At 55.6% G+C, this 57,671-nt stretch carries 47 protein-coding genes (2 of these 47 cut by a window edge); 23 read left to right on the top strand and 24 right to left on the bottom strand.

All coding sequences use genetic code 11. The features are described from left to right. On the bottom strand, positions 1–882 hold the 5' portion of the coding sequence (locus DSD30_RS19675; RefSeq protein WP_114011459.1) for a LysR family transcriptional regulator. 30 nt of this gene lie to the left of the window's left edge; the window shows 882 of its 912 coding nt (coding positions 1–882); it begins with the start codon at positions 880–882; its stop codon lies beyond the left edge, outside the window. 143 nt (positions 883–1,025) lie between these two features. On the opposite strand from DSD30_RS19675, the gene DSD30_RS19670 reads away from it, so the two are divergent. The 5 genes from DSD30_RS19670 to DSD30_RS19650 all read left to right on the top strand — a co-directional run bounded on the left by DSD30_RS19670 (position 1,026) and on the right by DSD30_RS19650 (position 5,896). Further along, entirely contained in the window at positions 1,026–2,000 is a 975-nt protein-coding gene (locus DSD30_RS19670; protein WP_114011458.1) for a Bug family tripartite tricarboxylate transporter substrate binding protein, read from the top strand. Between the two features lie 77 nt (positions 2,001–2,077). Further along, positions 2,078–2,587, top strand: coding sequence for a tripartite tricarboxylate transporter TctB family protein (locus DSD30_RS19665; protein WP_114011457.1), 510 nt, complete (start codon positions 2,078–2,080; stop codon positions 2,585–2,587). Positions 2,588–2,599: 12 nt separating this feature from the next. Beyond that, on the top strand, positions 2,600–4,081 hold the full coding sequence (locus DSD30_RS19660) for a tripartite tricarboxylate transporter permease (RefSeq protein WP_114011456.1): 1,482 nt from the start codon (positions 2,600–2,602) through the stop codon (positions 4,079–4,081). Between the two features lie 5 nt (positions 4,082–4,086). Further along, entirely contained in the window at positions 4,087–5,286 is a 1,200-nt protein-coding gene (argE, locus tag DSD30_RS19655) for an acetylornithine deacetylase (protein ID WP_114011455.1), read from the top strand. 16 nt (positions 5,287–5,302) lie between these two features. Then, positions 5,303–5,896: an SCO family protein gene (locus DSD30_RS19650; protein WP_157967790.1), complete on the top strand. Its 594-nt coding sequence runs from the start codon at positions 5,303–5,305 to the stop codon at positions 5,894–5,896. 56 nt (positions 5,897–5,952) lie between these two features. On the opposite strand, the gene DSD30_RS19645 is transcribed toward DSD30_RS19650, so the two are convergent. The 7 genes from DSD30_RS19645 to DSD30_RS19615 form a co-directional block, all read right to left on the bottom strand. Then, positions 5,953–6,492: a nitrous oxide reductase accessory protein NosL gene (locus tag DSD30_RS19645; RefSeq protein WP_114011453.1), complete on the bottom strand. Its 540-nt coding sequence runs from the start codon at positions 6,490–6,492 to the stop codon at positions 5,953–5,955. Then, positions 6,489–7,307 carry an ABC transporter permease gene (locus tag DSD30_RS19640; RefSeq protein WP_114011452.1) on the bottom strand — a complete coding sequence of 273 codons (819 nt, stop codon included), beginning with the start codon at positions 7,305–7,307 and terminating at the stop codon, positions 6,489–6,491. The genes DSD30_RS19645 and DSD30_RS19640 overlap by 4 nt, the downstream gene beginning before the upstream one ends. After that, positions 7,307–8,206, bottom strand: a complete 900-nt coding sequence (locus tag DSD30_RS19635; RefSeq protein ID WP_114011451.1) for an ABC transporter ATP-binding protein — start codon at positions 8,204–8,206, stop codon at positions 7,307–7,309. Before DSD30_RS19635 ends, DSD30_RS19640 begins: the two co-directional genes overlap by 1 nt. Beyond that, complete coding sequence (locus DSD30_RS19630) at positions 8,206–9,462, bottom strand: nitrous oxide reductase family maturation protein NosD (protein WP_114011450.1); 1,257 nt, start codon at positions 9,460–9,462, stop codon at positions 8,206–8,208. The genes DSD30_RS19635 and DSD30_RS19630 overlap by 1 nt, the downstream gene beginning before the upstream one ends. A 15-nt stretch (positions 9,463–9,477) precedes the next feature. Beyond that, positions 9,478–11,382, bottom strand: coding sequence for a TAT-dependent nitrous-oxide reductase (nosZ, locus tag DSD30_RS19625; RefSeq protein WP_114011449.1), 1,905 nt, complete (start codon positions 11,380–11,382; stop codon positions 9,478–9,480). A 9-nt stretch (positions 11,383–11,391) separates the two neighbouring features. Beyond that, on the bottom strand, positions 11,392–13,557 hold the full coding sequence (locus tag DSD30_RS19620) for a NosR/NirI family protein (RefSeq protein WP_198663064.1): 2,166 nt from the start codon (positions 13,555–13,557) through the stop codon (positions 11,392–11,394). Positions 13,558–13,628: 71 nt separating this feature from the next. Further along, entirely contained in the window at positions 13,629–14,093 is a 465-nt protein-coding gene (locus DSD30_RS19615; RefSeq protein ID WP_157967789.1) for a hypothetical protein, read from the bottom strand. A gap of 418 nt (positions 14,094–14,511) precedes the next feature. On the opposite strand from DSD30_RS19615, the gene DSD30_RS19610 reads away from it, so the two are divergent. The 7 genes from DSD30_RS19610 (at position 14,512) to DSD30_RS19580 (ending at position 22,746) form a co-directional block, all read left to right on the top strand. Next, on the top strand, positions 14,512–15,600 hold the full coding sequence (locus DSD30_RS19610) for a substrate-binding domain-containing protein (RefSeq protein ID WP_114011446.1): 1,089 nt from the start codon (positions 14,512–14,514) through the stop codon (positions 15,598–15,600). A 102-nt stretch (positions 15,601–15,702) separates the two neighbouring features. After that, on the top strand, positions 15,703–16,977 hold the full coding sequence (locus tag DSD30_RS19605; protein ID WP_114011445.1) for a Gfo/Idh/MocA family protein: 1,275 nt from the start codon (positions 15,703–15,705) through the stop codon (positions 16,975–16,977). Further along, entirely contained in the window at positions 16,977–18,551 is a 1,575-nt protein-coding gene (locus DSD30_RS19600; RefSeq protein WP_114011444.1) for a CehA/McbA family metallohydrolase domain-containing protein, read from the top strand. Before DSD30_RS19605 ends, DSD30_RS19600 begins: the two co-directional genes overlap by 1 nt. A gap of 31 nt (positions 18,552–18,582) precedes the next feature. After that, positions 18,583–19,848 carry an ABC transporter substrate-binding protein gene (locus DSD30_RS19595; RefSeq protein WP_198663063.1) on the top strand — a complete coding sequence of 422 codons (1,266 nt, stop codon included), beginning with the start codon at positions 18,583–18,585 and terminating at the stop codon, positions 19,846–19,848. Positions 19,849–19,946: 98 nt separating this feature from the next. Then, positions 19,947–20,900 (top strand): carbohydrate ABC transporter permease, encoded by a 954-nt coding sequence (locus DSD30_RS19590; protein WP_245418551.1) that lies wholly within the window; start codon positions 19,947–19,949, stop codon positions 20,898–20,900. Further along, positions 20,897–21,736 carry a carbohydrate ABC transporter permease gene (locus DSD30_RS19585; protein ID WP_114011441.1) on the top strand — a complete coding sequence of 280 codons (840 nt, stop codon included), beginning with the start codon at positions 20,897–20,899 and terminating at the stop codon, positions 21,734–21,736. Before DSD30_RS19590 ends, DSD30_RS19585 begins: the two co-directional genes overlap by 4 nt. A 2-nt stretch (positions 21,737–21,738) precedes the next feature. Then, entirely contained in the window at positions 21,739–22,746 is a 1,008-nt protein-coding gene (locus DSD30_RS19580; protein WP_114011440.1) for an ABC transporter ATP-binding protein, read from the top strand. Positions 22,747–22,862: 116 nt separating this feature from the next. On the opposite strand, the gene DSD30_RS19575 is transcribed toward DSD30_RS19580, so the two are convergent. After that, entirely contained in the window at positions 22,863–25,127 is a 2,265-nt protein-coding gene (locus tag DSD30_RS19575) for an efflux RND transporter permease subunit (protein WP_114011439.1), read from the bottom strand. A 293-nt stretch (positions 25,128–25,420) separates the two neighbouring features. Here DSD30_RS19575 and DSD30_RS19570 point away from each other — a divergent pair, with 293 nt between their 5' ends. After that, positions 25,421–26,500, top strand: a complete 1,080-nt coding sequence (locus tag DSD30_RS19570; protein ID WP_157967788.1) for a phosphatase PAP2 family protein — start codon at positions 25,421–25,423, stop codon at positions 26,498–26,500. A gap of 19 nt (positions 26,501–26,519) precedes the next feature. On the opposite strand, the gene bla is transcribed toward DSD30_RS19570, so the two are convergent. Further along, positions 26,520–27,401 carry a class A beta-lactamase gene (gene bla / locus DSD30_RS19565; RefSeq protein ID WP_114011437.1) on the bottom strand — a complete coding sequence of 294 codons (882 nt, stop codon included), beginning with the start codon at positions 27,399–27,401 and terminating at the stop codon, positions 26,520–26,522. A gap of 190 nt (positions 27,402–27,591) precedes the next feature. Between bla and DSD30_RS19560 the strand changes: the two genes are divergently transcribed. Next, on the top strand, positions 27,592–28,503 hold the full coding sequence (locus DSD30_RS19560; protein ID WP_114011436.1) for a LysR family transcriptional regulator: 912 nt from the start codon (positions 27,592–27,594) through the stop codon (positions 28,501–28,503). A 178-nt stretch (positions 28,504–28,681) separates the two neighbouring features. On the opposite strand, the gene DSD30_RS19555 is transcribed toward DSD30_RS19560, so the two are convergent. From DSD30_RS19555 to DSD30_RS19520, 8 genes are all read right to left on the bottom strand, one after another. Next, a complete protein-coding gene (locus DSD30_RS19555; RefSeq protein ID WP_114011435.1) occupies positions 28,682–30,763 on the bottom strand; it encodes a bifunctional sugar-binding transcriptional regulator/dihydroxyacetone kinase subunit DhaK in 2,082 nt (693 codons plus the stop codon). Then, positions 30,763–31,413 (bottom strand): dihydroxyacetone kinase subunit DhaL, encoded by a 651-nt coding sequence (dhaL, locus tag DSD30_RS19550; protein ID WP_114011434.1) that lies wholly within the window; start codon positions 31,411–31,413, stop codon positions 30,763–30,765. The genes DSD30_RS19555 and dhaL (DSD30_RS19550) overlap by 1 nt, the downstream gene beginning before the upstream one ends. Before the next feature lie 44 nt (positions 31,414–31,457). Then, complete coding sequence (dhaL, locus tag DSD30_RS19545; RefSeq protein WP_114011476.1) at positions 31,458–32,099, bottom strand: dihydroxyacetone kinase subunit DhaL; 642 nt, start codon at positions 32,097–32,099, stop codon at positions 31,458–31,460. Then, positions 32,099–33,103, bottom strand: a complete 1,005-nt coding sequence (locus tag DSD30_RS19540) for a dihydroxyacetone kinase subunit DhaK (protein ID WP_114011433.1) — start codon at positions 33,101–33,103, stop codon at positions 32,099–32,101. The genes dhaL (DSD30_RS19545) and DSD30_RS19540 overlap by 1 nt, the downstream gene beginning before the upstream one ends. A 76-nt stretch (positions 33,104–33,179) precedes the next feature. Next, on the bottom strand, positions 33,180–34,208 hold the full coding sequence (locus DSD30_RS19535; RefSeq protein ID WP_114011432.1) for an ABC transporter permease: 1,029 nt from the start codon (positions 34,206–34,208) through the stop codon (positions 33,180–33,182). Then, positions 34,208–35,791, bottom strand: a complete 1,584-nt coding sequence (locus tag DSD30_RS19530) for a sugar ABC transporter ATP-binding protein (RefSeq protein WP_114011431.1) — start codon at positions 35,789–35,791, stop codon at positions 34,208–34,210. Before DSD30_RS19530 ends, DSD30_RS19535 begins: the two co-directional genes overlap by 1 nt. Positions 35,792–35,925: 134 nt before the next feature. Continuing rightward, complete coding sequence (locus DSD30_RS19525; protein ID WP_245418555.1) at positions 35,926–36,879, bottom strand: autoinducer 2 ABC transporter substrate-binding protein; 954 nt, start codon at positions 36,877–36,879, stop codon at positions 35,926–35,928. A 163-nt stretch (positions 36,880–37,042) separates the two neighbouring features. After that, the gene (locus DSD30_RS19520; RefSeq protein WP_114011429.1) at positions 37,043–38,050 is read right to left on the bottom strand and encodes an ABC transporter permease; all 1,008 of its coding nucleotides are present in this window, start codon (positions 38,048–38,050) and stop codon (positions 37,043–37,045) included. Positions 38,051–38,739: 689 nt separating this feature from the next. On the opposite strand from DSD30_RS19520, the gene DSD30_RS19515 reads away from it, so the two are divergent. The 6 genes from DSD30_RS19515 to DSD30_RS19490 all read left to right on the top strand — a co-directional run bounded on the left by DSD30_RS19515 (position 38,740) and on the right by DSD30_RS19490 (position 48,017). Then, positions 38,740–43,551: a tetratricopeptide repeat protein gene (locus DSD30_RS19515; RefSeq protein WP_157967787.1), complete on the top strand. Its 4,812-nt coding sequence runs from the start codon at positions 38,740–38,742 to the stop codon at positions 43,549–43,551. Positions 43,552–43,564: 13 nt separating this feature from the next. Next, positions 43,565–44,311, top strand: a complete 747-nt coding sequence (locus DSD30_RS19510; RefSeq protein ID WP_157967786.1) for a hypothetical protein — start codon at positions 43,565–43,567, stop codon at positions 44,309–44,311. Between the two features lie 11 nt (positions 44,312–44,322). Next, positions 44,323–44,844 carry an SH3 domain-containing protein gene (locus DSD30_RS19505; protein ID WP_114011426.1) on the top strand — a complete coding sequence of 174 codons (522 nt, stop codon included), beginning with the start codon at positions 44,323–44,325 and terminating at the stop codon, positions 44,842–44,844. A gap of 268 nt (positions 44,845–45,112) precedes the next feature. Beyond that, entirely contained in the window at positions 45,113–46,102 is a 990-nt protein-coding gene (gene dctP / locus DSD30_RS19500; RefSeq protein WP_114011425.1) for a TRAP transporter substrate-binding protein DctP, read from the top strand. A 128-nt stretch (positions 46,103–46,230) separates the two neighbouring features. Next, positions 46,231–46,740, top strand: a complete 510-nt coding sequence (locus tag DSD30_RS19495; RefSeq protein WP_171022127.1) for a TRAP transporter small permease — start codon at positions 46,231–46,233, stop codon at positions 46,738–46,740. Continuing rightward, positions 46,740–48,017: a TRAP transporter large permease gene (locus tag DSD30_RS19490; protein ID WP_114011424.1), complete on the top strand. Its 1,278-nt coding sequence runs from the start codon at positions 46,740–46,742 to the stop codon at positions 48,015–48,017. The genes DSD30_RS19495 and DSD30_RS19490 overlap by 1 nt, the downstream gene beginning before the upstream one ends. Before the next feature lie 83 nt (positions 48,018–48,100). Here DSD30_RS19490 and DSD30_RS19485 read toward each other — a convergent pair whose 3' ends face one another. From DSD30_RS19485 to DSD30_RS19470, 4 genes are all read right to left on the bottom strand, one after another. Further along, positions 48,101–49,558 carry a methyl-accepting chemotaxis protein gene (locus DSD30_RS19485; protein WP_114011423.1) on the bottom strand — a complete coding sequence of 486 codons (1,458 nt, stop codon included), beginning with the start codon at positions 49,556–49,558 and terminating at the stop codon, positions 48,101–48,103. An 87-nt stretch (positions 49,559–49,645) separates the two neighbouring features. Next, positions 49,646–49,990: a hypothetical protein gene (locus DSD30_RS19480; RefSeq protein ID WP_114011422.1), complete on the bottom strand. Its 345-nt coding sequence runs from the start codon at positions 49,988–49,990 to the stop codon at positions 49,646–49,648. A gap of 200 nt (positions 49,991–50,190) precedes the next feature. Continuing rightward, positions 50,191–52,623: a methyl-accepting chemotaxis protein gene (locus DSD30_RS19475; protein WP_114011421.1), complete on the bottom strand. Its 2,433-nt coding sequence runs from the start codon at positions 52,621–52,623 to the stop codon at positions 50,191–50,193. Positions 52,624–52,954: 331 nt separating this feature from the next. Beyond that, complete coding sequence (locus tag DSD30_RS19470) at positions 52,955–53,509, bottom strand: carboxymuconolactone decarboxylase family protein (RefSeq protein WP_114011420.1); 555 nt, start codon at positions 53,507–53,509, stop codon at positions 52,955–52,957. A 43-nt stretch (positions 53,510–53,552) separates the two neighbouring features. On the opposite strand from DSD30_RS19470, the gene DSD30_RS21665 reads away from it, so the two are divergent. From DSD30_RS21665 to DSD30_RS19455, 3 genes are all read left to right on the top strand, one after another. Further along, positions 53,553–53,909 (top strand): hypothetical protein, encoded by a 357-nt coding sequence (locus tag DSD30_RS21665; protein ID WP_157967785.1) that lies wholly within the window; start codon positions 53,553–53,555, stop codon positions 53,907–53,909. A 153-nt stretch (positions 53,910–54,062) separates the two neighbouring features. Further along, positions 54,063–55,118, top strand: coding sequence for a cytochrome-c peroxidase (locus tag DSD30_RS19460; RefSeq protein WP_114011418.1), 1,056 nt, complete (start codon positions 54,063–54,065; stop codon positions 55,116–55,118). 337 nt (positions 55,119–55,455) lie between these two features. Beyond that, positions 55,456–56,391, top strand: a complete 936-nt coding sequence (locus DSD30_RS19455; protein WP_114011417.1) for a cupin domain-containing protein — start codon at positions 55,456–55,458, stop codon at positions 56,389–56,391. Positions 56,392–56,454: 63 nt separating this feature from the next. On the opposite strand, the gene DSD30_RS19450 is transcribed toward DSD30_RS19455, so the two are convergent. Together DSD30_RS19450 and DSD30_RS19445 are read right to left on the bottom strand one after the other, a co-directional pair. Further along, positions 56,455–57,519 (bottom strand): DUF1176 domain-containing protein, encoded by a 1,065-nt coding sequence (locus DSD30_RS19450; protein ID WP_157967784.1) that lies wholly within the window; start codon positions 57,517–57,519, stop codon positions 56,455–56,457. Positions 57,520–57,560: 41 nt separating this feature from the next. Continuing rightward, positions 57,561–57,671 carry the 3' portion of an ArsC/Spx/MgsR family protein gene (locus DSD30_RS19445; RefSeq protein ID WP_114011415.1) on the bottom strand. Its footprint extends 231 nt past the window's final position, so 111 of the gene's 342 nt are visible here — the last part of the coding sequence; the start codon falls outside the window, past its right edge — the gene reads right to left on this strand; the stop codon is at positions 57,561–57,563.

Raw genomic sequence — 57,671 nt, 5'->3', positions numbered from 1 at the left:
GCTGATCTGGTTGGCCACCACATCGGAGAAAGCCTGACCGATGCCACTTAGCGGGCGATCCTTTGGCACGAATTGGGCAATGTCCCAGCGAATGGCCGGCAAAAGCGGGCAATCGACCACCTTGTCATGGTCCAGCAAAAGCCCGGCAACCGGGTCGACAATGGCCAGTCCGACACCCTTTTCCACCAGCTGGACGATGCCATGCAGGGTGCGCATTTCGGCGACAATCGAGCGCTCCACATCGATGGAATGCATCATATAGTCGATCCGCATCCGCAGGGGGCTGCCCGATGCAAGATCGACAAAGGTCTCCTTTTTCAATTGTTGCAAAGTCAGGGCCTTCGCCCCGCTTAGCGGATGGTGCTTGGGCATCAGGCAGCGGGCCTCGCAGGTGGCCAGTGAGGTAACATCGGCACCATAGGGGTCTGCATCAAGGGTGATGCCAAAAGCGAGATCGCAACTGCGTTCCAGCACCATCCGCATGATCTCGCTCATCCCGCTGTCGCGCAGGCGAACACTGACATGGGGATGGCTTTTCTGGAAATCGGCAATGGCATCAATCAGGAATGTATCGCAGAAGATTGGCTGGGCCGCGATGATTAGATGGCCGCGCTGGTTGTTGGCTATGGCGCTGGCTTCTTCTGTTAGCGCCCGGATGCTTTCCAGCCCCCGCACCACCGTTTGATGAAACTGAAAGGCCTCTGGCGTTGGCACCAGCTTGTTGCGCTTGCGCAGAAAGAGGGCGAATCCCACCCGTGCCTCGAGCGCCGTCAACAGACGACTGATCATCGGTTGGCTGAGATTCAACTCCTCCGCGGCACTGCCCATGCCCCCCAACCGGATATAGGCGTCAAAGGCCTGTAATTCGCGGATTTTCATCATTTCTTTTTGCCTCAGTATTACTATTTTGCATACTATCATATTTTCTTGCAAAAAAAGGAATACTGTGGAACAAATTCTGTGTGGATTATCCAATCCCCTTCCAAAGGTCTGTTTCGGGCCGCAATCTAAAAGGTTCAAAAACAATGAAAAAAATTGTGTCCGCCCTCGCGATGGCGACAGCTCTCTTCACTGGCGCTGCCATGGCTGAAGACAGCTATCCGACACAAGCTGTTACCCTTGTCATTCCTTATGGCCCGGGTGGTGCATCCGACCTTGCCGGTCGTGCTTTGGCCGAAACCGCAAAAGGCTATCTCGGTCAGCCAATCACCGTGGTCAACAAGCCCGGTGCCGGTGGCATGAACGGCGCCCGTTCTGTTTCCGAGGCTGATGCGGACGGTTATACCCTGCTGCTGGCCCGCGTTGGCATGGCGCTGACCCCGGCCGTCAATCCGCAGGCCTCGGTTGATTGGGATGCCTACACCTTCCTCGGAGCGCTGGAAGCAACCCCGATGATCCTCGCCGTTAAAGGCGATTCCCCTTACAACAGCGTGGATGATCTGCTTAAAGCCGTCAAAGACAGCAATGGCGCGATGACTTATGCGGCCTCTGGCGCGACGGCGATTGACGGCTTCACCTCGCAGGCTCTGTTGTCTGACGTTGGCCTTGACCCACTGACCGCTGCCACTTTGGTGCCTTATAAAGGCGGCGGAGCACTGGCAACGGCTCTGCTTGGGGGCCATGTGGACTTTCTTGCCATTTCTGCCGGTTCGCTCATTCCGCATATCGAAAGCGGCGACATGAAAGCGCTGATGGTCTTCGCTCCATCGCGGATGGACAAGCTGCCAGACGTGCCAACCGCAGCCGAGCTTGGCTACAAACAGGCCGGTCAGGTTACCGGCTGGAGCGCGCTCTATGCACCAAAGGGTCTGCCGGACACTGTCATTGCCAAATGGAATGAAGCATTGAGCAAAGTCGCAACCGACAAGACCTGGCTGGAACTGGCTGCCCGTCGTGGCTCCATCTCCACCGTCGGCTCGGTTGACATGACCGCTTACGCCAAAGAGCAGTATGATCTGTTCCACGGGCTCGCCAAAAAATTCGGCTATCTGCCCAACTAACAAAAATCAAAAACACCTTCATCTGACAGTAAGCGGGGCCTCTTTCAGGCCTCGCCCTTTGTTGGGAACTCCCCGCCATGCAGACTTCCATTTTTCGCAGTCCGTGGTTCAGTGGAGTGACAATTGTCGCCTTCTTCGCCTTTGTCATCCTGATCCTGATCCCGGTTTATGTGCCGCGCCCGGCCTTCATTCCCGGCTTTGCGCCGCCGCCGGATATGTGGCCGCGCACCATCTCCATCATTGGCATTGGCCTTGGCGTGCTGCTGTTCATTCTGGCTCTGATGGGCCGGATGCCCGCAAGTGAGCGGATTGAAAGCGACGGGTCGTCGATTCCGACCCAGATCATCCGCTTCATCGGCGCCATGGTGGCCTTTGTCGCCTTTATTCTGTTGATGCCCTATGTCGGCTTCCTGCTTGCCTCGATGGCATTGACCGGCGCAATGATCCTGCTGACCGGCGAGCGTGATTATCGCTACTGGATTGCGGGACTCTCCCTCATTGGCCCGGTCCTGCTGCAGCTGATCTTTCACGCAGCCTTGGGAACCCAGTTCCCGGTCGGCATCCTGACCAAACCCTTTGGCTTTTGATCGGAAATATAGATGGCGCAAGACATTCTTCTGGCCCTGCAGGCGGTTGCAACCTGGCAGAATCTTCTGATCATGGCCGCTGGCATTTGGGGCGGCGTGATCATCGGGGCAATCCCCGGCATGACCGGCACTATGGCGGTCACCCTCGCCCTGCCTTTTACCTTTTACATGGAACCTGTTCCTTCGATCCTGCTGCTGGTCGCGCTTTACAAGGGCTCGACCTATGGCGGCTCGGTATCGGCGATCCTCATCAAGACCCCCGGCACGGCTTCGGCTGCCTGTACTGCGCTTGATGGCTATCCGCTCGCCCGTCAGGGCAAGGCGGGCAAGGCGCTGAATATGGCGCTTTATTCCTCAGTGATCGGAGACTTTATCTCCAACTTGTCGCTGATTTTTCTGGCTGCGCCTTTGGCCATTCTGGCTTTGCGCGTTGGCCCGCCGGAATATTGCATGTTGATGCTGTTTGCCCTCACAACCGTTGCGGGCGTGTCTGGCAACTCCTTGCTGCTTGGACTGATTTCAGCCTGCTTTGGTCTGTTGCTGGCCACCGCCGGTGAAGATTTATACGGCTCCTTCCGCTTTGCTTTCACCGATGACATGCAGGCGGGGCTGTCGGTTGCGCCGGTGCTGATCGGCCTTTTTGCCTTGCCGGAATTGCTGAAGTTGATTGTCTTCCGGGCGGCGCACAAGGATGAAGCCGCAAAATTGGGAGATCAGAAGGTCTCCCGGGAAGAGTTTTTGGGCTCGCTCAAATCGATCCTGCGTGGCTCGGCCATCGGCGCCGTGCTTGGGGCTATTCCGGGCATCGGGCCATCGGCGGCGGCATTCTTCTCCTATGGCGAAGCCCAGCGGACCTCGAAAAACAGCGACAATTTCGGCAAGGGCGAGCTGGAAGGCATCGCCGCGTCAGAAGCCGCCAACAATGGGGCCTGTGGTGCGACCATGATCCCGCTGTTGGCGCTGGGCGTGCCCGGTGACGTCATTACCGGCGTCATGCTCGGGGCGTTCATGATTCAGGGGCTGACCCCCGGACCTTTGCTGTTCCAGACCAACATCCATGAAGTCTATATGCTGTTTATCGGCATGTTGTTTTCGTCGGTGCTGCTGTTTTTTGCAGGCAAGGTGATCATGCATGGTTTCTCCCATGTGGCCCGCGTGCCGCAAACCCTGCTGGCGCCGGTGGTTCTGCTGCTCTGCCTGTTTGGCATTTATTCCATCGCGTCGAGCATGTTTGATGTGGCGGTGCTGTTGATCATGGGCGTTGCAGGCTTTGGGATGTTCCTGCTCAACATCCCGGCGGCTCCCTTCCTGATTGCCTTCATCATCGGGCCGATGATCGAAGAGAATTTGCGCCGCGCTTTGGCCATTTCCCGTGGCGATCCATCCGTCCTGATTTCCTCTCCCATCACGGCTATTTTTGCGGTGCTGATCGTCCTAGTCGTCGGCTTCACGGTGCGACGAGAATTCCTCAAATCCAGAAATAGAAAGGCGTGAGACCAATGAGCCTCACCATCGAAGCCCCTACGCTCCAGCATTCAGCTCTTGAGTGGGCAAAGGCGCATTTGGGGGTTTTGATTGGATATGATTCCGTATCCAGTCGTTCAAACCGAGCGCTTATCGACTATGCAGCCGAAACTCTCGCTAAATTGGGGGCGGATATCACCATCCTGCCCAATGAAGACGGCACCAAAGCCAATATGATTGCCCGCTTTGGTCCGGCCGACCAACCCGGCATTGTGTTATCCGGTCATACGGATGTGGTGCCTGCCGAGGAAGACACATGGATCACCCCGCCCTTCGTGGCCGACGAACGGGATGGTCGTATCTATGGTCGCGGCTCTTGTGATATGAAAGGCTTTGCTGCCTGCATATTGGCCAAGGCAGGGGTGATCGCTAAGGCTGATCTCAAACGCCCGGTCTATATTTGCTTCTCCTATGATGAAGAGGTGGGATGTCTGGGGGCTCCGGCCATTGCCCGCTGGCTGGCGGCTTTGGATGTGCCACCGGAACTTGCCATCATTGGCGAGCCGTCGGAGATGAAATTGATCACCGGCCAGAAGGGAAAAATCGCGATGCGGGCCCATGTGAAGGGCACGTCTGGTCATTCTTCCTTTGCCCCCGACCATGTCAATGCGGTGGAATATGCCACCCGGATCATCGCGACGATTGCCGAGCGCGCCGACCGTTATCAGCTCGAAGGGCCGTTTGATGCGGACTTCACCGTGCCCCATGCCACCATGTTGACGACGATGATCAAGGGCGGGGTCGCAACCAATGTGACGCCGGACACATGCAGCTTCACCTTCGAGCTACGCTCGATCAGCGGGATGGATGCCGAGGGCGACATGCAGGCCTTGCTGGAAGGCATTGAGGCCGATGTGGTTGCCAAAATGAAGGCCAAGTCACCGTCAAGCGGTGTCACATGGGAGCGGATCTTTGCCTATCCCGCCATGGGGGAGGCGCGTGGCAATGCGGCTTTTGAATGCTATGCCCATCTGATGCCGGAATGGGGTGGCAAAGTGTCCTATGGCTCGGAAGGGGGTGTCTTTGAGACCGAAGGCAATATTCCGTCGGTGATTGTCGGGCCCGGCTCGATCAAGCAGGCTCACAGGCCGAACGAATTTGTCGAGATTGACCAGCTGGAACAATGCCTGACATTTATCGATGAGCTGACGTCTGTGTTGGAACAACCTGTCTAGCTGTCTTGCTATTTTTGTGAACAAAAGGGTCGGGCAACCGGCCTTTTTTGTTGCCTTGGTGCGGGCTCGACAAACTGGTGGTAGAGAGTTTCGCGCCGCCCTCTGGAGGTCAGAAGGCGAGCATAGCTGGTGCATTAATCTGACCGACCACACCGGTCGCGCGGCTACCGAGGCCGATTTCAATGACAAGCCCATGGTCATTTTCTTTGGCTATACCTTTTGTCCGGATGTTTGCCCGACAACTCTGGCAGAAATGGTCGGCTGGGTTGAAGATCTGGGCGAAGAGGCCGACGCTCTACACTATGTGTTTGTCTCCGTTGATGCTGAGCGGGATGATCAGGAAACGTTGGCTTCCTATGTTGGTGCTTTTTTCGATCAGCTTGTGGGCCTTTATGGGACGCAGCAGCAGGTGCTTGACGTCACAAAAGCCTATAAAGTGTATGCGAAGAAAAACGAGCCGAATAGTGAAGAGGGATATTTCACGATTGATCATACAGCCACAGTTTACCTGATGGCGAAGGGCAACAGACTAAGTGCGACCATTGGCTTTGGTGAGAGCCATGACTCTGCGGTTGCCAAACTCAGGCGATTGATTTCTTCAGTTGAGTAATCCGCTCCCCATAAACCTGAAGTGCGCAAGACTGGGCTTGGTGAGACACATTGAGCCTAGCCTTTTTCTGTAGGACTTGAAACGGGCAGGGCAACATCGATGGGCGAGAGCACTTCCTCAGCCGTGATGTCTTCAAACCGCATGATGCTGCCACCATGGTTGGTGATGAAGTCCATAGCCTTGGCTTTGTCGGAGAAGGGAACATATTCAGGCGCCCCCATGCCACCCATGGCATTCGATCCGACCACAAAATAGGCCTTTTCCACGCGGATCCAGTTTTCAGTTCCCGGCTCTTCCCAGCTCTTCGCAGCCCCCATGTCGTTGACATACAGAACGATGATGTCCGCACTCCGTTCTGCAGACTTGATCTTGGCAAGCCCGTCACGGACCTGAGAGAACCAGAGGGGATGGAGCAGGGTCTCGACGAACAATTGCGCTTTCGGACCTGGATGTTCCAGGATCGCCATCTGGCAATAATGCCCTGCGGCTTCATCGGTCAGCGCAATGGGGGCCGGGATGGCACTTTGTTGCGTTTCCTCACTGCAGGCTCCGAGCATTGTCAGGAGGCAAAGAAGGGCGACGGCCGGTTGTTTCATGGTTCCATCCTTTTGAAAAAGAACGAAGAAATCGAAAGGGCGATCAAAGGCCAAAGCGCAAGGGAAACCACTTGTCCGACAAGCCCGATCGCATGGCTGGCGGATGAAACGCCAGACCCGATCATGCCACCGTCGGTGAAGGGGGTATTGATCAACCGGAAGGCGTCAGCCGGGTTGGAGACCAGAAGCCACGGGAACACGCTCTTGGTGAAATAGCCGGCTTCATCGAAAACCAGCGCACCGAGCAGGGCCAGATCGTAGAGCACAACACAAACCAACCACAGGGCGATGGCGATGCCAGAAGCAGCCCCGGACTGGCGCACGGTGATTGAGATCGCATACCCCAACCCCAGAAAACAGGAGCCAAGGGCAAGGGAGGTGACATACAGTTTAAACAAGGGTGCGAGGGCGAGATGCTCGGCACCATGCTTGAATGTGACAAGGGTTGCCGTCAGACAAAGCCCGATGCCTATGGCGATAGCCAACACGCTGAAATGAGCAATGAACTTGCCGATCAGGATTTCAAGTCTGGACAGCGGGTAGGAGAGGCTCAGGGTCAGGGTTCCGCGCTCTCTCTCGCCGGAAATAGCATCAAAAGATAGAAGCAGAGCGATGAGCGGTATGAGATAGACCGATAAGGTGGTGATGGATGTCAACGCGATGGTCAAGGGGTTAACGCCCAGGATTCCAGTGGGAGCATCCCCGGCAAAGGTCAGGACAATGTCAAAAAGAACCATGACCATGACAGCGATGGTGACCCACAAATTGCGACGGGCGATGAGCAGTTCCAAACGAGCAATGGCAAATACAGACATCAATGCATCTCCTCATTCACGCCGCTGTAATGACGATACAATTGTTCGAGGCTGGCGGGGGTTACGTCGACATCCTTGACAATGGAGCCAAGCGCGGTGATTGAGGAAAGCAATTGCACCTTCTCTTGTGGTTGGCAGTAGAATTCGATCAGTTGGCCATTCACCCGATGTCCTCCAAGCTTGCCGTGAATGTCCCCTACCGTTTCCGGAGTGGCCGTAACCGTGACCCGGATCGGCAGGTCTGCGGACATGCGCAACCGGGAAAGACTGTCATTGGCAACCAGTTTGCCCTTGCTCAGGATCGAAATACGATCTGTGCGCAGCTCCAGCTCGGTAAGCGCATGGGATGACAGCAATATAGCGGCCCCTTTCTGGGCCAGTTCCTCGACGATATCATAGAATTCATGACGAGAAATCGGATCAAGACCGCTGGTCGGTTCATCAAGAATGGCCAGTTTAGGATCACCCAAAACCACTTGAGCCAGCCCGACCCGCTGCCGCATGCCCTTTGAATAGGTGCGGATTTTTCTGTCGGCAGCGTGGGCCAGACCCACACGTTCAAGCAGGGCATCAGCTTGCGAAAGCGGCGCAGATTTCAGTCTTGCGCAATGATGCAGTTGTTCCCTGCCGGTCAAGGATCCATGAAACGCAACACTTTCGGGTAGAAAACCGGTTACGTTCCGCGCCTTCCGGCTTCCCGGCTCGGCCCCGAGAATGGAGATGTTGCCTTGAGAAATCGCGGTCAGGCCAAGGATCATTCTGATGATCGTCGTTTTGCCTGCTCCGTTGTGGCCCAGCAGCGCAACCCGTTCTCCCGCTTCGATCTGCAGGCTGACGTCAGAGACGGCTTGCAGCGAATGATACCGTTTGAACAGGTTCTTAATGTCGAGCGCAGGCATCAGAAATCCTCCCAGATCGTGCGACTTGGCAGTTTGGGTTGCATCAGGGGTGCACGATCAACAACACCACCGGGCAAAAGTGCAGGGAAAGTTGACTGAGACCAGCGGATCAACTGCACGGCAGGTGAGCCGAGCAGTGCTTTGGCAGCTGGCTGCGTCCAAAGAATGTGGTCCATAATGTCATTTGGTCGATAGACGTTGTCTGCAATTCCGTTGCCGTCAAGATCGAAGGCTGCGTGATCAGACCAGTAGTTGCCTTTTCCATCAACGCTCCAGTCAATCCAGCGGGAGCCGACATATTTCACTTGGGTTCGGTTGGCGACAAAGGCGTTGTTGCTGAACTGGTTGCGTTCAGACCCAGCCGTGAAGTGAATGCCAATGCCGCAACCGGCAAAATAGTTGCCTTCAAACCTGTTTTTGTGTGCGTTGTAGATAAAGACGCACTTGTCATCAACGCTTTCGATGTGATTGCCGCTGACGGTACTGCTGTTGGTGTAATTCATCATGATACCGTGATCGCGATCCCCTTTGGAGTAATTGCCTTTAATCACGACATTCCTCGAATACATGATGGCGTATCCCAAGTGATTTCCTTCGGAGAGATTATTGGTAACGATGCTGTCGTTGGCATACATGTAGTGCACGGCGAACCGCAGATCGCGAAAGCGGTTGCCGGAAAACTCATTCCGCTTCGATGTATTCACGAAAATACCATCGCGCCCCCAGCGAAAATCATTCTGGATGACCTTGGCACCGGGCGCGTTCCAGACATACACGCCATTGCCCCGATCATTCATTCGGAAATCCTGTCGTCCCTCAATCACATTGCGGGTGACCAGAGCATTCTTGGATCCATGTACGTCCACCCCGACAAGATTGCCCAAAATGCGATTGTCCGATACCACGGCATTGGTCGCCTTCTTGCTCAGATAGATACCGGCGTCACGACCATCGCCCTTGGAACCAGATCCGGTAACCGTCAGCCCTTTGATTGTTACATCAGGTGACAGGACTGAAATCACAGAGCCGATCTCATTGCCGACGATTGCGGCTTTGCCCGCACCATCGAGCGTGATTGGAGTGTCAATGGTGAACGAGCCTTCATAGGTGCCGGATTGAAGGCGGATGATGTCACCCGCCTTCGCATTTTTGAGAGCATCAACCAACGCTCCGCTATGTGCAGGAACGCGTATTTCCCTTGCCATCACGAAAGATGATTGAAGAAACAATACGGCTATGAACAATGTGCGAAGCATCGATTCTCCACTCTCTTAAGCAGGTTCAACCAGCATCCGGCCACGCATTTCCATATGGAGTGCATGACAGAACCACTGGCAGTAGAACCAGTGAACACCAGGGCGGTCTGCGGTGAAGGTCACCGAGGCGGTTGCCTGTGGCGCAATTTCAAAGGCAATGCCATGGTTGCCAAGTGTGAAGCCGTGGGTCAGATCATCAACGTCGTCGAGGTTGGTGATATAGATCGTGACCTCGTCACCCTGCTTGACGGTGAATTTCTCCATGGAGAAAGTCGGTGCTACGGAATACATGTAGACCCGAACCTTGTTGCCATCGCGAATGACTTCATCGTGACCGGATTCCAGATCCACGCCGTCTGCTTCCGCTTGTTTTTGCGCATCGGCCCAGGTCGGGTCATCTCGCTTCCAGGCGCTGACAGGGTTGACCTTGGAGCGGTGTACGATGATGCAGTCATGGGGCTCGGCAAAGGTCGGGCCGTCATGCACCACTTTCATTTCGTCACCGGAAATGTCGATCAACTGCTCATTCTCTGGCTTCAGGGGTCCGACATTCAAGAAACGGTCTTTGGAGAATTTGTTGAGTGAAATCAGCCATTTGCCATCAGCTTCGTTGGTTTCACCCATAGAGGTATGGTTGTGGCCCGGCTGATATTGGACATCAACTTTCGAGAGGATCGGATCAACATCCTCACCAGCATATTTGCGGATTGCCTTGTCGATGTTCCACTTGACCGACTGGCTGTCGAGGAACAGCGTGGTGTAAGCATTGCCCTTGCCATCAAAAGCGGTATGAAGCGGGCCAAGGCCCAGTTCAGGTTCACCGACGACACAGGAGCGAGGCTCTGCACCATTGAAGACAGCTTCCACTTTGTCATATTCAATAATGGACACCGTTGGGGACAGCTTGCCATTGACCATGACATATTTGCCGTCCGGTGAGGAGTTTACACCGTGTGGGCTGTTTGGAATCGGGATGTAAGCAGTCAGCTTGGAACCCTTGCGGCCGTCCAGAACCTTGACCCCGTTATGGACTTCATACTCGCCTGCCTCAACGGCAGCTTCGATGCGCGCAATGTTGAAAATGACCACATGGTCCATTTCGGACTCGGTCATGTCTGCCAGGTTCACGCCATTTTCAGAGTTATAGCAGGACGATACGGCATAACGGCCCTGATAGTCTGCATCGACATTGTCGAGATTGCCGTCAACGATAACCTGCCATGCAACTTCCATGGTGTCGCCATCAATGGCCGTGAAAATCGCAACATAGTCTTCCGGGCTATCAAGGGTGGATCCATCATTGACCAACGGGACGCGATGCTCGCCATTGGCAAAGACGTAACCGGTGCGCGGATATTTTTGCGGGCGCAGGCCGTGGATGTCAGAGGCATTCGGGATCTCGATGATCTTGTCGCACTTCATCACATCACAGCGCACACGGGCCACGCGGGTGTTTGCCTTGTCGTTCATGAAGAGATAGCGACCATCATAGGTGCCATCGGTGAAAGACATATGAGGGTGGTGGAGATCACCATTGTCATAGGTTTCCATGCCGCGCTTGGCCAGGAATTCCTTGGTTTCGGGCAGCAGACCTTCCGTCAGGATCTTCTTGGATTCGTTGGTGCAGCCCCAGCCGGTGGCCGAGCAGCGGTTGAACACAGGCACGCGCATCAATTCGCGCATCGATGGCAATCCAAGAATGCGCATCTCACCGCATTGCCCGGATGACCAGAAGCCGTAATATTCATCCAGCTCACCCGGTTCCAGGTGCGAGCTGTTCTTTGCAGCCGCGGGCGCGGTGGAAGACAGCATTGAGCCACCAGCAACCGCCATGGACGTCGCCAGAGCCGCACCTGCCCCTGTACCGCCAAGAAGTCCGCGGCGTGAGATGCCTTCTTTCGGTTTCTTTTCTGTTGTCATGTTTCTCTCCTACTGAGTTTTGTTGATTGGTGAAGCAAGAACTTTTTCGAAAGCCTCCGCCGATTGAGCGTTGCTTCTCTGGATTTTTTCCCGACTCCTGCGAAGCTTGATCCGGACCGGGCATCGTTGATCATCCTGATACAGAACCTGACAGTTCAGACAGGACAGGCATTCGTTCGGGTTGATTTCTCCCGTTGGATGGATGGCTTGAACGAAGCAGTCTTTGGCGCAAAGCTGGCATGGGCTGCCGCACTCTTTGTACCGCTTGAGCCAGTCGAACATGCGAATACGCCCCGGGATCGCCAAAGCAGCCCCCAAAGGACACAGGTAGCGACAATAGAAACGCTCAATGAAGAGGCCGGCGATCAGCAACACGATCGCAAAAGCCACAAAGGGCCATGCACGGACAAATTTCAAAATGATCGCGGTCTTGAAAGGCTCAACTTCGGCATATCCCTCAGCCATCGGAACGGAGACGACTGCGAGACCGACAAGGACCATGAAGATGATATACTTGACCGGCCAAAGGCGTTCATGGAGCCCCCAGGGAACGACGATTTGCGGCACCTTGAAGAAGCGTGCAATCTGGTTGGTCAATTCCTGCAAGGCGCCAAACGGGCAAAGCCAGCCACAAAAAGCACCCCGTCCCCAGAACAGAAGGGCGGCGGCAACCGAGCACCACAGGATAAAGACCAGTGGATCGAGCAAAAAGGCGTCCCAACTGAAGCCTTCCACGAAAGAGGAACCCAGTGCCATCAGGTTGACCACAGACAATTGGGCGTTTTGATGCCAGCCAACGAAGACCAGCGTCACCACCAGAAAACTCATGCGGAACCAATAGAAGGCGCGTGCGTTTCGGGTGACTTGCATCTGGAAAAAGAAGGTTCCGGTCAGAACAGTGAGCATTGCCACAAGGATGGCAATTTCCACCCGCTTTTCAGTCCATACCCGTTTCCATAGGAATGAGCGGGCAGCGGCATCTTCATCCTTATCCACCACGCTGGTTGCGGGCGGTGCCATTGGCCGTGGCTCAAAATAGTGTTCGGGTAATTTGTAGCCCAGATCGAAGGTGATGAACGTCTTTTCAATCGGCCCGACGGCCCGGTTCAAGAGCAGCTGGATATGCCAGGCTTTTGCCGGGTCGAACTCCGCATCGGCAGGAATCTTGAAGATGTCCAGCTCAGTAAATTTCGGAGCATCCTCTTCAGCCAAGGCCCCCAGACGGCGGTGCATACGGTCACGGAAACGCAGCGAATTGTCGCCTTGAATCAGTTGGATCCGGTCGAAAATACCACCACGGACATAGCCCGACCCCTTGAAGGAATAGACGCCGCGTCCTAGCAGCAGAATTGCATGCTCGCCTTCTTCCAGCCAGTCTGTGAGATTCTTATACTCCGCCTCGCCAAGCAGGTTTCGCCCAATGGCCGGGACAGATACCAGAGCGGCATGCATATCGATATAGGTGTTTGACGGCTCGCCTGGTTCCGGGCGCTTGATGGATCGTTCGTCTCCGGTCTTCTCAAAGGCCGAATTGACCTGACCGATATCGAGCGTCAATCGACGGATGGATCCGTCTCCCGCCAATGTGTGCCAGTCGGTGTCTTCCAGATAGTCGGACTTGAGTTTGCGGGGAGGCAAGTCACTGCCGATCTCGGCTTGCAATCCTCCCAGCCCCAGCTCTCTGGAAAGCTTGATGGCCGACCGCACGATTGAATCATCGATGATCATGATGGTGACTGTCGCACCCGAAATGATATCCAGATCGTGTCCAGCCCCACCGGTCTCCGCTTCGTGAACGATATTCAACCCCGAATAGGTGTCGGTCAGGGCCTCGATCTTGTGATTGGGAATGCCAATCAGGACGATGGGTTCTGAATGCTTGACGAGTTTGGTCCGCAGCAACTTGCCTTCCGGCGAAATAGCCACCATCACATGGATGGGCTTGCCAGAGTAACCGGTCGTGCTCACGAAATCAGACGTTATGAAAGCGTAGCCCAACAGATCATTGCCGCGCATAAGCGGCGCTATGGGAACATCGCTGCTGATCGGACCATATGCGGTCGCTTCTGCAACAAGCTCCTGGGCTGGAACCTCTTTGAGGAATTTTGTCAGAACCGGGGTGCCATTCTGTGCTTGGGACGCAAAGGGAAGGCACAAAATCGTCAAGACAAACACGATCAGACTCAGGACGTGTGCCTTGGAAATGGTTCTATGGCGACAATGGGGATCTGGTTGGTTTTGATTGCCTAATGCCATGAGATCGACTCCGGCATTATGCTTACTTTGGACGATGCAAAACGCACCGACTCTGAAAGAGAGGTCAACATGGTCTGGTCTAGCTCGTTAGGAGGGGGGGCACCCGAGAAGGGCAATAAATGGTCAGGCGTGCCGATATGAAGCGTTTCATAAAGCGACTTGGAATAGTGGCCAGAAGAGAAGAAGGTTACGAATTCCGAAACGGAATCGGGCATGCCAAAAGCGCCGCTTGAGCATGTTTGGCAATCGGGGCAACGGTTACAGGATTTTTGCTTGTTGCTCTGTTCTCCGGCCACTTCCACGACTGAAATGCCACCATTTGTGCAGATCACCATCAAGCTGGACTCATTGGCCAGAGCCGAAGTGCAGACCTGCCATTGCATCAGCGTCAGCGATAAAACAACACACAGCCCCATGAGCAGTGTTGCTTGTCGCCGTACCGCATCGAACCACATGTTCGATGGCACGCCTTTGGGTGCGAGATGTTGACGAAGCAGATCCATGGGCGGGAGGGTATAGCAGGTGATATGTCGCTTGCTTGACAATTGTCAAATATGAATGCTGAACTCAAAATTTTTTATTTCCGGATCAAAGCTTCATCTGCTGCAATCGTTGCGTGCCAATCGCGAAGGCCCTTCCTGACATCTGGAGGCTTGCCATTGCAATGACTGAGAGTGGTGTGGATTCTACATCGGGGTCATCGAGTTCGGTTCCAAGCCATTTGGTGGAGGATCCGGACTGGGAACAAATTGACGGGGAAGTTGCTATCGTTCAAACCAGATGTCACCTTGTGTAGCTGATGTCATCTTGTGAGACCGCGGTGCTCCGGGTAGCATGTCGGCGCATTCATCACCAATATTCTAGTGAAGTTTCATGACCAAGGCCGATCGACAGGGCAATCGCCGCGACGAAGTCTCTCAATGGATAGCCGACGAAATCGAGCGCCGTGGGCCGGGGGGAAAGCTTCCACCCGTGCGCACGATGATGAAGCAATTTTCGACGGCCCAGCGTGTCATCCAGTCTGCTCTCGCCCCCTTCATTGCCGAGGGGCGGCTCACCGCGCGGAGCGGGGCGGGCATCACCATCGCAAGCGAGCCGGATCCCGAACAGGATGAATATGAAGCCGACGTGCTCGTGCTTTACCGGCTCTCCGATAGCCGACTGGCAAACAATCTGCTGCTCGAAATCGAAAAACGCATGAGAGGGCACGGTGTCAGCATTTTGGTTTTGGGTTTTGCCGACAACAGCCATGCAGAATCCGTTTTGCAAAGGTTGGGGCGCTTTCGCACCTGTTTGGTGCAAGTGCATTTTGCCCTGATCCCGTTGCCTTTGTTGGCAAAACTTCATCAACACGCCAACAGCGTTATTGTCGACGGCATTTCCGCGACCGGAGTAGGGCTTGATGGCATTGGCACCAACTGGCGCGAGGCATTGTCGTCCGCATGGTTCTATCTTCAGGATCTGGGGCATCAGAAGATCGCCTATCTCACATCCGCTCATGCAGCGCGCCAGATTGCCATGGCGCGCCGTGAGTATCAGCTGCTCTCGCGGGCTGATCATGGCGGGCAAAGCTGGCTTTACGAAATCGATGCCCTGCCCGGGTCCTACAAGAGTGACCAGATCCGGACCTGCCTTGCCGGGGCAAGAGACGCGTCGGGTGCCTTTCCCTTCACCGCGTTGATCGTGTGGGGCATCGTGGAAGGCTACGGGCTCGAGATGGTCTTGCGCGAGCTCGGTGTTGAAATAGGGCGGGATCTGTCCGTCGTGATGCTCGGAAGCGTCGATTTTGCTTCAGAGCATATGAACCTGTTTGACGTTGTCGGCTGTAGCAACGCTGAAAAACTCGACTGGTTTGAGAAGATCATGTTGTTAAGGGTCGCAGGAGAGGATGTGGAACCCCAAACACATTATCTGCCAATCCGATTGCAGCGCTTTGGCAGCGTGGATGACCTGACCGAATAGAGGAAGGATAGGTAGTTTCTTTGAAAGTGGGTACAAATCCCATTCTCAGAATAGTTGTACTCAACTAGCGTTGGCGGCATAAGACCTCGAAAAGGATCATTTATGTCCGCTGTTTCCTCCTCTCTTCCCGTACCAGATCAAACCATCGGCGTCGCCATCATTGGTGCCGGGGAACGCGGGATCTATTATGTCGGCAGTCGCATGGCAGAGCTGGCAGGTGAAACCGGTCTGCGGATCATAGTGGTTCATGATCGTTTGCCAGACCGGACAGCGCTTGCCGCAGAGCATCTCACCAATCTCTATATTCAGGCCGGTCTCGATCATCAGGTCGAAGCATCCGACAGCATGAAAGCGGCGATAGAGCGCGAGGATGTCGATCTGGTCCTCGTGACAACCCATACCAACGCCCATTTGGAGCCGGTCGAGATCGCGGCAAAGGCGGGCAAGCGGATTTACCTCGATAAGCCGATCTCGGTCACGCTTAAGGATGCGGAAGCCATTGCAGATGTCGAAAAAGCATCGGGCAAGCCGATCATGATGGGATTCACCCGCCGCTATGAGCGCCCATGGATAGAAGCGTTCAATCTCGCGCGAAATGGGCGCATCGGTGACCCGCAAATGGTGCTGCTGCGCTCTGTCATCCCCTATACACGCTATCTTCAGCTTTGGCACCGGACCAATGCCGCATCTGGTGGTGCGATCAACGACAAGGGCTCGCATCATTTCGATGTCCTCAACTGGGTGACCGGTGCCCGCCCGGTGTCCCTCTCGGCCTTTGGTGGCCGATCCGAAATATTCAAAGCTGACCCGGACGCGCCCGAGCGTTGTTCCGAATGCAGCCGGGATTGTCCCTATCGCCGTCATGAAACCCTCATTGACATCGCTGAAGGTGTTGCACGGGTGCCCAACAAATCGTGGCTGACGGCGACCGCGCCAGAAGACCGCAATGACAATTGCGTCTATTTACCCGGTTCCGACATCGACGATCACATGGTTGCAACGGTGCAATATGACAATGGCATGGTGGCCACACTCTTCTTTGCGATCTTCGGTCCCTATTCGGAGGATCAGGAAACCCTTGAAATCATTGGCAGCGCCGGGCGGCTGCGGATGGAGCGAGCCTCAGGCGCGATCGATCTTGTGAGTGACTATGGCCGCAAACGAGAGGTGATCCCCATGGCAAGCCCGGATCGGGACAGCTCGCATTTCGGGGCTGACAAGGAATTGGTGCGCAGCTTGCGACGTCTGGTCGATGGCGATGTCCCTCCGGTCGGTGTTGCGCAAGGCGTTGCGTCTTTGCGCCTTGTAACGGCTGCGCACAAGTCCCTCTCTTCGGGCGGTCGCACCGTCAATCTTGAGACTCTGGAGTTCATCTGATGCCCGTCGATCCAATCGTCCTGCCAAATCCCGATCTGATGCCACTGGCCAAGCGACTTGGTGTTGTGCCAGCCTATGGTGATATCCATAATCACTGTGACATTTCCTATGGGCACGGGCGCTTTGCCGATGCCTTGGCACGTGCCGCCCTGCAACTGGACTTCCTCTCGATCACCGGCCACGCTCACTGGCCCGACATGCCGGTGGACGAGCCGAGTGTGGCACATATCGTCGATTTTCACGTCAAGGGATTTGCCAAGCTCATTGCAGGTTGGAGCGGACATTTCAGCGCCCTTGCCGATGCCAGCAAGGACGGCTTCGTGGTCTATCCCGGCTACGAAATCCATTCCAACGCGCATGGCGACTACACCATCGTCTATCGGGATCTCACCATTCAGCCGCTCCATCTGGCAAACAGTCCCGGCGAGCTCAAGGATGTGTTGCAAAGCGACCTGCCGGGCAAGGCGTTCGCCTTTCCCCATCATATCGGCTATCGGCAAGGGGCGCGCGGCATCAATTGGAACAGCTTTGATGCAGACCTCTCGCCCTTTGTTGAAATGATCTCCATGCATGGTTGTGCCGAAACGTCAGAAACCGAGCGCGGCTATTTGCATTCCATGGGGCCGGTTGATGGCCATTCGACCATGGATTGGGGGCTCAAACAGGGCCACATTTTCGGCATTGTCGGCAACACGGACCATCACAGTGCATTTCCCGGCTCCTATGGCCATGGTCGCATGGCTGCTTATGGGCCGTCGCGGGAACGCGGTGATATCTGGCAGGCAATGACCGATCGCCACACCAACGCGTTGACCGGCGACCGCATTCATCTGCTCAGTGCCATCGGCGACGCGATCCAGGGCAGTGTCGTTGCACCTCAGCAGGATGCGATGCTGGAAATCGAAGCCATTGGTGGCGGATTTATCGACATGATCGACGTGATCCGCAATGGTGAGCTGTTTGCCCGTGTGTCTCCAACACTCGACCCGAACCCGGTTTCCGCAGTTTGTTCGTCGGATGAAACCTTCGAGACCATCCTCTATCTGGAAATGGGGTGGGGGGCGCGTGGCCGGTCGCATCTCTGGGAGGGGAGCATCGCGCTCTCTGATGGCGAAATCATCGGTCTGGAACCGCGCTTCAGGGGCGCCGAAGTTGTCTCGCCTCTTGAAGGCGATGATGCAGGCTATGCCCTGCCCACGGCGCTGCTAACGGACAATCGGGCAGCCTTCTGCGTGACTGCCGAAGCCAATCCGAACAATGCCACATCAGCGACGCAGGGCATCGCGCTGCACTGCCGCCTGTCGGCCAACAGCGTGGTCCATGCAGATCTTTGCGGCGTGCATCTCGATATCCCTGCATCCCGGCTGCTTGAAGGCGCTCTTTCGGGCAATCTGGGCGTCATCGACACGCCAGCTTACCGCTTCCATCCGCTGCCTTTGCCGCGGCAATGGCAGTGGCAGGGTACGGTGCCGCTCGGAGCTTTTAAGGATGGCGAAAATGTCTATCTACGCCTACGCCAGGCGGGTGGTCAGATGGCTTGGGCAAGCCCCATCTACTGCCGAAGCGGCGCATGAGATAAAATCACCAAACAGGGGAATGACGATGATGAGAAACAAGACAATATTGGCTTTGGGCCTGTTATCGACCATGCTGATGGCGCAAGGCGCTCTGGCAACTGATCTTTCTATTGTTCATGGTGCCGTCGGGCGGGATCATGATGTTCTGCGCGCAGCACTCGATCGCTACGAGGCCGAGAGCGGCAACAAGGTGACAATCGTTTCCATGCCCGAGCGGACCACTGACCAGTTTGCCCAGTTCAAGCTCTGGCTGTCCGCAAGGAATGCCGACATTGATGTCTACCGTCTTGATGTCATCTGGGCACCACAAATCGCCGATCATTTTGTTGACCTCACCGACGCCACCAAGGACATCATTGATGACTTTTCGCCAATGGCGCTGCAGTCCCAGAAGGTGGATGGCAAGCTGGTCGCTCTGCCGATGTTCCTTGGCGGTCCTGCTCTCTATTATCGGGCTGACCTTCTGGAAAAATATGGCAAGCCCGTCCCGAAAACCTGGGAAGAGTTGACGGCAACCGCAAAGGACGTGATGGATGAGGAGCGCGCCGCCGGTCACACCGACATGTGGGGCTATGTCTTTCAGGGGGCCGCCTATGAAGGCCTGACCTGCAACGCGATGGAATGGATTGCGTCGAGCGGCGGTGGTCAGGTGGTGGAACCCGATGGCACGATTTCGGTCAATAACGAGGCGGCGGCCAAGGCTCTTGATCTGGCGGCCACCTGGATCGGAGGCATCTCGCCTGAAGGTGTCCTCAATTATGCCGAGGAAGACGCGCGCGGCATCTTCCAGTCTGGCAACGCGGTCTTCATGCGCAACTGGAACTATGCCTATGCGCTGGTGAAGGGAGATGACAGCCCGATCAAGGATGGCGTCGCCGTGACCGTTCTGCCATCCGATGGCACCCATTCTCCTGCCTCCATTCTGGGCGGTTCGCATTTGGGTGTTTCCAAATATTCCAAGCATCCCGAAGAGGCGATTGATCTGGTGCGTTTCCTCAACAATTATGAGAGCCAGAAGGCCCGGGCAATCGACAGCTCGCGTCCACCAACCTTGATGCCTGTTTATGATGACAAGGAAGTGGCAGAGAAAGTCGAGTTCATTCCGCTTTGGAAACCGGTGATCGAGAATGCCATCATCCGCCCATCCGCTCCGACCAAAACCTCCTATAATGAGGCATCGTCGGAAATCTGGACCGCAGCCCACGATGTTCTGGAAGGAAAGACCACAGGCACCAAAGCGGTGGCCAAGCTCGCCGCACGCCTGAAACGCTTGAAAGGGTCGGGTTGGAAATAGGGCTCAAACCCTTCTGACAAAGCAATCACAAAGGTCCGGCGCTCGGTGCCGGACCCACCCACAAGAGCATATCCAAGTGCGCCATGAGGAGTGGACCAATGACTTCTGGATCGGGAGCCCGGCAGACGGGACTGATAAGGCAGCGCACCCGTTCTGCCTGGATGTTTGTCGCTCCCATGCTGGTCGTGTTGGCCATCGTTGCCCTTTACCCGCTGGCCGAAACCATCTGGTACGGCTTCACGGATGCCTCGCTGAATTCCATCGATAGCGCCCGGTTCGTCGGGCTTCAGAATTACCTCGAATGGCTTGACTATGGCGATGGCGACGGGGAATGGCTCGGCCTTCTGGCGGATGAACGCTGGTGGCAAGCCGTTTGGAACACATTGCGATTTGCTTTTATCTCGGTTTCGCTGGAAACACTATTCGGCATGATTATCGCTCTGGTGTTAAACAAGCAGTTTGCTGGCCGCAGTTTTGTGCGCGCCGCTGTTCTGGTGCCGTGGGCCATTCCGACTGTTGTGTCCGCCAAATTGTGGGTCTGGATGCTCCATGACCAGTTCGGCATCATCAATGACCTGATGTTGACTCTCGGTCTGATTTCCAAACCGATCGCATGGACAGCGTCGCCTGATACAGCCATGACCGCAATCCTGATCGTCGACATCTGGAAGACGACCCCCTTCATGGCCCTGCTCATTTTGGCTGGACTGCAGATGATCCCGCGTGACATCTATGAGGCGGCGCGTCTCGACCAGATCGGACCAATCAAGCTGTTTCGCAAGGTGACCCTGCCTCTGGTCATGCCAGCCGTGCTGGTCGCCATCGTCTTTCGTGCTCTTGATGCCCTACGCGTGTTCGATGTCGTCTATATCATGACGCCCAATTCCGACGAGACGCGCTCCATGTCGGTCTTTGCGCGGGAAAATCTCTTTGATTATGACAATTTCGCCTATGGGTCGGCGGCGTCGACGCTTCTGTTCCTGATCATTGCCCTCATCACAATCAGCTTCATCTATGGCACCAAAATGGATCTTTCAGGGGACAAGTCATGACGCGTAAACAAGTCAACCTGCTCAAGAGTTTCGGCTTCTACATCCTTCTGGCGGTGATTGTACTGCAGGCCCTGTTTCCCTTTTACTATGCCATCCTGACCAGCTTCAAATCCGGACAGTCCCTGTTTGAAGTGGACTATTTCCCGCGCGATTTTGATATAAAGAACTATATTTCCGCATTCGAAGACGGCTATTTCTTCTCCCAGATCCTCAATTCGGTCTTCGTGGCAACTGTCGTGGTGATTGCCTCCCTCGTGCTGGCGGTTACGGCCTCTTATGGTTTGGCGCGCATCCGCTTCCGTGGTCGGGGGGCATTGCTTTTCACGATCCTGTCGGTATCGATGTTCCCGCAAATCGCTGTGCTTTCGGGGCTCTTTGCAATGATCCGGGCGTTCGGCCTGTTCAATTCGCTTTGGTCTCTGGTCTTCTCCTACATGATCTTCACCCTGCCATTCACGGTCTGGGTCCTCACGACATTCATGCGTGAACTGCCGATTGAGCTGGAAGAGGCCGCGATCATGGACGGCGCCAAACCCTTGACCATCATTCGCCGGATTTTCCTGCCGCTTCTGTGGCCCGCTATGGTGACAACCGGATTGTTGGCCTTCATTCATGCATGGAACGAGTTCCTGTTCGCCCTCACGTTCCTGTCGACAGACGCGCAACGCACGGTCCCTGTTGCCATTGCCATGATTTCGGGGCAATCCGAGTTCGAGGTGCCCTGGGGCAACATCATGGCGGCTTCGGTGATTGTCACCGTGCCACTTATTCTGCTCGTTCTAGCCTTTCAACGAAAAATCATATCCGGCCTGACTGCAGGCGCGGTAAAGGGGTAACCATGGCCACTGTTGAGCTGATCAATGTTCGTAAATGCTACGACCGGGTCGAGGTGCTGCGCGATATCAATCTTTCGCTTCAAAAGGGAGAGTTTGTGGTTTTCGTCGGGCCTTCGGGCTGCGGAAAATCGACCCTTCTGCGGATGATTGCCGGCCTTGAGGATATCACGCAAGGGGACCTGCTTATCGATGGCGAGAATATGAATGACGTTCTGCCCGCTGATCGGGGGGTGTCGATGGTCTTCCAGTCTTATGCCCTTTATCCGCACATGAATGTATTCGAGAATATGGCGTTCGGGCTGGAGCAGGCGAAACTGACCAAAGAGGAAATCCGCTCTCGGGTCGAAGAAGCAGCGAAAATGCTTCAGATCACCGAACTGATGGATCGAAAGCCCAAGCAGCTTTCAGGCGGACAGCGCCAGCGGGTGGCCATTGGCCGGGCCATAACCAGAAAGCCGCGGGTCTTCCTGTTCGACGAACCTCTGTCTAATCTGGATGCCGCTTTACGCTCGGACACACGTGTCGAGATCGCTCGCCTTCACGGGAAACTGAGTGATACCACCATGATCTATGTGACCCATGATCAGTATGAGGCCATGACGCTCGCAGACCGGATTGTCGTGCTGAATGGTGGCAAGATCGAACAGGTCGGCACGCCGATGGAGCTTTTTGACAAGCCCGCGAGCCAGTTTGTTGCCAGTTTCATCGGGTCCCCGAAAATGAACTTCATCACCGGTGCCCTTGCGGAAAAACAAAAGGCTCATGTGCTTGGCCTGCGGCCTGAAGATATCAACGCCTCCTGCGAGAGTGGAGAATGGCAGGGCAAGGTGATCCTTGCCGAGGCTTTGGGCTCGGACACCTATCTGCATGTCGAAACCGATTTTTGCGACAAGCCACTGGTGGTGCGTGCGGCAGGGCGAGCACCATTCACGACCCACGGTCCGGTCTATCTGACACCGGATATGAGCCGAGCCTACCGCTTCGATGCAAATGGCAGCCCGGTGCGCTGATATTTCGGCCCTGCATCGAATCTGCCGATGATGCCACCGCATTCATCCGGCATTGTCGCAGGGAGTTCGTCGCCAAAGGGGGGCGAACATGGAGTCAAACCGGGATCCGGATTGCATCACGAAGCTTTGGGGCGGGTGCTTTCCCACGTCCTGATGATGGCGGGCAGGACCAGAAGATCGCCGATCAGCGCCATCACCAGCACCATCACAGACAGAATGCCGTAAAGCTGGGTTGTTGGCATCGGGCTCAGGATCGTCACGCCCCCTGTCAGCAAGGCCAATGTCGAAACGATTAGAGCCGGCCCGATATGTCTGATGGTCTCATTGAGCCTTTCCTGCCAGATCGGCAAGGCGGCCCTGGTGCCATGATAGTAATTCAGCATGTGAATGGTGCTATCCACCGCAATGCCAAATCCAACCGTCAAGGCGATGATGCTGTTGAACTGCAAACCATGCCCGGAGAGATAAAGAAAAGCGCCCACACTGGTCAGCGGCAGCAGGTTCGGCAAGATTGCATAAAGAGCCGTGATGGGAGAGCGGAGAAGGCAACCGATCAAAACAATGATCAGGACAATCGCGACCGCAAGACTGGCGCTGAGATTGCCGATGATATCTCTGGTGGACCGCGCCGTTTGTGCAGCGATGCCCGTGACCGTGATATCGGCGTCAGGATACTGCATTGCCAGCTGTGACAGCTTCGTTTCAAGGCTCTCGAGCAAGGGGTTGAGTTGCTGCGCATCCATCTCGGGCAATTGGCCACTCACAAGGGCCGAGCGTTGGGGAAGCAATATGAATGTCCCGAGGGAATCCACATTCTCATGGAAAAAGGCCCGTATCTCTGCATCGGTCTTGCCTGCCTTGCGCCGCCAATCATAGAGGCTGTAAAGGGACCAGACCTGCCTGATGTCCTGCTCAGCCTTCAGGATCCGATGCACCTCTCCAATCAGGTCGATCATGTCCGCGCTCACCTCGCTGCGTGCCGATTGCCACTGCAAGAAAACCTGAATGTTGCTCGTGCCACTCAGCTTCTGGTCGATCGTCTTGATCGCATGATAGGCGTCGCTGTCCCGTGGCAGATGATCGGTATAGAAGAAATGGGGCTCGTTGAGTGAATAGAGGTACCCGCCGGCGGCGACCATCAGCGCCCCGCTCAGGGCAATCCCTCTGCCCCATTTCATGACCAGACTGCTGGCAGCTTCGCTCAGATACGCAACCAGTTTTGCAAAAAGGTGGCCACCCGACGGGACATGCCCTTCTTTGAGCAAAAGGGTTGCCAGCGCGGGAATGATGGCCAGAACGGCAATGAAGGCCAGAGCTGTTCCATAGGCAGCGGTGAGGGCAAAGGTTGTGATTGTGGGCTGACCGGCAAGGGTGAGGGATATCAGGGCAATCGCCGTGGTGATGGATGTCAGGACGCTGGCCGGTCCGACTGTCCGGATGGTTGTTGCGATCGCATCATCGCGCGACAGCCCCGCCAATTGGTGTCGCCGAAGAGCAATCAGGAAATGGATGGCATTGGAAAAGGTAATGATCATCACCAAGGTCGGCACCACATTGGTGATGGCGTTGATATTGCGTCCGGTCCATCCCATGCCTCCAAGCAGCCAAATGGTGACAACCAGAGGCGGCGCAATGGCCAGGATCATATACCGGAACTGTCCGAAAAAGAGCCATGCGAGCAATATGCTGAGCAAGTAGGATGCCAGTCGGAACGTCAACTTGTCCGAGTTCAGGACATCCAGCAACAATGTACGCACAACGGGAATACCGGTCAGGCTGACCCGAACCGATTGTCCAGCGGTGCCTGTTTTCGCCAGTTGCTTGATTTCATCACAGAGCAAACGCACTTGCGCAAGATCCGTCAGCCCCTCATCGAGATTGATGATGAATAGCGTCGCCTTGTCGTCATCTGACAGGAGAGTCTTGGCGACAAAGGGGTGCTTCTTGAGGGCCGCTGCCACTTCATTCCTGTCATAGGTTGGGTCAAACGCGTCGGGTATGATGAAGCCGGACGAAGGATTGCTTTGGGAGGGAACATGTTGGGCATCGAAAATCGAGATGACCTTTTGCACACCATCCAGCAGCATCACGTCGAGCGATAGCTCGCCCAAGCGATGCAGTATGTCCGGGTCGAGCAGATTGTCGCCTTCGACAAGCAGCAGGATGTCATTTTCCCGGCTGGGATACTGTTTTGTGGCTTCTTCGAATTTGCCATAGGCAGCGTTGTCGGACTTGAACAAGTCACGGATATTGCTATCAATGCCAAGATGAGCCGCCCCATATAAAAAGAAGATGCAGGCAAGGAGAACGGCACCGAGCATCGATCTTGGATATTTCTGGGAAAGCAACCCAAGGCGTTCGAGACCAAAACTGACAACCATCTTCTACCACCAGATCTTCGTGTGTTAGTCGTGCAGCGGGGAAACCAGATTGCTGTTTGTCTCCCAACAGCACTCAAACGCCAAATGGTTGCGTTGCGGGCGCCTTACCCCGATGCTGAGTTAGATAAAGCTTACAAGATCCGACGACCCATCGATATATTCTTTGGTCCAGTACTGCCCTGTTATTGTGTACTAGTTCACTTGAAACCAATTCTTTTCTTCTTCACACTTCTCTTGACGAGACCAAATCTGTTGGGATCAGGATAATGAGAAGTGCCAGTTTTCCAACGAAATTGGAGAATGTTCCCTATCCGAAGGAAGCCATTTCCATTTTCCTTCACGGCTTTCTTCAAGCCAGCAAACTCTACCGGGATTTCTACATCATCGTCATCCTGCATATGTCTGGTTTTTTGACGGTCTCATACTTGAAAGGCATCACTCCGGTCTTTCGCGTTGGGATTGCCTATTTCTACACGTCATTCATTTTGTTCTTTTCGTATTTTCTTGTTCTCACTTTACTCAGATATACAAAAATACGCCTCAAGGGCACTGAAAGACCGTTCCTGTCCTTGATGCAAAGCTATTATTCCGCTTTGCGGAATGGGCATCGGGCGGGGCAATTCTTGAATGCCTATTGCATTTTCATAATTGCCTACACCTCATTCTCCATATTCAAATCCACGATCCCGAAACTGGTTCCCTTCTATGCCGATCCGGCCATAGCAGATCTGGAACACCGATTGTTCTTTGGTCAGTTTCCGCATGAACTGTTCGGCTGGGTCTATCAATATGAGTATCTGATTGTGTTTCTGGACGCCCTTTATCTTGGCTGGACGGCCATCATCGTGATTTTTGCTTTTTATTTGTCCCTCAAAAAGGACGCAAAAGAGCAGATCCGCATTCTCTATTGCTATGTTTTCGGGTTGCTTGTGGCCGGAAATATTATTGCGTTGCTTTTCTCTTCAGTCGGCCCTGTCTTCCATGGGAGTTTTTTTGCCGGAATCGATGCATATGACGCTTTGAACCTGACACTGAATGATATCCACGCGCGAACAAGCGGTGTGTGGGCAGTTGTTCTGCAAGGCTTGCTGCTGGACGCATACAGCAATGCCGACATACCGGTTTCCGGCATATCGGCGATGCCGAGTATCCATGTTTATCTTGCGTTTCTGATCGCGATTTCATTCAAGAAATACGGATACACCGCTTTCATCATCGGCTTTTCCTATGCAATCCTGATATTTTTGGGGTCCTTCCTTCTCGCCTGGCATTATCTATTGGATGGGGTGGTGTCGATCGCACTTGTATCGATCATGTGGCGCTTGTCTTCGCAGTTGAGCATCCGAGCCATCCACCGCGCACAAAACGAGTAGAAAGACGTGGCTTCGTATTTCAAAAGTGCTTCTTGATCTCGGAAATCATGGCTCGACCAATTGCCGAGATGGCTTGGTTCCGCGCATCCTTTCCTGCCTTGCTTTGCGTGATGTAAATCGCTGCCATAAAGGTCTGACCCTTCGGCGTTTGCAAAAAGGCAACGATTGCCCGCGTGCCGTGACCGCCGCTGCCGGTCTTGTCGCCGATGATCCAGCCGTCTGGAACATGGGGGCGGATCAGTTTGTCGGCGACCTGATCATCAATCATCCATTGCTTGAGCAGAGCAGCAGACGCAGGCTGAAGGGCACCGCCAAACAGAAGATTGTGCAACGAGGTCGTTATGGCACGCGGGCTTGTTGTGTCTCTGGGATCTTTCGGCGTGCCTTTGCTCATCTCAGGTTCCCATCTGTCCAGACGGGTTGTCGCATCGCCGATCCCTCGCAAAAAGCCAGTGAGGCCAGCAGGCCCGTTCACCCGTTTGAGCAACAGGTTGGCAGCGGCATTGTCACTCATGGTGACCGCTGCCTCGCACAGAGCTGAGATTGGCAAGCCACTAGCAAGATGCTTTTGGGTGATGGGAGACCAGTAAACCAGATCTTTCTTGCTGTATGTGACCTGATTGGTCAGGCTTTCGCGGCCTGCATCAACCTCTCCCAGAACCGCGCCGCAAAGCAAGGATTTAAAAGTGCTGGCCATGGGGAAGCGTTCATCCGAGCGATGGCTATAGGTCCAGTCGGACGCTGTATCGCGCAAGATCACGCCGATGCGGCCATCCAGTTTGGTCTCCCATGCGGCAACGGTCTCGCCAAGCTCTTGTGCCACAGCGAGACTGGAAAAGGCTGCACACAGCGCAAAGCCCAAAAAGACGGCCCTCAGCGAAGGGCGGCAATTTTCTGTCATGGATTTACTCCTGTTGATTGACGCGTGAAGATGCCGCCGATGATGTCGCCGAGGGTGCCAAAATTTTGGTGAATACCGGCAAGCAGGATGACGGGATCATTAAGAAAAGTCATTTTCATCACTATGCACGCGACGAAATATGCTATCAAACGACTAATTTTCCTGATGAGCATAAGATTGAGTCATGTAAATGGATCGCCCGGATATCCCTCTGAATGCCCTGCGCACGTTCGAAGCAACTGCAAGACAGGGCAGTTTCACAAATGCCGCTGTTGAGCTGCGTGTGACGCAAGCGGCGGTCAGTCATCAGATTGCACGGCTGGAAGACCTGTTGGGCTTTCAGCTTTTTCACCGAACCCGCGGAGGACTTTTGCTCACGGCAGAAGCGCGATTGCTCCTGCCCGTGCTTTCCACCAGCTTCGACCGGATCGGGGGACTTCTCGACAGATTTCAGGGCAGGCGCTTTGAGGAGACGCTCAATCTCGGGGTCGTCACCACCTTTGCCACAGGATGGCTTCTGAGACGGTTGGGAGAGTTCGAGCATCTGCATCCCGAAATACGCATCAGGATTTACACAAACAACAACCGGGTGAGCATCGCGCAGGAAGGGCTGGATGCCGCGATCCGGTTCGGGGAGGGCCGGTGGCCCGGGCTGGAGGCGAAACCTCTGATGACAGCGCCTTTGACACCGCTTTGTGCGCCGCTTGTTGCAGCAAGGCTGGAGGGCAAGACCAGCTTGCACAAGCAGAGGCTTCTCAGATCATACCGCTCCGATGAGTGGCCTTTGTGGTTCAGCAAGGCGGGGATGGCAGCGCCGCTTCTGGAAGGGCCGATATTTGACTCCTCAGTGGCAATGGCAGATCTGGTGACGGACGGATATGGCATCGCCTTGCTGCCCTTCAGGATGTTTGAATCCCGATTGGCTGCGGGCAGCCTTGTGCGGTGTTTTGAAGAAGAAATCACAACGGGCAGGTATTGGATAACCAGATTGACCACGAAGGAGCATAGTCCCGCATATGACCTGTTCGAAAACTGGCTGATAGACGCCGCTTCGTCCTCAGAGCCAGAACAAGAGACGGAACCACAGCCCATGAAACAATGAGGCGTCTTGTTTCGGCCGGTGCGCGCATGAATTATGATTGGACTGATCGCGTGGCTCGGTATGCAGGAGCGCTTTCAAACATGAGCTTGAGGGTGAAACCGAAGCCTTCACCTCAGTCTTTCCATCGAAGCGACGAGCGTTGAAGGCGCCACGGGCATTGGCAAGAACAGTGTGCGCTTCAGTGATCCCCGATCCTGAAAAAGGCGGAATTGCAGGGATGGTCCAACAGGGTCAGCAGTTCATGATCCAGATGCATCATCGATATGGACACACCCACCATGTCCAGTGAGGTGAAATAGTTGCCGGTCCAGCTGCGGATGATCTTCACACCCTTGGCATTGAGCCTCTGACGGACCCGGCGGCCAATGATATACAGCTCCATCAAGGGCGTTGACCCAAGCGAATTGATCAATAAAGCCACTTCATCCTGCTTCTCGAGGCTCATGTCCGCGAGGATGCGATCAACCATCAAGTCCGCGGCATCATCTGCCGTCATCACCGCCTGACGTGCGATACCCGGCTCCCCATGGACACCGACGCCAACCTCCATTTCGGTTTCGCCAAGCAGGAAGGTCGGTCGGCGCGTTTCCGGCATGGAACAAGGCTCTAGGGCAACGCCGAATGTGCAGGTGCGCTCATTGGCCTTGCGGGCAAGTTCTTCGACGCGATCAAGGCTCATCATCTGGTCGCAGGCCGCGCCCGCCACCTTGAAGACAAACACGTTGCCCGCCACCCCGCGACGCCCTTCGCGGTCGTCAAGATGAGAAGATGCGACATCGTCTGTCGTGATCACCGTGCGCACCTCGATGCCCTCTGCCTGCGCCATTTCTGCGGCCATTTCAAAGTTGAGAATGTCGCCCGAATAGTTGCCAAACAGATGCACGACGCCGGCATCGCGATTCACCGCACGGGTGCAGTCAAGAATCGGGGCAGGGGGAGGCGAAGCGAAAATATTGCCGATGGCGACGGCATCTGCCAGGCCGGGCCCGACATAGCCAAGGAAGCCGGGGTCATGTCCTGCCCCCCCGCCAATCACCAGTCCGACCTTGCCCGGGCGCGGGCCATTCCTGGCAACCAGTGCCCGATTGGATTGCTTGGCGGGCTCAAGGAAGGCAGCATGTTCCATCACGGCCCCTTCCAATGCTTCATCCACCATATCCTCGGCAGCATTGAGGAATTTTTTCACCTGAGTGCGCTGAATGACTTCGGTTTCTTCCGGTTCATGCGGCATGCGCTGAACCAGATGGCTCTTGCCTTCGGCATTCAGGATACCCATCCCGGTGGTGACATCGGTGATGAGAATATTGGCATAACCGCCGCGCAAGGTCGCCAGAATGGCCGGCACCTTGTCAATTCCCCCCGCAATGGCGATCCGCTGTTTGACCGCGTGCAATTTGGACAGGGTGATGCCCACCGTCAGCGGGTCTAGGGGCCCATGCACCGGATGACCGCGATCATCGATATATCGCCCGGCGATGGCCCCGACTGCGGTCGCATAGGCGTTGCTCATGGCACCGTCATTGTGAAAGAAGCCCGAATTGTGCAAGGTCGAATTGGGACGCATTGAGGCAATGCCGAAAATGATCCGGTCCAACGCATCAAGACAGGCCAGTTGTTCACGGATCAGGGGTTCATCGGTCAAAATCGACCTGAGGTCCGGGTTGGAAACAATGGCGGGTGCGGACAAGGGGATGCATTCGGCATTGATGGCCGACGCCATCTTCGATGCACAAGCCGCCGGGGCATAGGGCACATGAGCCGAGGTGGACCCGGTGATCTGAACGACGCGCATATCCTGCAGACTGGAGGTGGTTAGAGCTTCGGCGACCGCCAGAACGGTGCGCCCCCATCCTACCCCGATTGTGTCTCCGGATTTCAACAGCGTTTGCAGTACCTGCGCACCCGCAGCCCCCAGTCGCTCAATCAGAGACCGCTCGCCCCCTTCACCGGGAATGACAAGGCAATCCTTAAGGCCGAAATGATCCTTCAAGGCCTTTGACACCGACAAGGATCGCAGCCGGTTGGTCTCAATCGAAATGTTGACGATACCGCGTGTGCGGGCTTCCGCCAGATGGGCGATGACAGTGGCACGCGACACCCCGATGATCCGGGCAATGTCACTCTGGGTCATGCCTTCTTCGTAATAGAGCCATGAGGCCCAAAGGAGTGGATCCCTGCCAAAGCGCAGCGGCATGGCAGTGTCATCATCGCTTGCTAGTCGCTCACTTCGTGCAGATTGCGCAGTTGGTTTCTGAGCCATCAAAGAATCCTTTGCGACAGAATATCCGCAAAGCACTCCACGATGATCGCAGCTGAGGCGGCACCGGGATCGATATGACCCAAAGAACGCTCGCCCAACCGCGAGGCGCGTCCGCGCACAGCCATCATCGAACGGGTACTCTCGACAGCATGCCTGGCAACAGACTTGATGTCCGTAAGTGTTTGCTCGAGTGGGAGGCTATTCTGCCGGGATGCCTTGATCGTTTGGCCCACGGCCAGCCAGACATCCATCATGGTTTTGTCGCCTGCGATCGCTTTTCCGCGATCACCGATCCCGTCCCCAATGGCCACCAGCAGCATCAGGGCCTCATCGGCATCCAATGATGAACGGCCTTCCGCATAGCGACCCGCGCGCAACAGGCCAGAGGCGTAAAGGGGGCCGGTCGTAGCGCCGACGGAATCAAGAAAACTGCTGGCGCAGAGCGAGAAAAGAGACGTCAAATCCGTCGTTTGCGTCTCTATCTCGTTCAGTGCTCGCACCATGGCCGTGAAGCCACGCGCCATCGTATATCCATGGTCGCCATCCCCGATTTCTCCATCGAGCCGACCCAGATAATCCACGCAATCGCCAATGCGCACGGCCGCCTCGCGCAGCACGGCAACAATATCGTCAACACCTACTTGCTTCATGGGCGGAAATATATCCTGCGGCCCCGTCCTCCGCAAGATGATCTTCACCCCTGAAGGCGTTGTTTTACCCCTTCCGCCAGACTGCACAGAATGAGGCTGCACGAGGTTGCGCCGGCATCCAGCACCCCCCTTGACCGATCCCCCAGACGGGCCGAGCGGCCAACCTTGGCAACCATGTCGATGGTGCTGTCGCGACCGGTCTGTGCAGCAGAGCACAGGGCGTCGAGGGCTGTGGGCATTGTGCCGCCATCCGCAAGGGCCGCCTTGTAGGCTGCCACTGCCGGGATATAGGCATCCAGCAGCGTCTTGTCGCCGAGCTTGGCCGAACCGATATCCATCACCTCATCAAGCCCGTTCTGCAGCATCGCGCCGAACACATCGGCATCGATCATGTCCTCGTCCTCGATAGCCTCGGCCATGCCGGAAAACATCATGCCATAGAGCGGGCCCATCGAGCCGCCGATTTCGCTCATCAAAACATCGGACAGCAGGGAAAACGCGTCGCTCAGGCTTTCCTCTCCGGTCAGCCGCTCGGCTGACCTGCCAAAACCCTTGGCCATGTTGACGCCGTGGTCTCCATCGCCAATCTTGCCATCGATCTCGGACAGATAGGCCTTGTTGTCGACAATGACTTTCGCCAGATCGGCAACCAGCCCGCCAGCCCCTGCATTTGCAAATTCAGCCATCATCCTCTCCATTTGAATCCGGGGCTTTCTGCCTCGATATCGAGCAACCCCTTGAGCTCATCATCCAGTGCCATCACGGTCAGGGTGGCCCCGACCATCTCCAGCGACGTGAAATAGTTGCCGACATAGGCGCGATAAACCGACAAGCCGCGTTCGGCGATCTGCTTTTCCATGCGATCATAGAGCACATACAGCTCGTTGACAGGGGTCGCCCCCAATCCCGAAACCAGAACAGCGACCTCAGTGCCCTTGGCCAGATCATGATCATCCAGCACGATCTGAACCATCTGGTCGGCAATCTCGTCAGCAGTGCCCAGATCCTCGACGCGGGTTCCCGGTTCGCCATGGTGGCCGATGCCGATTTCCATCTTGCCCGGCTCGATCTTGAAGTTGGGATGACCGACGGCGGGCAGGGTGCAGGGACCAAGACCAAGCCCGACCGAACGGCAATGATCGATGGCCTTCTGGGCCGATGCCTGAACCTCTTCGAGGGAGGCTCCGATCGAAGCCTTGGCACCACCGATCTTCCACATAAAGATCTCGCCTGCGACGCCGCGACGCTTTTCGCGTTCTGCCATCGGCGCAGAGCAGACATCATCATTAGCAACCACGGTGGCAACCGGGATCCCGTCTTTCTTGGCCAGTTTGCTGGCCATTTTCACATTCATATTGTCCCCGGCATAGTTGCCGTACAGAATAGCGACGCCTGCGCCATTGTCGGCTGCCCGGATCGCATCATGGAAACTCTTGGCGGTTGGCGAAGAAAAGAGCTCACCAACGGCCACAGCGTCGACCATGTTGCGACCAACATAGCCGGCAAAGGCTGGTTCATGGCCAGAGCCGCCGCCGGTGACAATGCCGACCCGTCCCTCTGCCTTGGCGCTTTGTGACACCACGACACGCGCGTTGCCCGGATCGAGTTTAACCAGATCGCCATGGGCTTTAACGAAGCCACGGACCGTTTCATCCACGATGTCATCGGGATTGTTGATGAACCTTTGCATAATTTGCAGCTCCTATTTCAATATTTGGCCGCTTGACGGGCCTTGAATGCAATTGGCAGGGCATCGGAAGACCGCTCTATTTCTTGTCGGCCAAGATAAAGAACAGCCCGGCGACAAGGATGAAACCACCCAGAATACAAGTTTGCCAGGTGGAAGGAATGCCCACCAGAATGAGCACATTGGACACCAGCGTGATCAGAATGACACCCAACATGGTGCCCCCGACGGTGCCAGACCCACCGGTAATCCGGGCACCACCCAGAACCACCGCAGCAATCACAGGCATCTCGGTTCCGGCGAGATCAAACGGATTGGCGAGCCGGTTTGCCGAGACATGCAAAATTCCTGCAATGCCTGCCAGCAATCCGGCATAAGAGAAGACAAACAGCTGCACGCGCGACACGCTGAAGCCGAGCCGTTCAGCAATATCCGACTTGCCCCCAATCGCGAAGATGGCGCGTCCGATCAGGGTTTTGTTGAGAATGTACCATGTCACCAAGGCCGCCAGCACGAGGATCAGAACATAGGCGGGCAGTTTCACTTCGAAATTGGACTCGTTGGTCAGGGTGACGAGGGTCAACTGCCCGAAATTGTCCATTGAGGCTGGAATGTTCATGAACAGCGAGGTGCCGATGAAAGTCAGCAGGAAACCGCGGAAAGCATATTGCGTGCCGATCGTGACAATCAGCGACGGCGCCTTGAGCTTGTTGACCAAAAGACCGTTGATCAATCCCAGAAAGGTGCCCCCAAGAGCCCCCATCAGCAGGATCGGCACCATACCAAGATCAGGAGCAAAATTGACCACCAGCATGGTGACGGAATACATCACGAGGGCGGCCACCGAGCAGAAGGACACTTCCAGTCCACCGGCTGCAAGAACCACCAGCACGCCAAGGGCAAACAATCCGCGAATAACGGAGGCCCGCAGAATGTCGAAGACATTTGCCAGTTGCCAAAAGGCCGGATTGATGCTGCCGACAACGAGGCAAACAATCACGATCAGCAGGATTGGAAAGGCAATCGGGTTGCGAGCGAACCAGTCGGTGGTTCTGGCAAACAGGCTTTCCCGCTTTCCTGTCTGAATTTCAAAGGTTGCGTCGGTCATCAGCTCGCTCCCTGACTGGCCATGTCTTTTTTCAAATCGAGTCCGGCGCCCATTTCGGCATAGAGCTTGTCCTGTGTCAGGCCTTCTACCGGGAATATCGAGGCAATTTTGCCTTTGCGCATGACCGCGACGCGATCACAATTCTGCAGCAATTCCGGCAGGTCATCGGAGATGATCAGGATCCCCATGCCTGCCTCGGCTTGCCGTTGGATGATGCGATAGATCGTGTCTTTCGATCCGACATCGACCCCGACGGTTGGTCCGTGAAGAATGAGGAGTTTGGGCGTGGTTTTCAGCCAACGTCCAATCAACACCCTTTGCTGGTTGCCACCGGACAGTGACTGAACCGGTGCAGAGACATCCGGTGCAACGATCTGCAGATCGTCAATCATTTCTTCCGTTTCGGCGACGGCACGTTTCTTGTCCAGCAGTCCGATCTTGTTGCGCAGTCGCGCCAGAATGCCCATCACCGTATTGTCGAGAATGGGTTTCTCCAGAAACAGGCCTTCTGTCAGGCGATCTTCCGGCACGTATCCGATGCCCGCTTTGTTGGCGTCGCCCGGCGAGGACAGATCGACCAGCGCACCATCAAGGAAAACCTCTCCGGTATCGGCAACCTCCACGCCTGCGAGCGCCTTGGCCAACTCGTTGCGGCCAGAATCCAGCAATCCGGTCACACCGAGGATTTCCCCGCGTGCGAGAGCAAGATCAATATCGACAAAAGCGCCGGACTTGCCAAGGCCGGAGAGGCGGAGCAACGGATCGCCTGCTTTCTGGGCTTCCCGATAGCGTCCCTCGTTAAGCTCGCGGCCGGTCATCAGATAGCCCAGACGCGCGGTCGTGATATCGGTAATGTCGCAATTGCAGACAAGCTTGCCATCGCGCATGACCAAACCATGCCCGCCGATGGCTTTGCATTCATCAAGCTTGTGGGTCACGAACAGGACGGAAACACCGTCTTCCTGCAGGCGACGCACCACAGCGATGAGATTCTTCACTTCGAAATGGGTGAGGGCGGTTGTGGGTTCATCCATGATCACCAGCCCGGCCTTGCTGGCCACCGCGCGGGCAATGGCAACGAGCTGGCGCGTGGCAATCGGCAAACGGGACACTTCAGTGTTGCGGAACCGCCGATCAATGGGAAGGCCCACCACTTGCAGGGCGCGGATGGCTGTATCCTGTAGTTGTCCGCCATCGAGACGGCGGAACAGGGCACCGTTGGAGCTGACCAATTGCTGGCACAGGCCGATATTCTCGGCGACAGTCAGGTTTGGCAACAAAGACAGATCCTGATAGACGGTCTCGATCCGGGCTTCCAGCGCCTTGATGGGACTGAAGTCCTTTTGCTCCTTGCCATTGACGATCAACTGCCCTTCGGTGGGCAGATGCGCCCCTGAAATCACTTTGATCAATGTGCTTTTGCCGCAGCCATTTTCTCCGAGCAGATGATAGATCTGACCGCGCTCGATCTTCAAACTCACGCCCTGCAGCGCATGCACACCACCGAAGCGCTTGTGCAGATCGCGCACTTCAAGGAAGGGCGTGGACGGCTCGGCATGCTGATGGCCGGAGAGTTGAACCACATTGTCTTGTGGATGCTCTGAACCTGAACCCGACTTAGTCACCACAACAGCTCCTGATTTGCGAAAATGGTTGAGCCTCAAGCCCAAGGCTGGCCCGACATTTGACCGCCGGACCAGAAGAAAGACCTCAAGTCTTAGAATGGATAGTCGTTGTAGTTGGACTTATCGACATCGACCCAGGCCTGGCCGCGAACAATGATGCCTTCGCCGGGACCTTGAGAGACTTTCACATTGTTGTAGCCCCGAACACCCAGATCCATACCGTCTTTGATTTCGGTGCCTTCAAGGGTCATTTTGGTCAGGATATTCATCACATAACCGGCATCCTTTGGATCCCAGAATGCGATGGAGTCAACCGCACCGGTTTCAAGATATGGACCGGTATCTTTTGGAAGACCAAGACCGATGACGCAGGTTTCGTCTTCAAGACCAGCTTCCTCGACGGCGCGGCCAATGCCGATCACGTCAATCGCAGATCCACCCTGGAAACCCTTGATGTCAGGATAGGTGCGCAGGATTTCCTTCGCCAGTTCATAGGCACGGTTGGCGTCATTGAAGCTTTCGTTCTTGGGAGAAACAAGTTCCATGCCAGGGAAGTCTTTGGCATAGGCTTCGCCACCATCTGCCCATTGCACATGGGTCAGACTGCCGACAGAACCAACGAAGGAAGTCCATTTGCCCTCACCGCCCATGCAATCGACAATCTGCTTGGCGAAGTGGGCGCCGAATTCATGGTTGTCGAAGGCTTCCATGTCGACCTGTGTATTCTGCAGATTATCGGCCTCATGGGTCGTGACAACAATGCCACGCTGCATGGCACGGCGCAGAATGCCTTCAAGCGCGGAAGGGTCCATCGGTACGATCGTGATGGCGTCGACTTCCTGCGCGATCAGATCCTGAATGATGGCGGTCTGCTGGGCCGCATCGGCCTTGGCCGGACCGACCTGACGCGCCTTGATGCCGTCGGTGTCTTTGTCAAAGGCCTGAACCCCTTCATCCATGCGGGTGAACCAGTTTTCGCCAGTGACCTTTACAACGGTTACGATTTCTTTGTCGGCAGCAAGAGCAGGAAGGCTCACGCCAACCATCGCCAGAGCTGAAATGCCAGCCAGAAGCAGCTGAGAATGTTTCATACTTTCCTCCACACAAGGTTCTTGCCCGCGGTGCGACTATGCTTCGGGCGCAAGGGGCGCCGCCCGGATCGCCAAGCCCATCCGGATCACCTTCGATCCGGATGGAAAGTCCTTTGCATCAAGCCTTCTTGGGTACGGCTGGATGTCTGAAATGCAAATAGGTCGTCAGATCCACGCGCGAGGCGGCCAGGAAGAGCAGCAGCAGCAGCCCCCAGGCGCTGTCGCGGAAGAAATTCGACAAATGCATGAAGTTGAACAGGGACGACATGACCTGCAGCGCAAAGGCCGACATCAGGACACAGATCACGCGTCCATAGCCGCCCTCGGGCTTCACACCGGCCATCACGGCAATGAGGATCGCAACCATCACATAAGAGGAGCCATAATCCCACTTGATCGATGATGTGCGCGCCGCGATGATGACGCCGGCAAGCGACGCCAGCATGCCTGCGATGGTGTAAGTCATGAAATACATGCGCCGAACAGGGATGCCGCTATAGCGCGCAGCCAGATCATTGCTCCCCAACAGGAACAGGCGCATGCCGTAGGATGTGTAACGAAGCATCAGCGCCAGCACCAACGCGACCCCGACAAACAGAGCGAAACTGATCGGAACGCCCATAAACGGCATGTTGGCGAAATCATCCAGCGGCGGAATATAACCAAGGCGCAGGGCCGATCCACCAGTCAGGCCCACGGCAATGCCGGTGAAGGCCATTTGTGTGCCCAATGTTGCGATGATGGGCGTTAGCCCGGCATAGCCTACCAGAGCGCCATTCACTGCCCCGCCGAGAAAACCAACCACGAGGGAAATGCCGGCAAATGTCCAGCAATAGAGCAGTGGGGCTTCCTGTGCGGTGGTGATGAGCGGGGTCAACATGAAGGCAATCACCCCGGACAGGTTGGCAAGCGCGATCCCGGACAGATCAATGCCACCCCGCCCGGCTGCCATGGCGAGCATCACGCCGAGGGCCAGCAAGCCAAGTTCGGAAACCTGAGTTGCCATGGATTGCATATTGTACAGGCCCACAAATTTGGGGCCGACCAGAAACCAAGAGGCTATCAAAACGAGCGCGTTGATCAGCGCCAGAAAGCCCATTTGGCCATCATAGAATTTGGAAGACATTTCCACTCCTCCTGCGCCTTTGTCCTTACGGCCATCAGAGCCATGTCCACTCCCGGCGGACAAGGAACGCATTGCATGATCCAGAGGCTAGAGAAGCAAATTACAAATGTCAAATGCTATTTTACATTTGATTATATCATTGAATTATAACGATAATATGGACCTTTGATGAGTTAGATAGTGTTGCATTTCAGTCGATTGCGTGAAGGTACATATGGTGGAGGAGGGCTCGAAATTTTCAGTTTCAACCATTTATAGAGGGAAGAGTTTTGTGCATCTCAACCATGGCGAGAAACTGGGCGCCAGGCCGGAAACCGGCACGTTTTATCCCATGCGTCAGTGGATATGTGCCAGCGCTCCACACGCCTCTTGGTCGCGGGTCGGCTGCTCTAACGGCACGCCCATCTCATTTGCTTTCAACCAGACAAGCTAAGGTTATCTTCTCTGTCAGATTGTCGCAGAAGACAGATGTAGTATGGTGTGTCTGCCTGCATTTTGAGACAGTAGAAGGGTGTGATGCCGAGGTTCGGCAAGGACCCTCTCCTGTCGCCGTTCGTGCGTGTCGCGCCAGGCCCGGGAGGTTCATCATGCTCCATTGCCCACATCAAAGATCTCTGCTTGACCTTTCACCTTGGTTGGGCCGGTGGCTTGTTGTCATCGCGGCGATGGTGTTTGTGGTGAGCGCCTGTATGCCGCTGCCTGTATGCGCGGAAAGCCCCATCGATCAGGAAAAGAAAATTTATGTCGAGGCGCGGGATGATCTGCGTGACAAATTTCAAAAGACCCATGGTCATTTCAAGGGCATCTACAAAAAGCTGGCAACCTTCCAGCAGCATATCTCCAACTGGCGCAACGCAACGACCCGCCGGACCCAGAAGGACAGCATCAGTGGCGTAAAGGGACTGATCACCGAAACCACGGGGGAGGTGCGTGATACTGCGATCAAGACCATATTGGGGGACGATGCTCTCAAGATGCTCAAGGATTTCGAGGAGGAGGTCGGGTTCGAGTTCTTGCCCAATGGGGAACAACTCGACAAAGCCTTGAAGTCCGCCACCGGAGCCGATGATCTTTATGGCTACATGTATCAGCTCAGCGCGCTGGAACGAAAAATGCGTCATCAAGGGGTCTTCAAGTCGGTCCAGAAGGTGGCGGACATGTTCAAAAGTGCCGAAGGCTATATCGATGATGCCAGCAAGGTTGTCGATTTCGTTGCCGTGTTTGACCCGGGCAATGTTGATCCCAACAATCCCATCTCTCGGCTGGACGCGATCGACGGTGTTCTGGGATATATGCAGACCTTCTCTGGCTATGTGCCGGGTATCGGCAAGATCATCGAGGGTTATTCTGCTGCCACAAAGGAATTTGCCAAGGCGCTGAAGGCGCTTGACAAGAAGCTGCATGAAGCCCGCATGGGCTCCATTTGCGGTGGCATTGGTGGTGACCAGCAAAAGGCACTGACCCGTTTTCTGATTGACCGGCGCGCCGCGTTGGATTGCTTCCGCTTCTTCACCTATTACGAGGCTGAAGCCGCGCTGGATAAAGTGCAGGCCTGGCAGCATTTCGAGGCGGATGCGGCCTTCTTCTATGCACCCGATGGTGCCCATGCCTTCCTGTCGAGCCTTCAGGCTCACAATTTGCTTGGGGCCTTTCAGGCCTTGCGGCAAAGCCGATGGAGCCGCAATCGCGCCCTAGCGGACACAGACCGCTTCATGGAACTGGCGACCTTCGCGTCCGAGCGCGGGCGCGCCGAGCCCGCTGCACGTCGCTATCTGCCCGGCTATGATCTTTGTTCCAGCCATGCAAAGACCTTCCAGACCAAGGCCTTCGCCAACATCCTCAAACTGGCGGGGGAAACCGATCAGATCGACCGTGTGGTCAATCTTGGCGGCGAGGCAATATTGGCTGCTGGCCGCATGGCACGGCAGGAATATATCGGCCTGTGTCTGTTTGACCGCGATGCCAGAATGACCATGAAGCGCCTGATCGAGCGCTACCGGTCCAAGCAGATCCATATTCTGCAAATCCATGCACGGGATCGTGGTGACCCACCCGTTATTTCCGGTCTCAGCCTCAGCGATGGTGATCATATTGTCCGGCGAGACTGGATGCGTCGCAGCGCGCAGGCTGGCTATGTGCGTCTGCCTGTGATCGTGACCAAGGGGCGGCGCATTCGCTATGCCCTGTCAGCCCCCGGCTTCAAGCCCTTGCGCTTTGCCAAATCAATCAGGGGCGATGAGGCGAAGGTCACGGTTCTGTATATGGATCGCATCGAGCCGAAGCCCGACATCAAGCAACCGGACGTCAAGCGTCCCGACCCTGTGCCTGCAGATGAGGCGCCGTCCGATCCTCCAAAACCGTCGGGCACTGCCGTTGATGATGCCCTGTCTGACCTCTTCCCCACCGACGAGCCCGCCGGCGACGTCCCGACAAGCGACACGGCAGGCGACACGGCCACGTCTCCCGAAAGCAAAAGCCCTTGGGGTCAGCAAAAGGACACCGATGACCCGGGACAAGTGACGACGGGCGATGACAAGGGGAGCGATCCCTTTAAAACCGGGGACGCGCAAACCGAACCGGAAATTGACGAGCCAGAAGTTGACGAGGACGACCGGACCCAACCGCAAAAGGATAAAGAATCCACCAAACCTGACAAGCCGTCAGTGACGATCAGCGGCACAGGACCCGCCATTTCCCTTGGTTTTGGCAAGGATGGCGCCTATTTGGGCCAAAGCCACAGCCTGTCGGTGGCAGCTCCGACCTTTGAGACATCCGGGGTTGCTGTTCCCGAATCCAAAGCCGGTGAAATCTATATTGGTGCTGCCGACGATACTGAAGACCTGCTGCCGCCAGCCAAGGTTCGTTACGCTTGGAAATCAAGCCCTGCGCTGTCCTTCGATCCCGCCGTCTCGAGCGATGGTCGCAGCAAGGTGACCTTCACCCGTCCGGGCCCGGTCAAAATCTGGGCCGAAATTTCCAACGGCAGCGAGACGGTCAAAAGCCAGATAGCGCAACTGAAGGTCCTGATCCCGACCTTCGATCTGCAGTTCAGTCCGGCCAAGGCAGCCGCAGCGGGCCAGAGCGTCACGGCCTCTCTCACCGCCAGCCCGGATCTTGAGGATCGCTATATCGCGGTCCAATGGCCTGACCCGCCAGAAGCCAATCGCCAACAATCTGACCGCAAAGACAAGAGCAACACGAGCAGAAGCCTGTCCTTTACCGGAGGAACCGGAGAAACGGTGCCGGTTGCCGCCGATGTGGCGCTGGCTGCGACGGGTGACAGGCTCGCTTCGGTCAGCAAAGCATATCACTTCGCGACCATAGCCCTGACGATCAAGGCCAAAAGGCGAGGTCCTCCAATCAAAATCTGGGATGCGAAATCAAAAGGCCTGATTGATGCCACCCCGACCACCTTTTATGTGGGCGAGGCCATTGACCTGTCCGCCGACTTCGGCTCCGGCAAGAAGCCGGACGCCATCAAATGGCGCTGGCAAGGGGGGGAGGGAGACAGTCTGTCGAATCCGGCCGGCTCCTGGCCGACCCTGACGCGCTCGGAGGCTGGAACGTCTGCGATCCGTTTGACAATCCTTGATCGCAACGGCAAGGCGTTGGCGAGCGCCAACACCTCCGTTTCCTTCTTGAAAAAGCCAGTTAAACCGAGCATCAACAACAAAAAAACAAAGCCGGACAAGGGCAAAAAGCCTGATCCGTCAGCAAAGACGACTCCTGACAAAGCAAAGACCAAAGGCAAGCCTCCAACGACCACCAGTTCGGCCACCTCCAGTGCGGACGACAAGTCGTCTAAGAAAGAGGGCGACAAGCAAGGTGCCAGAGATCCGCAAACCACCATTGCCAATCCGACGAACCCTCCAAAGCCGCCGGTTGACCCTTGCGCGCCGGGCAGCAATCAGCACAAGGCTGCGGCCCAAATGTGGCAGACGGCACTGAGCGCTGTCAGCCAGTCCGACTATGACCGCGCCTTTGCCCATTTCGAGGCGAGCCTTGCACTTTGTTCTGACCCAAAACGGCAACAGATGGTGGAAGGTCTGCGCAAGAAATTGCTTGGTCCAACGAAAACAAAACCGACAGACAAGCCTGTCGACCACGCCTCCGCCCCGTCCCCAACGCCTGAACCACCAAAGCCCGTGGCTCCAGTCCAAAGCTGCAAATCGGGTTCCTCCGAGCGCAAGGCAGCGGAATATATGTGGACGGAGGGCTTGCAAAGTGCAGGTCGCCGCGACTATCCCCGCGCCATTGCCCATTTGCAGGAAAGCCTCGCGCTTTGTCCCGATGCCAAACGGCAATCGATGATGGAGCAAATGCGCACCAAGCTGCAGACCCTGATGCAGCAGAAAAAAGACCGTGAGGAAGCCGCAAAAATCAAGGCTGCCAACCCCTGTGCAAACGGCAATGCACGCTATCAGCAGGCGCGGACCAAATGGAGCGATGGCCTCAATGCCTTGCAGCTGGGGCAAAATCAGCAAGCGCTCGCCAGTTTCCAGCAAAGTGTTTCTCTATGCCCAGACAAGGAAAGGCAGCAGCAGATCGCGACTCTGAAGAGAAAACTCTCCGCCAGCAAGACCAAGAGTCCATTTGAGACGGCGGTCAACCAATCTGCAATCCGAAACCAGACCCAAAGCAAACAGCCAGACCAACCCCCGTCCGATAGCAAGGCCAAGGATGATCCGTGGAGCCCGTCAACCGACACTCCAACAAGCCCACAAACACGAAATGGGACAACAAAAACGGTTCCAAATACCAACCCGTTTGGCAAGCCGGAGACGGACGGGGAAAACCACGAAGCGTCCAATCCCTTCGAAACCGCACCATCAAACACCCGCGGCACAAGAGGGGATACGGGCGTCGCAGAGGATGGACGCTATAAAGGCGAAATCGCCATTTCGAGCCGCCTTGCACCGGGGGAAAAGCCCATTGAGTTCGAAAGAAGCGGCAACCGTCTGACATGCAAGTTCCGCATCAGTCACGGCAATGTATCGCACAGCTTCCAGACGACGGTCCGCAATGGCCGGTTCGATCAGACTTTCACCCTGCATGGCCCCGGTGGTCAGACGGTTTCGATGCGGATGACGGGCACGGTGACCAAGGACCAGATCAGCGGCGACATTGGTCCGGCCAACAAGCAAAAGGACCACTTCAAATTTGCAGCACGTCGGGTGAAAGACGACGAGGCGAACAAACAGCATGACGGCACCTATCGGGGCAGCTTTGCCTATATGAGCGACGTCCGGCCCACCGTGACGATCAAGGTGAAAGGCGATCAGATCAGCGGCAGCTTGAGCACAAACAATTATCAGGCCCGTGGCCAATTCTCGGCAAGACTGGAAAATGGACGCTTCAACGCCTCCTTCCGCTACAGCGCCTCCTATGGCTATGCGGGGGACGTGGATGTCACCGGCACACTGCAACAAGGGGCCATTGCCTTGGTCATGACAGAGCGGGACGGTGGCAAGCGTTTCCGACTCACCGCAAGCAAACAATGAGAGATGGTGGAACATGAGACAGACTTTCAGACAAATGGCCATAGTTGCTTTGGCGGGCTTGGCGTGGGCACTGATGGCGGGATGGAGCCAGGTTGGCGCCATCGAGCTGGGCACCAGCGGCATTGGTGTCCATTTGCCAGAACGGGGCTGGAAGGTGGATACCCGTGAGGACGCAGCCATCGAGGTTTGGCATTTCCGGGCCAAAAGCTGGGATCCGGTGCCAAGGGAATCCGGTCTCATTGCGGTGACCGTTTCTTTCCTTGGCTATGATCCGCTCAAAGGCGATCACCTTGATGCCATGCAGCGGAAAAGCGCCGATATTGTCGCCGACGGCTTTCTGAAACAAGTGACGCGGCGCGCGCCCTTTGCCATGCAGTCCGGGCGCTTCGAAGTGGCGGGCGAAGATGTCGACGGTCATATCGATCTGCGCGCCGGAGGGCTGCTGCCAGTCAGTGGCCGCACGGTTATCATCCGAACACCGGACGGATTGGCGCTGATTTCGGCCTTCTCCCTGTTGCCATCCGATCAGGACCCTTTTGCAGCCTTGTTCGGTCCGTCCGGTTTCGTTTCGTTTGAAGGCCCGGGCGCGGATCTGTTCAGCAAAACCGAACCACCAAGCTCTGCCGCCGCACCCCCACCGGGCGATGCGCCAGACACCTCCGCAGAGAAGCCAGACACCTCCGCAGAGAAGAATGTCGACAAGGATGCAGACAAGGACATGCAGGATCTGCTGCAAGAAATGCAAAAAGGCTTCGAGTAGGAGAGGATGTGATGACAATGCCAGAACCACACGGCCATGCGATCAACCGTCGCCTCGTTATTGGAAGCTTTCTGTTTGCCACCGCATCGCTGGTTTTCAGTTGGGCCCTTCCGCTTCCAGCCAATGCCGACTATGTCGGTGGCTTGAACCCCTATGGCGACAATTTTCTCACCCTGCGACAATATCCCTCATCCAAGTCCCGGCCACTGGCCCGCATGGCACCGAACACCATCCTTGATGTTCTGGATGCCGACGGGGTTTGGTATTACGTCCGCACACAAGGCGGCCTTGAAGGCTGGGCCCACAGCAAATGGATCTATCCCGGCTATCCGTCCGGACGTCAGGCACCCTCGCAACCCAATGATCGTCCGATCTATGGGCAAGGCGACGATTGGGTCGATGGGCAAACCCGCGAAGCCCCACTAGACGTGACGGGCGAGGAGGCACCAACCCAGCCTTCGCCTGATGTGCAGGACCCTCTCGACTGGGTGCGCGCCCATATGGAGACGTTCCATGATCCTTTGAAATATTAGAGGCAGGCAAGGGGAACCTCCCGCGGCGATCAGGCAACTGATCGCCAGGTCGGGTCATCAGACAGCGTGTCTGTCTGGTGGCCCGCTGTTTATCCCTCATCCGCTCCCTACACCGCACAGCCGCGATCATTGCGGGGGATGATATGATTGATATCACAATCGGAAATTTAAATATTGTATCCACACTTCATTTTTCCAAATAGTTCCCAAAGCCTGAAGAATTTTGCTAGTTTGTGCGTAAATTAAAAACAGATAGGGGAAACTCCGCATGAAAAACTGGTTGATGGGTGCCGCAGCAGCCCTCGTGATTGCCGCCGCGCCGACCGCATCCTTGGCCGAAACAATTCGCGTTACCTTGCAATTGCCAGAAACCCATTCTCTGGGCAAAAACTGGAAAGCCTTCGCCAAGATCGTCGAGGAAAAATCCGGTGGTGATCTTGAAATTCAGCTCTTCCCCTCCGCCCAGCTGTTCAAGGACAAGGAAGTCCCCGGCGCGGTTGGCTCTGGGGCCATTGAAGCCGGGTCTGCCTTCATCGGACGCTTCGCCGGGTCCGTGCCAGCCGTAGACGTGGTGGCCATTCCCTTCATCTTCGACGGGGAGGCTCACATCCGCGCGGCTGTTGCTCCGGGCTCCGAGTTGCGCAAAACCATCGATGGCGCAATCCTGAAGGAAACCAACAACAAGGTGCTTTGGTGGCAGGCATTCGGTCGCAATATCTATCTCAACAATGAGTCAGCCATCGCAGTTCCTGCCGACATCAAGAACAAGAAGGTTCGTACCTACGGCAAGGTTCATGGTTGGACCGTTGAAGCGCTTGGCGGCGCACCGACCCTGATGTCCGGCTCCAAGCAGTTTCTGGCCTACCAGCAGGGCGCTGTTGATGTGGGCATGACCGGTGCTTCGGCGGTGAAGTCCCGCAAGCTCTACGAAGTGATGGACCACATGACCCTGACCTTCGATGCGGCCATCGAGTTTGTTGCCATCATCAACAACGATTTCTATAACGGTCTGTCTGATGAGCACAAAGCGATCATCGATGACGCCGCCAAGGAAGTCGAGCAGTTGCTGCGTGATGAAATCTATGCCGAAGAAGCGCAAACCGTGGCTGAAATGAAAGACAAGATGACCGTTGTCGAACTGTCCGACGCCCAGCGCGCTGCTTGGGTTGAGGCGACCGCCGGTGTGGTTCAGCGTTTCATCGACGAAACCGGCGATGTTGGCGCTGCAGCCGTTGCCGCGGTGAAAGCCGCGAAGTAACCGGCCCATCCATTCCGATCTGGGGGAAGCGGCGCGGTGCGCCGCTTTTCCTGTTACAAGACCCCGCCATTTGAAACAATCCAAATGCCAGACGCCAAATAAGTCGCCAGATAAAGAGGGAGTGCGCCATGATCATCAAAGTCATCGATGGCCTTTCCGAAATTGCCGGAAAGATCAGTGCCTGGGCTCTGTTTGCCGTTGGCTTGTTCATCACCTTCGAGGTTGTCATGCGCTATGTGTTCAACGCGCCGACCATCTGGGTGGATGAAGTCAGCCGGGTGCTGCAGGTCTGGGTGGTCTATCTTGCCGCCGCCTATGTGCTCAAACATCGTGAGATGGTGACCATCGACCTCATTCTGCGCAACCCCAGCACGCTGCGCCGCAAGGTAGCCGAGACAATCGCCATCGTGATGCTGTTCCTGTTCGCCATCACGGCGGGCTATTTCGGCTTTGAGCTTTGGCTCAAGGAGACACTGGCCGGTCACACCACCGACACCTATCTGGCGCCACCAAAGGCTTTGACCCATGCCCCGGTCTGGGTTGGCAGTCTGTTGCTGCTTCTGCAGGGCGCGGTTGAGCTTTATCGGGTCTGGACCGGACAAATACCTGAAGATGACATCATGGAAGGAGCCCATTGATGGAAGCTGCCCTGATCCTGATTGCCTTGATGGCGCTCCTTTTGTTGCGCACCCCGGTGGCTTTCGCCCTTGGTGGACTCGGTATCATTCTGCTCGCCTTGAAGGGCTTTCCGATGGTCGCTGTACCGCAGCGGCTGCATGGGGCCATGGACAGTTTCGAGCTGCTTGCCGTGCCAATGTTCCTGTTGATGTCGAACATCCTTTTGAAGGGGGGCGTCGGACGCGATATCTATGCCGCGGTGCAGAGTTGGGTCGGTCACTGGCCCGGCGGCCTTGGGGTCGCAACCATTTTGTCCTGCACGCTTTTTTCCGCCATTTCCGGCTCTTCTGTGGCCACTGCCGCCACCATCGGCACCGTTGCAATCCCTGAAATGACCAAGCGTGGCTACGACCGGCCCTTGGTCTATGGCATGTTGGCCGCCGGTGGCACTTTGGGCATTCTGATCCCGCCCTCAATACCGCTGATCGTCTATGGTGTGATCACCGAAAGCTCGATCCCGACCCTGTTTCTTGCGGGGATTGGTCCGGGCTTGTTCCTTGCTGTTGCCTTCATTGTCTATGGCATTCTCTATTCGCGCTTTTCCAACGCTTACCAGCCGGAAGCCAAGGCCAGCTGGTCCGAGAGCCTTCAAGCTTCGATCCTTGCTTCGCCGACCATCCTGTTGGCCGTCGCCATCGTCGGCTCGATCTATGCAGGGATTGCGACACCATCTGAAAGTGCTGGTCTGGGCTTCGTCATGGCGCTGATCATTACCTTTGCCATGGGGCGCATGAACTGGGCGAAACTGAAGGAAGCGGTTGAATCATCGCTGCGCACCACCGTGATGGTGTTGATCATTGTCGCTGGCGCCAAGGTTTTCTCCTACGCCATCACCCTCTATCTGATCCCGCAATCGATCAGTGCCTTCCTGACCGAGAATATCAGCGTGCCGGGGCAGTTCATTCTGGCCGTCGGTTGCGTGCTGCTGATCATGGGCTTCTTTCTTGAATCCCTCTCCATGCTGCTGATCATGGTGCCGGTGCTGCTGCCCGCTGTGCTCAATACCGGCATCGATCCGATCTGGTTCGGCATCTTCTTTGTTGTCCTGATCGAGACAGCTCTGATCACCCCGCCGGTTGGGATGAACCTGTTTGTCATTCAGGCTGTCGGGCGTGCGCCCCTGAAAGACGTTGCCAAGGGAGCCATTCCCTTTGCCTGCATCATGCTGGCGATGGCATGCCTGCTGTGGTTCTGGAAAGACCTCGCCCTTTACATCCCCTACCAGTTGATGCGCTAGACAAGGGCAGGGCAGCAAAGGCTGACGCAAAAAGGGGAGATCGATGATCTCCCCTTTTTCGTTCTTGTCTCATAGACAATCAATCAGGCTGCCCGCACGTCGTTGAGGAACTGACTGATCTTGGCACGCAGGGATTCTGTATCCCGCGAAACACCGTCAGATGCTTCAAGGACGTGGTTTGCCGTGTCCGACGTGGAAGACAGCGACGCCGTGACGTCATCGATGTTGGCATCCACCGCCGCAGTGCCCGCCGCAGCGCGTTGCACCGAGGAACTGATTTCCATCGTCGCGCCCCCTTGCTGGTCGACGGCAGCAGCGATCGAAGAGGTGAAGTTGTTGACTTCCTGCATGGTGTTGGCAATGCTCTCAATGGCCTGCACGGCATCCTTGGTCGATATCTGGATGTCAGAGATCTGCGTAGCGATCTCTTCGGTCGCCTTCGATGTCTGGGTTGCCAGCTCCTTGACTTCTGCCGCAACAACGGCAAATCCCTTGCCCATTTCCCCAGCACGGGCCGCCTCGATGGTCGCATTGAGCGCCAGAAGGTTGGTCTGCTCAGCAATGTCCTTGATGAGAGTGACAACCTGTCCGATCCGTTGCGCGGCGCTGTCAAGGCTGGCCACTTTTTCGTTGGTTGACTGGGCCGCTTCTGTGGTGCGAATGACCACACGCTGGGTTTCCTGAACCTGACCGGAAATCTGGGTGATCGATGCTGACAATTCCTCTGCCGCTGCAGCAACGGTCTGCACATTGTCTGTTGCTTCGGTGGAGGCATCCGCAACTTCGCGGGACTGACCAAGGGTCTGTTGGGCTTTCTGGGTCAGCTCATGCGAGGTTACTTTCATGCCATCGGCGGTTTTGACCACATGATCAAGGGCTTCGCTAATGCTGTCCTGGAACTCGCTAATCAACTGATCGATGGATTGACTGCGAGACAATTCACGGCTTTGCGCAACCTTCTGCTGATCTGCAAGGCTCACGCTTTCCGCCTGTGCTGCCTCTGCTTTCTCGATGGCCTTGTGGGCCGCCGAAATGGCCGTGCTCAGCTTGGCTGTCAGCCAGACCAGAACCGAGGCCTGAAGGATCAGAATGCCCGCATGCATCAGCACGCGCACAAAGTCGCCGCCATCGGGGAAAACGGCCATCGGGTACAGAAAGTTCAGCGCCAGATGATGCACAGCCACCACTGCGGACCCGATAATTACCACACGCCAGCTGCACCACCCTGCCAGCACAGCAAGGGATGCAAAGAAATACATGTGCCAGTCGATCTGATAGGGATGATTGGCAAACATATAGACGATCAGCGCAACCTGTGAGGCCAATGCAACCGCACTGATATCCTGTGTCAGGGAAGAGGCTTTGGATCGGGCATTGAAAAAGGTGGTAACAGCAGCACCGAATAGCGACAAGCCCACAGCAAAGGCCCCACCCCCTGAGGGCATCGTGACCATCAGGACAGCGGAAAATGCAGCATTGAGCCATAACAGGCCAATAATGAACTTCGAGAATTCAGCACGAAGCTGCGTGAGACTATACATGCGGGTTGCCTTTCGTACTTCGGATCTTTTTGTGTTTGGTCTTTGGTCTTCATACCCTGCAAGGCGTCTGGAGACCTGAGAGTGTTTTTATGGATCAATTGGATCAAAGGGGGAGAAACAAGCCGAAAAGGCTTCTCCACCTCCGACAAAGAAAGCGCCGGACCAGTAAAGCCGGTGCACGAAGCCGGGATCATCCGATTGAGCAAGGGCGATCCAGTGCCACTTGCCACCGCGCAAAAGTGCCCCATTTGCAGCGGCGATCACCTCGACAACATTGGTGTCGGACGACCACGGTGGGACAAACACCACAACTTTGTCACCGCTTGCCCGTGGACCGGCGGAAAAGACAAATACGCCCAACGTCATAATCAGCGAGAAGGCGATCAGAATGGCTGTATCATGCCTACGGCGTTGCGAGGAGGAGGAAGGCATGGTCAGCGCCTGTGGTTGTCTCTGTCGGTGTCATGAGCTTTGGTTGCAGATTTGAATTGCTTGTAATATCTGACAATTTTTGCGTTAACGTCGAGTAAATTGTTGCAAGAAACCTGAAGGAACGAAATGTCGCAGGGAAACAAAAATGGCCACACCAGCCAAGGCTTGTGTGACCATCCTCTTGCAACTTTTTTGTCGGCTCAGGCTGCCGCAACATCCTTGAGGAACTGCGCCACTTCATTCTGCAACTGCCGTGTTTTGTCCTCCAGTGAAGAGGAAGCCTCGAGCACAGTTTGTGACGACGCACTGGTTTGGGCGACCGCGTCTGACAGGCCGTCCATATTGGTCTGGACCTGTTGGGTTCCAAGTGACGCGGTCTGGACGTTTCCGGAAATTTCCGATGTGGCGACATTTTGCTGGGTCACCGCCGCCGCAATGGCGCCAATATGGGAATCCACCTGACCCATTGTCTCTACGATATCGGCAATGGCCTGAGCGGTGACACCGGTCGAGGTCTGAATGGATGAAATCTGGCCGCTGATTTCCTCTGTCGCCTTGGAGGTCTGATTGGCCAGATTCTTCACTTCCGCAGCAACGACCGCAAACCCCTTGCCGGCTTCGCCTGCACGGGCCGCCTCTATGGTGGCATTCAGGGCCAGCAGGTTGGTCTGTTCGGCAATGGCCTGAATGAGCGTGACCACGTCCCCGATATGATCCGCAGCGTTGGCAAGCTCCTTGACTTTCTCATTGGTGCTCAGGGTTGATTGGCTGGCGTCGGAGACCACCTGCTCGGTGCGCTGCACCTGCGTGCCAATTTCCTGAATGGAGGCCGCCAGTTCTTCGGCAGCGCTTGCCACATGGCCAACGCTAACCGATGCGTTCTGGCTCGACTGGCTGGTATTCTCAGCCTGTTCTGCACTCTCCATCGCGATTTGGGAAAGCGACTCCGCTGTGTGTTTCATCTCGCGGGCCGTCCCATCGACCCCGGTCAACAACCCTTGCATACGGGCGTCGAACTGGCTGATCAACTGTTCGATATGCCGTTGGCGCTCATGCTGTTTCTCTTCTTCAAGCGCAGAGGCTTCCTGAAGCGTCATGCGCTCCTTGGCATTCTCGCGGAACACCCGCACCGCCCGGGTCATATCGCCGATTTCATCACCACGATCCCGTCCGGCAATCGAAATTTGCAGATTGCCATTGGCCAATTCACCCATTGTTGCGGTCAGTGTGCGGATCGGTCGTGACACAGCCAGAGTGATGATGACGGCAAAGCCTGCGCCCACAATCAAGGCAACCAGAACAGAGCCAAGGATGAGGGTCACCGCCGCCGCTGCCGCCCCAAGGGCCATTTCGGACTGTGAATTGATCAAGTCGTCGACAATCGTCTGAACTTGACCGGACGCCGCAATCAACTGATCGCGCTTGGACGCGACCTGAACCGCACCGGCTTGCATCAGTTCGAACTCGGTTTCATAGGCGTTGATTTCGTCTTCGATCGTGTTGGTCAGCGACTGGATTTCGGGAACATTTTGCGCGTCCGTAATCAGCAGCTTCGCCAGATTGCGAAAGGTGCCAATGCGCAACGCGACGCCATCTGCTGAGAGATCACTCAGACCCGAAAACAACTCCATTGTCGCTGCCTTGGTTTCCAGCGCTTCGCGCTGAAATTTCGCCGCGTTGGTCGAGATCAGGTCGGCAATCATCAACTTGCTGTTGAGCATGCGCGCGCTTTTCTTGGCCTCGTCGGACACGACATAGATGTCATCGCGCAGCGTGCTGGACAGGGATGCCACATGCCCGGCGGCCAGCTGTGCGCCCGTCAGTTTGAGGCTCTCCTCTGGGGCAAACGGCATGTTTGTGGTTGCATCGATGGCTTGTCTGAGGCTGGCAACCTGACTTTTCAAGTCTTTCAGCCGTGCCGAATCCACGCCGTCAAGCTTGATGCGCACTGCTTTGTTGACATGCTGAGCCATCCGGTCCGCGCGCTCGAGCTGCTCTGTCCAGAAGGCTTTTTCGGCCAGGGGGGCAGGAACGCCAAGGGCTTTCTCGATCACCAGAGCTTCATTCTGCATTTGATTGATCAGGCGGACGACCTTGTCAGCACGGTTTTTCAGGCTGTCTGCCTTTTTGGCCTGTCGGCTCGCCGTGCTCTTCATTTTCTGAAGGCTGGTCGAGATATTGTTGGCATTGCCGACCAGCATGGCGACATTGCTGAGCAACTTTGAGGTTTGCAGCTTTTGCGCTTCGATGATGGTCGTCACATTTTGGAAATCACTTTCCAGCTTGGAGGCGAGATCCATCGCTCCGCCGATTGTCGATTGGGCTGCATCATCATCGGTCAAGCTTCGTTGCAGGCCATTCAGAGCGGTTCCGAGCGTTTGAATATCCGATTTGACGCGTTCTGCCTGTTCAATCTTGCGGTCGGTGAAATAGAGGGCCCGGTGATTGGTGAACTGCTGCAGCTGATCAAGCACAGCGACGGATTGCTCGTTGATCGTGGCCTGCCTCTGAAAGTCCCGGATGGAGATGGTCGCAACCGTGCCAACGAAAGCCGTCAGGACCATCAGGATGGTGAAGCCTCCACCAATTTTGTAAGGCAATTTCAGATCGTTTAGCGACTTGAAGGCATTCATCTACCCGGTTCCTTCCCATTCCGTAAAAGTCCGGGTCAGTGTGCTCACCTTCATTTAAGAGCGAGTAAAGGGCAGCACAAAAAGACGGGTTTCTGTGTAAATGTAGTAATCACCGTTGAGTGGAGAAGCTCCATTCTTGTCAAAAATACTTATTTCTCTGCCGCTTAATTGGTTTTGCTCAATGATATGAAAAACAACTTCCCTTGCAGCAACAACAGGGAGGACATCTTGTCTTTTGCTTTCTGTTGATCAAAAAAAGGGCCCACCTTCCGGGCCCTTTCATAAATCCTGACCATTGCGAGATATGCAGATCTTTGCAATCAGGCTGCGGTCAGCCGACTGGTGACCAGACATTTGGTGCGAAGGCTGCGTCGACCTCAGTACCAACAATGTGATTGGTATAGTTGGACAGGGTCTTGAGGCCGGTACCGATCACGACTTCCAGAACCGTCTGTCGGCTATAGCCTGCATCGAGCAACGACTGGATATCGCCTTCGGACGGATTGCCCCGCGTTTCATACACTACGATGGAAAACTGACGCAGGGCTTCCAGTCTGGCGTCGCTGAGCGGGCTACCGGACCGCAAAGCGGCAATCACGCCATCGTCGATCCCGGCCCCTTGCATGATGGTGGTATGAGCGGCCATGCAGTAGGTGCAGCCATTCAGCCGATTGTTGGTCATCAGAATGATCTGGCGCTCGGTCTCGCTGAGGTTGGTTTTGCCAAAAATCTGGCTAAGGGTCAAATAAGCCTCAAGCATCGCAGGAGCCTCCGCCATGTTGGCATAGAGGTTCGGCACGAAGCCAACGGCTTTTTTGGCACCTTCCAACAATGGCTTGGCCTCAACAGGTGCAGACGCAATGGTGTGAGCAGTGAATTTGGTCATGGAACGGATCTCTTTTTTGAAGATATCGGGGGGATAAGGGTGAGTGGCATGTCTGCCATGGGAATGCCCGATATGGGGCAGGCCTCGGAAGGATCAAGATAATAGACTGGTTGTCTACCTGCATTTGGCAACTTTTGCTCTGATCCTGCTCGCAGGCGGAAAATTATTTACCAATCGGTACAGAATGGCGCGTCAGGAAAATGGCTCCTGCTGGCAGGCACGCCTGAGCATCAACGGCAAATCGGCACAGGAAAAGCGCTATTGGACAGATTGCCACACCAGTGAGATTGAAAACCGGATTGTAGATGGGGAGGGAGGAAACAGGGCCAGTTTCAAGCCAAAATGCGCTTCAAAGCCAGAAGATGAGCGCAAAGAGCCCGCCGCGGAAATTCCATTGTGAAATTTTCGCAGAGATCCCCATTAGACTGAAAATTCAGATATTTACAGCCTTCTTTATAGCTCCTCTAAATAAATTATTCCATCGACTGGCGCAATGCGACAAAGCGGCACTCTGTATTACTTTGTAGCTGTTCTAAACTAAAGGGAGGGTCTGATGACCTCGAAAATTGCTGTTGCATTGATGGCGGGCGCTGCAGTCCTGGCGGCCTCGCAAATCGCCTCTGCCAACGAGCTTCTGGAAGAAGCGAAAGACTATTTCCAACCGATCCCCTCGGTGGTTCCGGCGGTCAAGGACAATGCAGTGACCAGCGACAAGATCGAGCTTGGCAAGATGTTGTTCTTTGAACCGCGCCTGTCCTCCTCGGCACTGATTTCGTGCAATACCTGCCACAATCTTGGCATGGGAGGAGATGACAATCTGGAGACATCCATCGGCCATGGATGGCAGAAAGGACCACGCAATGCGCCAACCGTTCTGAATGCGGTCTTCAACATCGCGCAATTCTGGGATGGCCGTGCCGAAGATCTGAAAGCACAAGCCAAGGGTCCGGTTCAGGCAGGCGTCGAAATGGCGTCAACGCCTGAGCGTGTTGAAACCACATTGAAGAGCATGCCTGCTTATGTCGAGGCCTTTACCAAGGCGTTCCCCGGAGAGGAAAAGCCGGTCACGTTTGACAATATGGCCAAGGCCATCGAAGCCTTCGAGGCAACACTGATCACGCCTTATTCGCGCTTTGACCAGTTCCTTGAAGGCAACACCAAGGTGATGACCGCGATGGAGCAGGAAGGCTTGCAGCTCTTCATGGACAAGGGGTGTTCTGCCTGTCATGCCGGCGTCAACATTGGCGGGGAAGGCTATTATCCATTCGGCGTTGTTGAGAAACCCGGCGCAGACATTTTGCCGTCCGGTGACAAGGGCCGTTTTGCCGTCACCAAAACGGCGGATGAGGAATATGTCTTCCGGGCTGGCCCACTGCGCAACATCGAGTTGACCGCGCCTTACTTCCATTCGGGCAAGGTGTGGGATCTCGAGCAGGCCGTTGCCATCATGGCGACCAGTCAGCTTGGCGAGGAAATGAGTGATGAGGAAATCAAGAAAATCACCGCGTTCCTGAAAACCCTGACGGGGGAACAGCCAAAGGTCGACTATCCCATCCTGCCGGTTGAAACGCAAGAAACGCCAAAACCGGAAGCGATGGTTGCCAAATAGTCCGCAAGCCTGAGGGTTCCACATCCCTTACAAAGCGACATGGAGTGAGGCCTCGCCGGATTTATCCTGCGGGGCCTTTTGCGTCAGTTGTGTTTGTAGAAAGTGCTTGGTGGGTAGTCTTTCATTAACGCTAATCAGAGGGATTAAGCATAACCAATAATAGATGCATCTGAAATGAAGGTTTTCTTAGGGTCTATGCTAATATCGTCGCCAACAAGTATTGAAGAAAGAGATCGTATGACGGTCTGGCAGCCGTAGAGATGAGATGTCGAAGCTGCTTTGATTGCTTGGCCGATCCTTTCCCGTATTGATGTCTTGCAATTGGGGGAATTTTTAAGTGTCAGATAGGATTGTTACCGGCTGGAAGCCACATTTTGCCAAGGTTTGGAGCAAGGAAACCGTGGTCATTGACCACAGCCTGCATACCTCGTCGCTTTTCTCGGAAGAAGCCATCGCCGAGCTTATCGAGCAAACCCCGCCAGAGCATTACAATCTCGCCACCATGGGCCATGACACCAAGCGCGCCGAATGGCGCGAGGGCATTGTTGGCGGTGCTTCGGGCAAGGAGACGATGGAGGCGATCAAGAATGGCCGCCTCTGGCTGAATATTCGTCATTGTCAGGATTTCGACCCTCGCTATAAAGCGGTGCTGGATCAGTTGTTTGAGGAATTCGAGGCCCACATGCCGGGGCTTCACACATACAAACGCAATATGGGCATTCTGATCACATCGCCCAAATGCCAGACCTTCTATCACTTTGACCTGCCGGGGCAGCATCTCTGGCAAATCAAGGGCCGCAAGAAGGTCTATATCTATCCCAATCGCGACCCTTTCCTACCCAACATCGATCGCCAGCGGGTGATCATGAAGGAAACCCGCGAGGAGTTTCCCTTCGAGGAATGGTATGACGATTATGCGGAAGTGTATCACCTCGAACCCGGTCAGATGGCCTATTGGCCACTCCATGCGCCGCACCGCGTCGAGAATGAGGATTGCCTCAACATTTCCCTGACGCTGGAGCACTGGGACACCGACGTGCGCAATCTTTATGCGGTTCATTATGGCAATGGCGTCCTGCGCCGCACGCTCGGCTATCAGGCGGGTAACCATCAGCCGTATGGCTTCCATGTCTATCCGAAAGCGGCGCTTTCGCTCGCTTGGAAAAAGCTGGGCATGGAGAGGAAGACGGTATTCAGGGACGAGGTCGATTTCAAAATCGACGCCAGCAAGCCAATGGGTCTTGCCGACATTCCGATGATGGCAAAAGCCTGATCATCAAACGAACTGTCGATCAATAAGACAAAAAAGCCCGCCAGTCCGGCGGGCTTTTGCGTGTCAGTCCTCAACAGGCCACGTCTTGGGCCACTTGTCCGGCCCGCCAGCATAATTGCCATCGCAATCGCCTTTTTCGCGGATTTCCATTGCCTCGAAAAACACAGCGTCGCCCACTTCATTCAACTGCCACTTGGTTTGCACGCCACAATCGCCCAAACCACGCGCTTTGAAGTAGCTGGTCAGCACCCCTTTTCTGGCATCGTAACCGATATTCCAAAGATCCGGTCCAGCACCGCTGTCCGTATTGTTGCCGTCCAACAGGAAGGGCACTGCCTTGATCGGTAGATTTTCATTCTTCGGCACGAAAAAGGCCGCAAATGGCTGATTATAGGCGCCGCCGTCCCCGCAAGGCAGACCATAGACATCCCCTGACCTCAGGGTCAAACGAAACCCGTTGCCCGGCAATTGGATGCTTTCGCGATAAAAATGGCAACTGGCTTGTTCCTTGGCGAACCAACCATTCCAGATGGCGCGCGGCACTTGACTGCGCTGTTCGACCCCAACAATCGGCAGCCGTGGGTGGGGACGCTTGGTGCCGGTGACATGGAAAGCATAGGAGGTCTCAAGCAGGTCCTGATATTCGTCCATGAAGATCATGCCTGCGACACTGCCCGACAGGGAAAAGCCGGTTTCACTCGATTGCCCGGCACTGTCGATGGCGATGCTGAGCGTCGAGCCTGCTTTCATGCCCTTGATGATCCAGTCGATCAAATGCGGGTTGGTCTCGTGATAGCTGTTGCCGTCTTCCTTGATGCCGGTCTTGTTGGCGATCAGCGTCAGGCTGTCCTTGCCATCAATGGTCAATAACAGCATGGCACCTTCGACAATGGGCACGGCGCTGGTGAAGCGCACCGAGGCCGCATCATTCAACCGGTTGGCCCGATGCAGGACCAAGGCGGTGACGCCTTGATACTTGTCCGCAGACAGGGTCAGCGAGCAGCTCATCGCCACATCGCACCAGACGGTGACGTCGCGGATTTCCTTATAGCTCGCAGCCTGTGTTGGCCCGCTCGCTCCCAAAATGGGCAGCAGCATGGTGAGGAATGTCAGGCTTTGGCGGATCATGGCGGGCGCTCCTGTCTGTGCGTCAGCAAATGAGAAAAAGGTCAACCCAGCAGGGTCACCTGCTGGGCTTTGCCAAAGCTTACCACGATTTGTGTGCCGTCATCAAAAATCGGGCGCTTGATGAGGGTGGGATGCTGCAGAATGAGGGCCCG

Origin of the sequence: Cohaesibacter intestini (genome assembly GCF_003324485.1) — a bacterium.
Taxonomy (GTDB): Bacteria; Pseudomonadota; Alphaproteobacteria; order Rhizobiales; family Cohaesibacteraceae; genus Cohaesibacter; species Cohaesibacter intestini.
The sequence above is the reverse complement of the archived record's forward strand: the minus strand, read 5'-3'. Positions and strand labels throughout refer to the sequence as shown.

Coding starts and splice junctions, on each gene's coding strand:
- DSD30_RS19670 (WP_114011458.1), top strand. CDS start 1,026: ATGAAAAAAATTGTGTCCGCCCTCGCGATGGCGACAGCTCTCTTCACT.
- DSD30_RS19665 (WP_114011457.1), top strand. CDS start 2,078: ATGCAGACTTCCATTTTTCGCAGTCCGTGGTTCAGTGGAGTGACAATT.
- DSD30_RS19660 (WP_114011456.1), top strand. CDS start 2,600: ATGGCGCAAGACATTCTTCTGGCCCTGCAGGCGGTTGCAACCTGGCAG.
- argE (WP_114011455.1), top strand. CDS start 4,087: ATGAGCCTCACCATCGAAGCCCCTACGCTCCAGCATTCAGCTCTTGAG.
- DSD30_RS19645 (WP_114011453.1), bottom strand. CDS start 6,492: ATGAAACAACCGGCCGTCGCCCTTCTTTGCCTCCTGACAATGCTCGGA.
- DSD30_RS19640 (WP_114011452.1), bottom strand. CDS start 7,307: ATGTCTGTATTTGCCATTGCTCGTTTGGAACTGCTCATCGCCCGTCGC.
- DSD30_RS19635 (WP_114011451.1), bottom strand. CDS start 8,206: ATGCCTGCGCTCGACATTAAGAACCTGTTCAAACGGTATCATTCGCTG.
- DSD30_RS19630 (WP_114011450.1), bottom strand. CDS start 9,462: ATGCTTCGCACATTGTTCATAGCCGTATTGTTTCTTCAATCATCTTTC.
- nosZ (WP_114011449.1), bottom strand. CDS start 11,382: ATGACAACAGAAAAGAAACCGAAAGAAGGCATCTCACGCCGCGGACTT.
- DSD30_RS19615 (WP_157967789.1), bottom strand. CDS start 14,093: ATGTGGTTCGATGCGGTACGGCGACAAGCAACACTGCTCATGGGGCTG.
- DSD30_RS19610 (WP_114011446.1), top strand. CDS start 14,512: ATGACCAAGGCCGATCGACAGGGCAATCGCCGCGACGAAGTCTCTCAA.
- DSD30_RS19605 (WP_114011445.1), top strand. CDS start 15,703: ATGTCCGCTGTTTCCTCCTCTCTTCCCGTACCAGATCAAACCATCGGC.
- DSD30_RS19600 (WP_114011444.1), top strand. CDS start 16,977: ATGCCCGTCGATCCAATCGTCCTGCCAAATCCCGATCTGATGCCACTG.
- DSD30_RS19595 (WP_198663063.1), top strand. CDS start 18,583: ATGAGAAACAAGACAATATTGGCTTTGGGCCTGTTATCGACCATGCTG.
- DSD30_RS19590 (WP_245418551.1), top strand. CDS start 19,947: ATGACTTCTGGATCGGGAGCCCGGCAGACGGGACTGATAAGGCAGCGC.
- DSD30_RS19585 (WP_114011441.1), top strand. CDS start 20,897: ATGACGCGTAAACAAGTCAACCTGCTCAAGAGTTTCGGCTTCTACATC.
- DSD30_RS19580 (WP_114011440.1), top strand. CDS start 21,739: ATGGCCACTGTTGAGCTGATCAATGTTCGTAAATGCTACGACCGGGTC.
- DSD30_RS19575 (WP_114011439.1), bottom strand. CDS start 25,127: ATGGTTGTCAGTTTTGGTCTCGAACGCCTTGGGTTGCTTTCCCAGAAA.
- bla (WP_114011437.1), bottom strand. CDS start 27,401: ATGACAGAAAATTGCCGCCCTTCGCTGAGGGCCGTCTTTTTGGGCTTT.
- DSD30_RS19560 (WP_114011436.1), top strand. CDS start 27,592: ATGGATCGCCCGGATATCCCTCTGAATGCCCTGCGCACGTTCGAAGCA.
- DSD30_RS19555 (WP_114011435.1), bottom strand. CDS start 30,763: ATGGCTCAGAAACCAACTGCGCAATCTGCACGAAGTGAGCGACTAGCA.
- dhaL (WP_114011434.1), bottom strand. CDS start 31,413: ATGAAGCAAGTAGGTGTTGACGATATTGTTGCCGTGCTGCGCGAGGCG.
- dhaL (WP_114011476.1), bottom strand. CDS start 32,099: ATGGCTGAATTTGCAAATGCAGGGGCTGGCGGGCTGGTTGCCGATCTG.
- DSD30_RS19540 (WP_114011433.1), bottom strand. CDS start 33,103: ATGCAAAGGTTCATCAACAATCCCGATGACATCGTGGATGAAACGGTC.
- DSD30_RS19535 (WP_114011432.1), bottom strand. CDS start 34,208: ATGACCGACGCAACCTTTGAAATTCAGACAGGAAAGCGGGAAAGCCTG.
- DSD30_RS19525 (WP_245418555.1), bottom strand. CDS start 36,879: ATGGTTGGCGTGAGCCTTCCTGCTCTTGCTGCCGACAAAGAAATCGTA.
- DSD30_RS19520 (WP_114011429.1), bottom strand. CDS start 38,050: ATGTCTTCCAAATTCTATGATGGCCAAATGGGCTTTCTGGCGCTGATC.
- DSD30_RS19515 (WP_157967787.1), top strand. CDS start 38,740: ATGCCGCTGCCTGTATGCGCGGAAAGCCCCATCGATCAGGAAAAGAAA.
- DSD30_RS19510 (WP_157967786.1), top strand. CDS start 43,565: ATGAGACAGACTTTCAGACAAATGGCCATAGTTGCTTTGGCGGGCTTG.
- DSD30_RS19505 (WP_114011426.1), top strand. CDS start 44,323: ATGACAATGCCAGAACCACACGGCCATGCGATCAACCGTCGCCTCGTT.
- dctP (WP_114011425.1), top strand. CDS start 45,113: ATGAAAAACTGGTTGATGGGTGCCGCAGCAGCCCTCGTGATTGCCGCC.
- DSD30_RS19495 (WP_171022127.1), top strand. CDS start 46,231: ATGATCATCAAAGTCATCGATGGCCTTTCCGAAATTGCCGGAAAGATC.
- DSD30_RS19490 (WP_114011424.1), top strand. CDS start 46,740: ATGGAAGCTGCCCTGATCCTGATTGCCTTGATGGCGCTCCTTTTGTTG.
- DSD30_RS19485 (WP_114011423.1), bottom strand. CDS start 49,558: ATGTATAGTCTCACGCAGCTTCGTGCTGAATTCTCGAAGTTCATTATT.
- DSD30_RS19480 (WP_114011422.1), bottom strand. CDS start 49,990: ATGCCTTCCTCCTCCTCGCAACGCCGTAGGCATGATACAGCCATTCTG.
- DSD30_RS19475 (WP_114011421.1), bottom strand. CDS start 52,623: ATGAATGCCTTCAAGTCGCTAAACGATCTGAAATTGCCTTACAAAATT.
- DSD30_RS19470 (WP_114011420.1), bottom strand. CDS start 53,509: ATGACCAAATTCACTGCTCACACCATTGCGTCTGCACCTGTTGAGGCC.
- DSD30_RS19460 (WP_114011418.1), top strand. CDS start 54,063: ATGACCTCGAAAATTGCTGTTGCATTGATGGCGGGCGCTGCAGTCCTG.
- DSD30_RS19450 (WP_157967784.1), bottom strand. CDS start 57,519: ATGATCCGCCAAAGCCTGACATTCCTCACCATGCTGCTGCCCATTTTG.